Origin of the sequence: Sorangium sp. So ce327, from assembly GCF_051530205.1 — a bacterium.
Classification (GTDB): Bacteria; Myxococcota_A; Polyangia; order Polyangiales; family Polyangiaceae; genus Sorangium; species Sorangium cellulosum_B.
In genome coordinates this window covers 1-57,671 of record NZ_CP150330.1, presented here as the reverse complement: position 1 = coordinate 57,671, position 57,671 = coordinate 1, and the positions used below count along the sequence as shown (strand labels likewise).

Annotated in this window: 42 protein-coding genes, 1 tRNA gene and 2 pseudogenes (1 of these 45 running past the window's edge); 23 read left to right on the top strand and 22 right to left on the bottom strand. The window is 71.6% G+C overall.

What is annotated here, in order from left to right:
* The 4 genes from WME95_RS00225 to WME95_RS00210 form a co-directional block, all read right to left on the bottom strand.
* On the bottom strand, positions 1 to 18 hold the start of the coding sequence (locus tag WME95_RS00225; protein ID WP_437906396.1) for a YciI family protein. Its footprint begins 336 nt before the window's first position; 18 of the gene's 354 nt are visible here — the first part of the coding sequence; the start codon lies at positions 16 to 18; its stop codon lies off the left edge, out of view.
* A complete protein-coding gene (locus tag WME95_RS00220; protein WP_437906395.1) occupies positions 15 to 338 on the bottom strand; it encodes a hypothetical protein in 324 nt (107 codons plus the stop codon). Before WME95_RS00220 ends, WME95_RS00225 begins: the two co-directional genes overlap by 4 nt.
* A 5-nt stretch (positions 339 to 343) precedes the next feature.
* A complete protein-coding gene (locus tag WME95_RS00215; protein ID WP_437906394.1) occupies positions 344 to 1,015 on the bottom strand; it encodes a glutathione S-transferase family protein in 672 nt (223 codons plus the stop codon).
* A gap of 192 nt (positions 1,016 to 1,207) precedes the next feature.
* Positions 1,208 to 3,901, bottom strand: coding sequence for a PBP1A family penicillin-binding protein (locus WME95_RS00210; protein ID WP_437906393.1), 2,694 nt, complete (start codon positions 3,899 to 3,901; stop codon positions 1,208 to 1,210).
* Here WME95_RS00210 and WME95_RS00205 point away from each other — a divergent pair.
* Positions 3,898 to 4,065, top strand: a pseudogene (locus WME95_RS00205) (hypothetical protein); the annotation flags it as partial. The gene WME95_RS00210 and the pseudogene WME95_RS00205 sit on opposite strands and share 4 nt — an antisense overlap.
* 169 nt (positions 4,066 to 4,234) lie before the next feature.
* On the opposite strand, the gene WME95_RS00200 reads toward WME95_RS00205, so the two are convergent.
* On the bottom strand, positions 4,235 to 5,440 hold the full coding sequence (locus tag WME95_RS00200) for a serine/threonine-protein kinase (protein WP_437548455.1): 1,206 nt from the start codon (positions 5,438 to 5,440) through the stop codon (positions 4,235 to 4,237).
* Between the two features lie 86 nt (positions 5,441 to 5,526).
* On the opposite strand from WME95_RS00200, the gene pgeF reads away from it, so the two are divergent.
* Both pgeF and WME95_RS00190 read left to right on the top strand, forming a co-directional pair.
* Positions 5,527 to 6,339: a peptidoglycan editing factor PgeF gene (gene pgeF / locus WME95_RS00195; protein ID WP_437906392.1), complete on the top strand. Its 813-nt coding sequence runs from the start codon at positions 5,527 to 5,529 to the stop codon at positions 6,337 to 6,339.
* Between the two features lie 9 nt (positions 6,340 to 6,348).
* Positions 6,349 to 7,611 carry a bifunctional nucleoside/nucleotide kinase/histidine phosphatase family protein gene (locus tag WME95_RS00190; RefSeq protein WP_437743543.1) on the top strand — a complete coding sequence of 421 codons (1,263 nt, stop codon included), beginning with the start codon at positions 6,349 to 6,351 and terminating at the stop codon, positions 7,609 to 7,611.
* Positions 7,612 to 7,669: 58 nt separating this feature from the next.
* On the opposite strand, the gene WME95_RS00185 is transcribed toward WME95_RS00190, so the two are convergent.
* The 3 genes from WME95_RS00185 to rpoN all read right to left on the bottom strand — a co-directional run bounded on the left by WME95_RS00185 (position 7,670) and on the right by rpoN (position 11,284).
* A complete protein-coding gene (locus WME95_RS00185; protein WP_437714972.1) occupies positions 7,670 to 8,668 on the bottom strand; it encodes a hypothetical protein in 999 nt (332 codons plus the stop codon).
* A 40-nt stretch (positions 8,669 to 8,708) separates the two neighbouring features.
* On the bottom strand, positions 8,709 to 9,701 hold the full coding sequence (locus WME95_RS00180) for a hypothetical protein (protein WP_437906391.1): 993 nt from the start codon (positions 9,699 to 9,701) through the stop codon (positions 8,709 to 8,711).
* 62 nt (positions 9,702 to 9,763) lie between these two features.
* Positions 9,764 to 11,284, bottom strand: coding sequence for an RNA polymerase factor sigma-54 (gene rpoN / locus WME95_RS00175; protein WP_437548447.1), 1,521 nt, complete (start codon positions 11,282 to 11,284; stop codon positions 9,764 to 9,766).
* Positions 11,285 to 11,627: 343 nt separating this feature from the next.
* Between rpoN and WME95_RS00170 the strand changes: the two genes are divergently transcribed.
* Positions 11,628 to 12,389, top strand: coding sequence for a Crp/Fnr family transcriptional regulator (locus WME95_RS00170; protein ID WP_437906390.1), 762 nt, complete (start codon positions 11,628 to 11,630; stop codon positions 12,387 to 12,389).
* Here the strand turns inward: WME95_RS00170 and WME95_RS00165 are convergent.
* On the bottom strand, positions 12,343 to 13,050 hold the full coding sequence (locus WME95_RS00165; protein WP_437906389.1) for a response regulator: 708 nt from the start codon (positions 13,048 to 13,050) through the stop codon (positions 12,343 to 12,345). The genes WME95_RS00170 and WME95_RS00165 overlap by 47 nt on opposite strands.
* Positions 13,051 to 13,507: 457 nt before the next feature.
* Here WME95_RS00165 and WME95_RS00160 point away from each other — a divergent pair.
* From WME95_RS00160 to WME95_RS00140, 5 genes are all read left to right on the top strand, one after another.
* Positions 13,508 to 13,592 (top strand) — tRNA-Leu (locus WME95_RS00160).
* Between the two features lie 312 nt (positions 13,593 to 13,904).
* Positions 13,905 to 16,940 carry a preprotein translocase subunit SecA gene (secA, locus tag WME95_RS00155; protein WP_437548441.1) on the top strand — a complete coding sequence of 1,012 codons (3,036 nt, stop codon included), beginning with the start codon at positions 13,905 to 13,907 and terminating at the stop codon, positions 16,938 to 16,940.
* 137 nt (positions 16,941 to 17,077) lie between these two features.
* Entirely contained in the window at positions 17,078 to 17,728 is a 651-nt protein-coding gene (gene fsa / locus WME95_RS00150; protein WP_437906388.1) for a fructose-6-phosphate aldolase, read from the top strand.
* A complete protein-coding gene (gene ybeY, locus WME95_RS00145; protein WP_437906387.1) occupies positions 17,700 to 18,344 on the top strand; it encodes an rRNA maturation RNase YbeY in 645 nt (214 codons plus the stop codon). Before fsa ends, ybeY begins: the two co-directional genes overlap by 29 nt.
* A gap of 64 nt (positions 18,345 to 18,408) precedes the next feature.
* On the top strand, positions 18,409 to 18,717 hold the full coding sequence (locus WME95_RS00140; protein WP_272097071.1) for an HU family DNA-binding protein: 309 nt from the start codon (positions 18,409 to 18,411) through the stop codon (positions 18,715 to 18,717).
* On the opposite strand, the gene lnt is transcribed toward WME95_RS00140, so the two are convergent.
* On the bottom strand, positions 18,704 to 20,479 hold the full coding sequence (lnt, locus tag WME95_RS00135; protein WP_437906386.1) for an apolipoprotein N-acyltransferase: 1,776 nt from the start codon (positions 20,477 to 20,479) through the stop codon (positions 18,704 to 18,706). The two genes, WME95_RS00140 and lnt, sit on opposite strands and share 14 nt — an antisense overlap.
* A gap of 112 nt (positions 20,480 to 20,591) precedes the next feature.
* Positions 20,592 to 21,455, bottom strand: a complete 864-nt coding sequence (locus tag WME95_RS00130) for an outer membrane beta-barrel protein (protein ID WP_437906385.1) — start codon at positions 21,453 to 21,455, stop codon at positions 20,592 to 20,594.
* Positions 21,456 to 21,742: 287 nt separating this feature from the next.
* Between WME95_RS00130 and WME95_RS00125 the strand changes: the two genes are divergently transcribed.
* The 3 genes from WME95_RS00125 (at position 21,743) to WME95_RS00115 (ending at position 25,880) form a co-directional block, all read left to right on the top strand.
* The gene (locus tag WME95_RS00125) at positions 21,743 to 22,942 is read left to right on the top strand and encodes a class I SAM-dependent rRNA methyltransferase (RefSeq protein ID WP_437548430.1); all 1,200 of its coding nucleotides are present in this window, start codon (positions 21,743 to 21,745) and stop codon (positions 22,940 to 22,942) included.
* A gap of 10 nt (positions 22,943 to 22,952) precedes the next feature.
* A complete protein-coding gene (locus WME95_RS00120) occupies positions 22,953 to 23,807 on the top strand; it encodes an HAD family hydrolase (RefSeq protein ID WP_437906384.1) in 855 nt (284 codons plus the stop codon).
* A gap of 183 nt (positions 23,808 to 23,990) precedes the next feature.
* A complete protein-coding gene (locus WME95_RS00115; RefSeq protein WP_437548427.1) occupies positions 23,991 to 25,880 on the top strand; it encodes a serine/threonine-protein kinase in 1,890 nt (629 codons plus the stop codon).
* A gap of 134 nt (positions 25,881 to 26,014) precedes the next feature.
* On the opposite strand, the gene WME95_RS00110 is transcribed toward WME95_RS00115, so the two are convergent.
* Together WME95_RS00110 and WME95_RS00105 are read right to left on the bottom strand one after the other, a co-directional pair.
* Positions 26,015 to 26,338, bottom strand: a complete 324-nt coding sequence (locus WME95_RS00110; RefSeq protein WP_437555672.1) for a CxxC-x17-CxxC domain-containing protein — start codon at positions 26,336 to 26,338, stop codon at positions 26,015 to 26,017.
* A 144-nt stretch (positions 26,339 to 26,482) separates the two neighbouring features.
* Positions 26,483 to 26,623, bottom strand: a pseudogene (locus WME95_RS00105) (zinc-ribbon domain containing protein); the annotation flags it as partial.
* A gap of 368 nt (positions 26,624 to 26,991) precedes the next feature.
* Here WME95_RS00105 and WME95_RS00100 point away from each other — a divergent pair.
* The 3 genes from WME95_RS00100 to WME95_RS00090 are packed head-to-tail and all read left to right on the top strand — an operon-like array spanning position 26,992 to position 32,191.
* Entirely contained in the window at positions 26,992 to 28,413 is a 1,422-nt protein-coding gene (locus tag WME95_RS00100; RefSeq protein ID WP_437906383.1) for a hypothetical protein, read from the top strand.
* 29 nt (positions 28,414 to 28,442) lie between these two features.
* Positions 28,443 to 30,239: an ABC transporter ATP-binding protein gene (locus tag WME95_RS00095; RefSeq protein ID WP_437548424.1), complete on the top strand. Its 1,797-nt coding sequence runs from the start codon at positions 28,443 to 28,445 to the stop codon at positions 30,237 to 30,239.
* Positions 30,240 to 30,268: 29 nt separating this feature from the next.
* Positions 30,269 to 32,191 carry an ABC transporter ATP-binding protein gene (locus tag WME95_RS00090; protein WP_437906382.1) on the top strand — a complete coding sequence of 641 codons (1,923 nt, stop codon included), beginning with the start codon at positions 30,269 to 30,271 and terminating at the stop codon, positions 32,189 to 32,191.
* An 11-nt stretch (positions 32,192 to 32,202) separates the two neighbouring features.
* Here WME95_RS00090 and WME95_RS00085 read toward each other — a convergent pair whose 3' ends face one another.
* From WME95_RS00085 to WME95_RS00075, 3 genes are all read right to left on the bottom strand, one after another.
* Positions 32,203 to 32,715: a hypothetical protein gene (locus WME95_RS00085; protein ID WP_437906381.1), complete on the bottom strand. Its 513-nt coding sequence runs from the start codon at positions 32,713 to 32,715 to the stop codon at positions 32,203 to 32,205.
* A 66-nt stretch (positions 32,716 to 32,781) separates the two neighbouring features.
* A complete protein-coding gene (gene hemB, locus WME95_RS00080) occupies positions 32,782 to 33,765 on the bottom strand; it encodes a porphobilinogen synthase (protein ID WP_437906380.1) in 984 nt (327 codons plus the stop codon).
* 228 nt (positions 33,766 to 33,993) lie between these two features.
* The gene (locus tag WME95_RS00075) at positions 33,994 to 34,371 is read right to left on the bottom strand and encodes a DUF4339 domain-containing protein (protein ID WP_437548418.1); all 378 of its coding nucleotides are present in this window, start codon (positions 34,369 to 34,371) and stop codon (positions 33,994 to 33,996) included.
* Between the two features lie 202 nt (positions 34,372 to 34,573).
* Here WME95_RS00075 and cobA point away from each other — a divergent pair, with 202 nt between their 5' ends.
* Positions 34,574 to 36,178, top strand: a complete 1,605-nt coding sequence (gene cobA, locus WME95_RS00070; protein WP_437906379.1) for a uroporphyrinogen-III C-methyltransferase — start codon at positions 34,574 to 34,576, stop codon at positions 36,176 to 36,178.
* A 330-nt stretch (positions 36,179 to 36,508) separates the two neighbouring features.
* Here cobA and WME95_RS00065 read toward each other — a convergent pair whose 3' ends face one another.
* Both WME95_RS00065 and WME95_RS00060 read right to left on the bottom strand, forming a co-directional pair.
* Complete coding sequence (locus tag WME95_RS00065) at positions 36,509 to 39,331, bottom strand: ArnT family glycosyltransferase (protein WP_437906378.1); 2,823 nt, start codon at positions 39,329 to 39,331, stop codon at positions 36,509 to 36,511.
* 97 nt (positions 39,332 to 39,428) lie between these two features.
* Complete coding sequence (locus WME95_RS00060; protein ID WP_437906377.1) at positions 39,429 to 40,295, bottom strand: response regulator transcription factor; 867 nt, start codon at positions 40,293 to 40,295, stop codon at positions 39,429 to 39,431.
* A 299-nt stretch (positions 40,296 to 40,594) separates the two neighbouring features.
* Between WME95_RS00060 and WME95_RS00055 the strand changes: the two genes are divergently transcribed.
* Positions 40,595 to 41,554, top strand: a complete 960-nt coding sequence (locus WME95_RS00055; RefSeq protein WP_437906376.1) for an RluA family pseudouridine synthase — start codon at positions 40,595 to 40,597, stop codon at positions 41,552 to 41,554.
* On the opposite strand, the gene hrcA is transcribed toward WME95_RS00055, so the two are convergent.
* Positions 41,547 to 42,590: a heat-inducible transcriptional repressor HrcA gene (gene hrcA / locus WME95_RS00050; RefSeq protein WP_437548409.1), complete on the bottom strand. Its 1,044-nt coding sequence runs from the start codon at positions 42,588 to 42,590 to the stop codon at positions 41,547 to 41,549. The genes WME95_RS00055 and hrcA overlap by 8 nt on opposite strands.
* Before the next feature lie 356 nt (positions 42,591 to 42,946).
* On the opposite strand from hrcA, the gene WME95_RS00045 reads away from it, so the two are divergent.
* The 3 genes from WME95_RS00045 to WME95_RS00035 all read left to right on the top strand — a co-directional run bounded on the left by WME95_RS00045 (position 42,947) and on the right by WME95_RS00035 (position 45,491).
* Entirely contained in the window at positions 42,947 to 43,741 is a 795-nt protein-coding gene (locus WME95_RS00045; protein WP_437548408.1) for a hypothetical protein, read from the top strand.
* Between the two features lie 77 nt (positions 43,742 to 43,818).
* Complete coding sequence (locus tag WME95_RS00040) at positions 43,819 to 44,880, top strand: hypothetical protein (protein WP_437714927.1); 1,062 nt, start codon at positions 43,819 to 43,821, stop codon at positions 44,878 to 44,880.
* Positions 44,881 to 44,978: 98 nt separating this feature from the next.
* A complete protein-coding gene (locus tag WME95_RS00035; protein WP_437714926.1) occupies positions 44,979 to 45,491 on the top strand; it encodes a Fur family transcriptional regulator in 513 nt (170 codons plus the stop codon).
* 49 nt (positions 45,492 to 45,540) lie between these two features.
* Here WME95_RS00035 and WME95_RS00030 read toward each other — a convergent pair whose 3' ends face one another.
* Both WME95_RS00030 and WME95_RS00025 read right to left on the bottom strand, forming a co-directional pair.
* Positions 45,541 to 47,988 carry an HAD family hydrolase gene (locus tag WME95_RS00030; protein WP_437906375.1) on the bottom strand — a complete coding sequence of 816 codons (2,448 nt, stop codon included), beginning with the start codon at positions 47,986 to 47,988 and terminating at the stop codon, positions 45,541 to 45,543.
* A gap of 1 nt (position 47,989) precedes the next feature.
* A complete protein-coding gene (locus WME95_RS00025) occupies positions 47,990 to 49,252 on the bottom strand; it encodes an aspartate aminotransferase family protein (RefSeq protein WP_437906374.1) in 1,263 nt (420 codons plus the stop codon).
* Between the two features lie 293 nt (positions 49,253 to 49,545).
* Between WME95_RS00025 and grpE the strand changes: the two genes are divergently transcribed.
* The 3 genes from grpE to WME95_RS00010 all read left to right on the top strand — a co-directional run bounded on the left by grpE (position 49,546) and on the right by WME95_RS00010 (position 56,218).
* On the top strand, positions 49,546 to 50,130 hold the full coding sequence (gene grpE / locus WME95_RS00020; RefSeq protein WP_437548398.1) for a nucleotide exchange factor GrpE: 585 nt from the start codon (positions 49,546 to 49,548) through the stop codon (positions 50,128 to 50,130).
* A 187-nt stretch (positions 50,131 to 50,317) separates the two neighbouring features.
* The gene (dnaK, locus tag WME95_RS00015; protein WP_012232637.1) at positions 50,318 to 52,180 is read left to right on the top strand and encodes a molecular chaperone DnaK; all 1,863 of its coding nucleotides are present in this window, start codon (positions 50,318 to 50,320) and stop codon (positions 52,178 to 52,180) included.
* A 120-nt stretch (positions 52,181 to 52,300) separates the two neighbouring features.
* Complete coding sequence (locus tag WME95_RS00010) at positions 52,301 to 56,218, top strand: serine/threonine-protein kinase (protein ID WP_437906373.1); 3,918 nt, start codon at positions 52,301 to 52,303, stop codon at positions 56,216 to 56,218.
* 37 nt (positions 56,219 to 56,255) lie between these two features.
* Here the strand turns inward: WME95_RS00010 and dnaA are convergent, their stop codons facing one another.
* Positions 56,256 to 57,671, bottom strand: a complete 1,416-nt coding sequence (gene dnaA / locus WME95_RS00005; RefSeq protein ID WP_437906372.1) for a chromosomal replication initiator protein DnaA — start codon at positions 57,669 to 57,671, stop codon at positions 56,256 to 56,258.

Sequence of the window (57,671 nt, the reverse complement as noted above, 5' to 3'; positions counted from 1 at the left end):
CAACAGGACATAGATCATCCGAGTTCTCCTCGCGCGAACGCGTACGACGCCTGCAGATACGATTCCCACCGCGCGGCGTGCTCGAGCGGCACCGCGAGCCACTCACGAAAGGTCCTCCCGCTCGGCGCGAACACCGCCCCCTCACCGGCGGCGATCGCCGCAGCGACACGCGCCGCCGGGAGCTTGACGACGAGGTGCCTCCCATCGCGGTCGATCGACGCGAAGAACCGGCCCCCCACGCGAAGGCACGGAAAGCCCATCATCGTGCTGCGCGCGACGCTCGGCTCGAGGGCCCACCGCTCGGAGAGCCGCGAGAAGAGCTCGGCTCCGCCCGTCATTGTCGTCACGCTCCTCCGCGCTCCGAGCGATGCACCGCCTGCTCGAGCGCCTGCGCCATCGCAGCCGGCATCGCGGTCGCGCGCCACGCTTCCCGCTCGTCGAGCCGGGCGAGCCACGCGCGGAGGTTCGGGAACGGCGCCAGGTCGACGCGGCCGAGGGCGGCCAGGGGCAGCTGGCACCCGAGGGAGAAATCGGCGAGCGTCACCGCGTCACCGGCCACGAATGCGCGCGCCTTCAGGTGCGCCTCCAGCAGCGCCGCGTACGGCTGGAGCTGCTCGAGGGCGCGCTGTGCGATCGCCTCGTCGGGCTGCCCCCCCATGAGCGGCTTGAACAACCGCTCGAAGAGCACCGCTCCGAGGGCGCGCCCGAAGTGCGAGAGCTCCCAGCATTGCCAGCGGACCACATCGATGCGCCGCCTGGGGTCGCGCGGAAACAGCGACGTCGCGCCATGAGCATCCGCAAGATACTGCATGATCGCGTTGGACTCCCAGAGGCGCAGATCTCCGTCCACGAGGCTCGGAACGAGGCCGTTCGGGTTGATCGCAAGGTAATCCTGGCTCTTGTGCGCGCCTGTAGCGAAGTCGACGAGGATCGTCTCGACGGGCACCGACAGCTCGTGGACGACGGCCTGGACCTTGCGACAGTTGGGCGATCCCGGGACGACGTAAAGTTTCATGAATCGGCTCCTTTCGGAGGCTGGCGAGCCCCCGCCCGCCGCTTCCTGGAGCGAGACGTCGAGCGCCCCGCACTCCGGACAGGAAAAATGCCGCGGTCGCGCTTTCCTCGTCCGGCGGTGTCGCCGCCCTCGACCTGGGGGCATCACCGTCGCTCCTGACGCCCCTCCGAGCCCTCCGATCTTGTGCGCCGCTCAGAACGGCGGCGGCGCCGTCTCGCCGGCCGGCAGCGGGCCCGGCTCCGGCGCGTGCTCCGACTCGACCGGCGCTGGCGCGGCCCCTGGCTCCACCGGCCGCGGCCCTTCGCCTGCCGCCGGCGGGGTGCCCGGCTGCTCGGCTGGCGCCCCGCCGTCCGCCGGCTCCGCGCCCGCGTCCGCCTCGGGGACCTGCGCCTCCTCGGTCGGCTCCGTCCCGGCGACGAACACCTCCTCGATGGCGTCTTCCTGCCCCTCGCGCGCGAGGAGACCCGTCAGCGGATCGATCTTCACGCGCACGACCCCGCTCGGCACCGGGAAATCGGCGGCCGGGCGCTTCGCGTGCGCCTGCTTCATGAACTCCACGAACGCCGGCAGCGCCGCCATGGCGCCCGTCTCGCCGCTGCCGAGCGGCGCCGCGTCGTCGTAGCCGGTCCACACGGCGCACGCGATGTCGGTCGAGTAGCCCACGAACCAGGTGTCCTTCGACTGGTTCGTCGTCCCCGTCTTGCCGGCGATCGGGCGCCCCAGCGAGCGCGCCTGCCTGGCGGTCCCGCTCTGCACGACCGACGTCAGCACGCTCGTGAGCACGTAGGCCTCCGCCTCCTCCATCACGCGGTGCCCCGGGCGGCGTGGCGGCAGCGGGATCTCCACCCCGCCGGGCCCGACGATCTTCGTGATCAGGACCGGCTGCTCGTGGACGCCGCCCGCGGCGATGCTCGCATACGCGGCGGCCATCTCGCGCGGCGTGACCTCGTAGGCGCCGAGGGCGAGCGACAGGTCTGCGCCGAGCTTCGACTGGACGCCGAGCGCGCCGGCGAAGGCGACCACGTTCGAGGCGCCGACGCGCGACAGCGCCGACACCGCGGCCACGTTCACGCTGTGCGCCGCCGCCTCCCGGAGCCGCGCCGGCGACTTCCCCTCGCTCTCGTCGTAGTTCTGCGGCTTGTACCCGGCGATGGCCAGCGGATCGGTGTCGAGGATCGTCGCCGGCGTCAGCGTGCGCGCGTGGATGCCGTAGCCGTAGACGAACGCCTTGAACGTCGACCCTGGCTGCCGCCGCGCGAACGTCGCCCGGTCGAGCCCGCCGCGCATCGCCTCGTAGCTGCCGACGAGGGCGACGATCTCGCGCGTCCGCACGTCGATCGCGACGAGCGCCCCCTCGGGTCCGAGCTCGAGCCGCAGCGGCACCGGGGCCGCGGGCTTCCCCGGTTTGCCAGCAGGCGCGGCGCGCCCTGCCTCTCCGGCGGCGTCCTCGTCCTCTTCCTGGCCTGCGGCGGCCGCTTCGACGACCGGCTCCGGCGCGGGGCCGATCAGGCTGACGCGCACCACCTTGTCGACGTCGGCGAACTTGCTCGGCGGGAGCCCGCTCGGGTTGTACCGCTGCGCGCCGCGGAGCGTGACCGTGCCTTCCAGCGTGCCCACGCGCACCGAGAGCGTCCCTCGGGCGTCGTCGGCGCCCGTCACGACCCCCCGGAAGACCTTGTGGCCGGCGGGCGTCCCGTCGAAGGCCGGCGGCTCTTTCTTGCTCCGCGCGAGCGGGCCGAGCAGCTTGTGCCGCTTCGCGTAGGCGTCGAGGTTCTTGCGGACGGACGCGCGCGCGGCCGCCTGCATCGCCGGATCGATCGTGGTCGTGATCGTGTAGCCGCCTTGCTGCGCGGCGGGCCCGACGAGCTCGCGCAGCACGCGCTGCGCCTCGGCGACCACCTCGGGCGCGAGCTCGGCGAGCGACTCGGTCTCGATGGCGAGCACGACCGGCTCCTGCTTCGCCTGCGCCACCTGGATCTCGTCCGCGAAGGCCTTGCGCTGCATCTGATCGAGCACGAAGTCCCGCCGCGCCGCGGCGCGCTCGAGGTTCACCCGCGGCGAGTACACAGACGGCCCCTTCACGATGGCGACGAGCAGCGCGGCCTCGGCGAGCGTCACGTCGCGCACGCTCTTCCCGAAGTAGTAGCGGCTCGCCTCCTCGACCCCGTAGCGGCCGTGGCCGAAGTAGATCTTGTTGAGGTAGAGCTCCAGGATCTCGTCCTTGCTGAGCTCCTGCTCGATCTTGCGGGCGAGGATGATCTCGCGCGCCTTGCGGTTGAAGGTCCGATCCGGCGTGAGCAGGACGTTCTTCACGACCTGCTGCGTGATGGTGCTCGCGCCCTGCCGGGCCCGGGTCGAGCGGAGGTTCACCGCGAGCGCGCGGAGCATGCCGAGGTAGTTCAGCCCTGCGTGCTCGTAGAAGCCTGCGTCCTCGGCCGCGAGCGCGGCCAGCTTCACCTGGCTCGGGATCTCGCCGATGCGCACCACGGTGCGCCGCTCGGTGAAGACCTCGCCGAGGCGCGTCCCGTCGCGCGCGAGGATGCGCGTCACCTGCGGGGGCCGGTAGTCCTTGAGCTCGTGGGTCGAGGGGAGATCCGCCTCGTAGTGCCGGATGACGAGCGCGATCGTGGCGGCGGCGAGGACGAGCAGGGCCGCGAGCGCGATCCCGATGCGCTTCGCCCACGTCGCGATCCTGGGGCCTCTCTCCTGCGGGGGCGCTCCTTCCGGCTGGCTGGGCAAGCGCTGCGCGCCCTCGAGGTGCGGCGCGCTCGCCGGCCGCGTTGCCCCGCTGATCCGCTCCGGCGGCTCGCTCCCTCGCCCCGGCGGCCCCGACCGCCGCGCCGGCGGCTCCGACGCCTGACGCAGCGGATCCGACGCTCGACGCAACGGGTCCGATGCCTGACGCAGCGGATCCGACGCTCGACGCAACGGGTCCGACGCCTGACGAAGCGGATCCGACGCCTGACGCAGCGGATCCGACGCCTGACGTAGCGGATCCGACGCCTGACGCAGCGGATCCGACGCCCGATCCGGCGCATCGGTCTTCCTGACCGGATCGTTCTCGTTTCCCCCTGGGTTCCGTGATTGCTCCGAGGCCATGACGCCGTCCCCGTGAACGCTGGCGCAGGCGATGCGCATCCAGAGCGCCCGGCGCGCCGGCGCGGCGACGCTAGCACGCCCGCGGAGGCCCGCCCCGATCCGGGGCGCGCTCGCGGAGGATCAGCCCTGGAACAGCCGCATGGCCACGATGGTGATCAGGATGCCTGCGATCAGGCAGCCCGCCGCGATGCCGACGAGGAGCAGCGGCTTCGCCTCCGCCTTGGCCGGCGCCTTGCTGGGCGGCTTGGCGAGGGGCGCCGGCGCGGGCGCTGGCTTCGCGGACGGCGCCGGCGGCTGCTGGACCATCTTCACCGTCTTCGCGGGCGACTTGAACGCGGACGGCGCGGACGACTTGTTCGCCTGGAGCGCGGCGGCGTGCTGCTTCGACGCTTGCTCGAGCACCGCGTTCGCCTTCTTCGGCATCATCGCCGTGTAGCCCTTGCCCGCGCCGCCCGCGAACGGCTTGAGCGCGTCCGCGAACTCCGCGGCCGACTCGAACCGATCTTCGGGCCGCTTCTCGAGCGCCTTGGCGAGCACCGCGCTGAGCCCCGGCGGAAACTGCTTCCCGGGGACGCGGTCATCGAGCGGGATCGGGTTCCTCGTTACGTGGTGCTGGATGTACTCCATGGGCGTGCGCGCCTCGAACGGCAGCTTGCCCGTGAGCACCTCGTACAGGATGGTCGCGAGCGAGTAGATGTCGCTCCGCGCGTCGAGCACCTTGCCCTGGGCTTGCTCGGGCGACATGAACTCCGGCGTCCCGAAGACCATGCCCTCCTGCGTGAGCATCACCGACCCCGGCCTGAGCTCGCGCTCCGTCACCTTCGCGAGGCCGAAGTCGAGCACCTTCGGGTAGTCCTTCAGCCCGCCGTTGGTCGACAGGAAGATGTTCTCGGGCTTGAGATCGCGGTGCACGATCCCCTGGATGTGCGCCTCCTGCAGCGCGCCGCAGACCTGGATGAGGACCGGGATCGCGCGCTCGACGGGCAGCGGCCCTTCCTTGCGGACCACCTGGTTCAGGTTCTTGCCCTCCAGGTACTCCATCACGATGTACAGCGAGCCGTCCTCGAGCTCGCCGTAGAGCAGCACCTTGACCGTGTTCGGGTGCGTGAGGTGGCTCATCGCCCGCGCCTCGCGGCGGAAGCGAGAGACGAGATCCTTCCGGTTCGCGAGCTTGGGGTGGAGGATCTTCACCGCCACCATCCGGTTCATCGCCGGCTGCGCGGCCTTGTAGACCGACCCCATACCGCCGGAGCCGATCTTCTGAAGGATCTGGAACTGCCCTCCGAGCAGATCTCGACCGATATTCGGGTCCGGACCGGCAGCCATGCGTGGAGCCGGAAAATACCACGCAACCCACCCGTATCGTCTATGACCGAAGCAGCCGACGCAGCGGATCCCGCCGTGGAGCCAAAATGACCGTAAAAATTGACGCCCCCGGGGCCGCGGAGGCGCTCGAGAGCCCGCTCCTCGCCGCCGCCGGCTTCTCGCACGCCTTCTTCACGCGGCGCGGCGGCGTCAGCGCCCCCCCGTGGGACACCCTGAGCTTCGCCATCGCCCTCGGCGACGACCCCGCCGCCGTCCGGGAGAACCTGGAGCGCGCCGCGCGGCGCCTCGGCATCCCGGCCGCGCGGCTCTATTTCCTCAGCCAGGTCCACGGCGTCGAGGCGCGGGTCCTCACCGGTGAGGAGGATCGCGACGACGTCGTCCGCGAGGTGGGGGACGTGACCCTCTCGCGTGCACCCGGCGTCGGCTGCGGTGTCCGCAGCGCCGACTGCGCCCCGATCCTCCTCGCCGATCGCCGGACCGGGGCCGTCGCCGCGGTCCACAGCGGCTGGCGCGGGACCGTCCGCCGGGTCGTGGTCGAGGCGGCCCGCGCGCTCCGCTCGCTCGCCGGCCCGGGCGCGGATCTCGTCGCGGCCATCGGCCCGCACATCGAGGCCTGCTGCTTCGAGGTCGGCGACGACGTCGCCGCCGATCTCGCCGCGTCCTCCAGCGCGGGCGCCGCCGCCGTCGTCCGCGGGGCGCCCGGCGCGCGCCCGCACGTCGACGTCCGCCGCATCCTCAAGGCCCAGCTCACCGAGGTCGGCCTGGACGCAACCTCGGTCGAGGACGTCCCTGGCTGCACCGCGTGTGACCCCGCCCGCTTCTTCTCGTACCGGCGCGACGGACAGCGCAGCGGCCGCCTGCTCTCCGTCATCGTCGCCGGCCGTACCGTCATCGGCTAGAACGCTCCCATGGTCTCGCTCGCGCGCGACTCCTCGCCGATCGTGCTCGCCATGGTGGGCCTGCCCGCCCGTGGGAAGACGTCCATCGCCCGCAAGATCGCGCGGTACCTGTCGTGGCTCGGCCACCCCACGCGGCTCTTCAACGTGGGCAACTACCGCCGCGCGCACCTCGGCACCGCGCAGCCGCACCAGTTCTTCGACCCCAACAACACCGAGGGGCGCCAGGCGCTCCTCGGCATGGCGATGACCGCCCTCGACGACCTCATCGGCTGGCTCAGCTCCGGCGGCGAGGTGGCGATCTACGACGCCACGAACAGCACGCGCGCTCGCCGGAACCTCGTCACCGAGCGCTGCCAGGCGCACGGCTTTCCGGTCGTCTTCATCGAGTCGATCTGCAACGACGAGTCGATCATCGAGACCAACGTCCGCGAGACGAAGCTCCGCTCGCCGGACTACCAGGGCGTCGACCCGGAGGCGGCGCTGCGCGACTTCCGCGCGCGCATCGCGCACTACGCCCGCGCGTACGAGCCGCTCGGCGAGCCGGAGCGGAGCTACATCAAGATCATCGACGTCGGCCGCCAGGTCGTGCTGAACCGCATCCACGGCTACCTGCCGGCGCGCCTCGTCCCGCTCTTGATGAACATGCACCTCACGCCGCACCCGATCTGGCTGACGCGCCACGGGGAGAGCGTGTTCAACGAGAAGGGGCTGCTCGGCGGCGACTCGGATCTCAGCGCGCGCGGCGACGAGTACGCGAAGAACCTCTCCGCGTTCATCCGCGAGCGCGCCGGCGACGAGCACGTCAACGTCTGGACGAGCACGCTGCGCCGCACCATCCAGACCGCGCGCCCGATGACGCAGAACCACGTCGCCTGGCGCGCCCTCGACGAGATCGACGCGGGCGTCTGCGAGGGCATGACGTACGAGGAGATCCGCCAGCAGATGCCCGAGGTCTTCCACGCGCGCGCGGCCGACAAGTTCCGCTACCGCTACCCGCGCGGCGAGTCGTACGAGGACGTCATCCAGCGCCTCGACCCGCTGATCATCCAGCTCGAGCGCCAGCGCTCGCCCGTGCTCGTGATCGGCCACCAGGCGGTGCTGCGCGCGCTCTACGCCTACCTCGTGGATCGCCCCGCGCCCTCGTGCCCCACGCTGCCGATCCCGCTGCACACCGTCATCGAGCTGACCCCGACGGCGTACGCCTGCGAGGAGCGCCGCTTCCAGCTCGCGCCCGCCGTCCAGGGCGGCGACTCGAGCACCGCGCACCCCTGAGCCAGGCAGCGCGGCCGCGCTGGAGGTGCGCGCCGCGCTGCGGCGGGGCCGCGCCGGCTCAGCGATCCCGGCTGATCAGCTTGCGGAGGAGCTCCAGCGGGTGGAACGGCAGCATCGCGGCCATGTCGCTGTCGGTGCCGGCCCGCTCGAGCACCGCCCGCACCGCTGGCGCCACGATCCCCATCGGATCGATCCGCTCCACGAGCGCGCGGAGCGCGCTGAGCGCCGCGCGCCCCGCGTCGATCCCGAGCGGGATGGCGAGGGCCGCCGGCACCGGCGCGAGGATCACGTCGCGCACCGCCACCGCCCTGGCCCAGGCGCCCGGGCTCGGGTCGACCTCGAGCTGCCGGATGGTCTCCGCCTCCGCGAAGCAGCCGAGCGACAGCTCCCCTGCCCGCTCCTCGATGGCGCGCGAGAGGTGCCGGTAGTCGCGCCGCCAGTCGCCCGCGAGCAGCCCCATGTCCTCCCGCACCTCGTCCGGCCCGAGGATCAGGTTGATCCCGCGGGCGTCGCGGCGGAGCGCGACGCTCGTCCAGAGCTCCCCGCCCTCGAACAGGCCGATCACCACCGTCTTGCCGACCCCTGCGAGCGACTCCAGCGTGCCGCGCACGACGCCCGCCGAGGGCATCGGCACGCCGCGCAGCCTCGCCGGCCAGAGATCGATCCTCCCCGCGAGGAGCTCCTCGCGCGCGAGCTGCAGCAGCAGGAGCGACTGGCCGATGAGATCGTCACCGCGCCGCACCCGCGCCCCGAACCGCTCCACGATGGCCTCGAGGACACCCGCCTCGAGCACGGCGGCCCAGCTCGCGTGGTGGCTCGCGGCGAGCTCCTCCGCGGAGAGCGGGAGGGCGCGCTGCGCGTCGTCGATCCGGAGCCGGCCCGCGTCCGTGTGCACGAGCTTTCTCAGCTTGCCGCCCGCGTGGACCGCGACGACGCCGCCGCGCGGCCGGCCTACCTCGCGCTCGTCGATGCCCGCGCGCCTGGGCCGGAACAACGACAGCACGCGAACCCAGTCGGTCGCGGTGAACCCCTCGAAGCGGACGTCGGGCGAGAGCACGGGGCGAGCCTACCGCCGGCGCGCTCTGTGCGCGAGCCGGCTACGCCCCCCACCAGAGCATCTCGTGCACCTGGCTCTCGCCGCGGACGGGCACGATCACCCGGATCTTCTGGCCCTCGATCTGGACCACGTGGGCGGGGAAGCTGTCCGCCGGGTAGTAAAGCGACTTCACGAAGCCGCTCGCGTCGAGCCAGAGCAGGTGCACCCCGTCCGCGGTCGCGCCGTGCATGAGGAGCATCCGCCCGCCGCCGAGCAGCGCGAACTCCATGCTCTTGAAGCCCAGCTCCTCGAAGCGCTCCGGGGACGGGAAATCGTCGCCCACGGACCTGAGCTCCGGCAGGTGCGCGCGGAGGTGCTTGTAGAGCGTGTCGTAACGGACCTTCGCGAGCTTCGGGATCCGCCGGTCGCCCGCGGCGAGGATCGGCAGCCGCTCCGCGTCGAACGTCGGCACCTCCACGTGGGTGCGGTAGCGATCCACGAGCCTGCCGCGGCCGATCTCCTCGTCGCTGAGCGCCTTGAGCCACCACTGGAAGATCGCGAGATCGCCCGTCCCTGCGCTCGACTCGAGCCGGACCAGCGACTCCCACAGGGGCCTCCGGACCTGCCATTTTCCGCCGTGATTCTTGACGACGCACGCCCCCACGTAGAGCGCCCCGTGCGTCACGAGGGTGACGAGCATGGGAGGCTCTCCGCCTCCGCTCGCCGCCGACGCGCCGCTCGATCCGCGCGCATCGGAAGGGCCGCCTGCCGGCGCGAGCCAGGCGTCGCGTCGCTCGCGCGTCAGCGCCGCGCCCAGCCGGTGGACCGACGCATCGGAGAAGTCGAGCCCGAGGTCAGGCGCGCCGAACGCCGCGGGCGCGAGGCGGGCGAACACCTCCGCTGCGTGGTCGATCTGGGCCAGGATCGACGGGTTTCCAGCCGGGTTCGCGTCCGTGGAGCGCGCGCCTGCCAGGTCGACGAGCGCGTCGGGCGGGTACTGCGGCGCGAAGAAGCGCTCGAAGATCTGGGCGGCCGTGATCGGTTCGGCGGGCATGGCTCGGGGCCGTGAGGGGCGGCGTGGCAGAGGGGCGTGCGACCGCGGCCGGCCGCCGCGGCTCAGAACATCTTCTTGCGCTTCGACGAGCTCAGGATGCCGAGCATCTCGCGGTACTTGGCCACGGTGCGGCGGGCGATCTTGATGCCGTCCGTCTCCTCGAGGATCTTGACGATCGCCTGGTCGCTGTAGGGATTCGACTTGTCCTCGGCCACGATGATCTTCTTGATCGCCTGCTTGACGCTCTCGGAGGCGATGTCTTCGTCGGCGACCCTGTGGATGGATGAGTTGAAGAAGTACTTCAGCTCGAAGAGCCCCTGGGGCGTGTGCACGTACTTGTTCGACGTCACGCGGGAGATGGTCGACTCGTGCATGCCGACCGACTCGGCGACGTCCCTGAGGATCATGGGCTTCAGGTAGCCCACGCCGCGCTCCAGGAACTCGCGCTGCTTCTCGACGATGCACTCGGTCACCTTGATGATCGTGCGCCGCCGCTGCTCGATGGCCCGGATCAGCCACTGCGCGCTCCGGAGCTTCTCGCTGATGAACTCCTTCGCCTTCGGGTCCCTGAGCATCCGCTGGGCGAGGTTCTCGTTGATGTAGAGCCGCTGGAGCCCCTTGTCGTTGTCGGTGACGACGAACTGGGTGCCGTCCTTGATGACGTACACGTCCGGGGTGATGGCGATGGTCTTCTCGTCGACCTCGGCGAAGTTGCGCGCCGGCACGCTCTCCAGCTTCTGGATCTCCTGGACCGCGTCGTAGACCTCCTCCAGCGGGATCTTCAGCGCCTTCGCGATCGCGGGGAAGTTGCGCCGCTCCACGTTGTGGAGGTGGTCCTTGATGATGGCCATCTCGATGTCGTCGAAGCCGAGCACCTCGGCCTGCACCCGCAGGCACTCCGACAGGTCGCGGGCCGCGACCCCGACCGGATCGAAGCGCTGGATCATCGACAGCACCTCCTCGGCGTCCTCGGGGTGGAGCTCCGCCTCCCGCGCCAGGTCCACGAGGCTGATGTCGGGCCCCTTCGTGCCGTCCGGACGTTCGCCCCCCTTGAGGTCGAGGTACCCCTTCTCGTCGAGGTTGCCGATGACGAGCAGCGCGAACTGCCGCTCGTTCTCGACGAAATCGCTCATCTGGAGCTGCCAGAGCAGGTGGTCACGCAGGTTCGACGGCTTGGTCAGGTTCTGGTCGATCGGCGGCAGCTCCTCGAAGCCGCCCCGGTGCGCGGGCATGGCCTGCTGGAGCTGCCTGTTTTCCAGGAACTGCTCCCAGTCCACTTCCTTGACCCGCTTCTCCGTCTCGCGCGCCGCGATGTCGGTGTCTCGGTCGAACCGCTCGCCGTTCTCGAGCCGCTGCTCCGTCGGCAGGTCCGCGTTCCTCCCCCGCTGATCCCCCTTGTCGCCGTCCCGCGCCTTCGGGTCGGTCATGTCGTCCGCGAGGACAGGGTTGCCGTCCAGCTCCTTCCTGATCTCGTCGACCAGCTCGAGCCGTGAGAGCTGCAGCAGCCGGATGGCCTGCACCAGCTGCGGGGTCATCACAAGCTGCTGCGACAGCTTGAACTGGAGCTTCATCTCCATGCCCATGAGGAGCTCCTTCTCTCAGTTCGCCGCCAGCGCCACCCGCCGAACGGGGGCCGGGGCATTGCGCGAGGTTCGTGCCATCGAGTGTCTCATTGGTGGCCTCACCCCCAACGTAGCATCGAACTGGGCAGCGGCCCGGGTCTTGCTTTCACGTCTGCACCAAAAAATAGCGCGGGGCTTGCATCCTACACCGCTGAACATGGTTTCAGCCTTCGCCGCGGTAGATTTTTCGCCCCGCGCGGAGCTCTGCCCGCAGCCAGTTCGGATTGGCCCCCATCTGCCGATCGTTGCACTATCGGCCGCCGATCGGGAGGCTTGAAATCCCGAAAGGTTGGGCGAAGGCGCGATGGGAAAGCCGAAGGTGCGCGGACCTACGCACGGGCACGGGATGGAGGCGGAGGGCGTGCGCGGCGGGGCTTCGCAGGATGTCGAGAAGGAGCGGATCCTGTCTCGCTCACCCCTCGCCTCGCTGGCCTCACCGAGCCGGCGGGCGCTGTTCGAGCTCGGCAGGGTCGAGCGGCTCGCGCGCAGGCAGTGCCTTTGCCAGCAGGGCGCGCCGCCGAGGCACCTGTTCCTGATCGGGGCGGGTCGCGTGAAGGTCGAGCGCGTCGCCGACGGTCGGGTGGTTCCGCTCGGGCACCGCGGGCCTGGCGACCTCGTCGGCGAGGGCGCGCTCGCGGGCGCGACGGTCTCCTCCGAGAGCGCGACGGTGCTCGACGAGGGGAACGCGCTCGTGGTGCCGCTCGCCGGTCTCGAGCGGCAGCTCGCCTCCGACGCAGCGCTCCGCGGCGCGCTCGCGGCGGCGCTCGTGGCGCGCAAGCTCGAGACCGAGGCGCGCCTCGGCTCCCTGCTCCTCTGCACGGTCGAAGCGCGCCTGATCGAGTTCCTCCGCGCCGCTGCGCGGCGATGGGGGCAGCCCCACACCGCCGGCCAGCTGGTGTCGGCCCCGTTCACGCACGCGGACATCGCGCTGCTGATCGGGTCCACCCGCGAGACGGTCACCCTGCTGCTCGGCAAGCTGAAGCGCGCCGGCCTGATCGCGTTCGACCGGCGGCGGATCGTCATCCGGGATGGCGAGCACCTCGAGGTGCTCGCCGCGACGGCCTGAGCGTCCGCCCGGAGGTGCCGCTGCGCGGCCTGCGCTGGAGCCGGTACACCGCGGCGCCGTTCGCCTCGATGAAGGTGCGCCGCTCGGCGCGGTGGCCTTCCACGCCCTCCATACCCGCCGCAGCGCCAGGCGCGCTCGGGCGGCTCCCCTCCAGGTCGGCGCGTTCGCCCTGGACCAGGCGGAGGCGAGGAAAGACCCCGGACTGCGTGGAGGGCCGGGGGCTGAGGTCGACGAAGATCGTGCTGAGCAGCCGACCGAAGGCGTACGGCTTGAGCAGGACCTCGCTGACGTCGTCCGTGCCGTCGCACGAGACCGGCTCGTCGGCACAGAAGATGACCCGCCGGGGCATCGTGCCCTCGCGCCGCAGGCGGCCCAGGATCTCCCGGGCGCCTTTCGTTCCGGGGGCGAGATCGATCAGCGCGACGTCGTAGACGCGCTCGCGGGAGAGGGAGATCGCTTCCTCCAAGGTCGCGGCCGGGCTGACGAGCGCGCCGCGGTTGCAGAGGAGGAGCGCCGTGGCCCTCCGGAGGACATGGTCCTGATCGAGGAGGAGAACGTTCGGTTGGTACGTCATCGGGTATCCCTGCGGCTTGCAGTCGAATTGCGCCGCATCGACGAGGACGGCGATGAGCGCGCCCCCTCCGTCGTTCAGCGGCAGCATCCGCGTCCGCGGACGGTCCCCCCTTCGCAACGCACGTGCCGAAGGCGAGGCGCCGCCGTCGCCTGGGCCTCGTTTCCCCTGTTCTCGGCGGCAACGCGCTCGTTCGAGCGTCGCTGCCGGTGAGGCTGCCCCGCCGACCCCGGGGCCGCCGCTGTGCCCATTTCGCGCTCCCTCCGCAGCGCCTCTCCGCCCCGACGAAGAGCGCCCCCCCACCCTGTCGGCTTACCCACCGCGTCGCTGGCCGTCGGTGGGCGGTTCGTGCGCACGGGCCAGCCCAGGTTTGCGGCCCCGCCAAGGCGGCGCGGTCCGCCGATCCGCCGGTTGCTCCAGGCTCGACGTACCGCGGGCCACATGTCCGGGCCGCTCGCGGTGCCCCGCCCTGACGCGTTCGGCGCAACGCAGCAAACTGATTTTCCCGCTTGATGAGGCTGGCGTAGGGTGCCACAAGCGTCCGCGCGCACGAGTGGCGGAATTGGTATACGCACCGGTTTTAGGTTCCGGCGCCGGGAGGCTTGGGGGTTCGAGTCCCCCCTCGTGCACCACGGCTTGACGCCTCCACCTCGCGACGTGACGCGCCGCCCCGGGGCGCCCCCCTGGTGGCCCGGGACGGTCGTGGTCCGCTGGGCGCGCGGCGCGGGGACGAGCGTTCGCCCGCGCGCGGAGCGGGATCGGACGACGAACGCCTGACGGGGACCCGGGCTGCGGAGCCTCGGGCGGATCGCGTCGGCGGCGTCGTCGACCGCGCGCCGCGCGCGGTCCTGGAATTGCGCGACGCCCGCGGCGCGACTACGTTCGCGTTCCTCGGCCGGACCCTCTCCTCCCACCTGACCGCCGCGGAGCCAAGGCACCTAAAGATGTTCACTTGGGCGATGAAGAAGATTTTCGGCACCTCGCACGAGCGTGCCATCCGCCGCATGCGACCCCGGGTCGAGGTGATCAGCAGGATGGAGCCGGAGCTGCAGAAGCTCTCGGACGCCCAGCTCCGAGCGAAGACGGCGGAGTTCAAGGAGAAGCTCTCCAACGGGGCGACGCTGGACGACATCCTGGTCCCGGCGTTCGCGGTCTGCCGCGAGGCGTCGAAGCGCGCGCTCAAGATGCGCCATTACGACGTGCAGCTCATCGGCGGCATGGTGCTCCACAACGGCTGCATCGCCGAGATGCGCACCGGCGAGGGCAAGACCCTGGTCGCGACGCTCCCCTGCTATCTGAACGCCCTCGAGGGTAAGGGCGTCCACGTCGTCACGGTGAACGATTACCTGGCGCGGCGCGACGCCGAGTGGATGGGCAAGCTGTACGGCTTCCTCGGCCTGTCGACGGGCGTGGTGGTCAACCAGCAGGGCGACGCCGAGAAGCGCCACGCGTACCGCTGCGACATCACGTACGGCCAGAACAACGAGTTCGGCTTCGACTACCTGCGCGACAACATGAAGTTCTCGGCGCTCGAGTACGCTCAGCGCCCGCTGCACTATGCGATCGTCGACGAGGTCGACTCCATCCTCATCGACGAGGCGCGGACTCCGCTCATCATCAGCGGGCAGGGGGAGCGCTCGAGCGACAAGTACCGCACGATCAACGAGGTCATCCCCCAGCTCCGGAACGAGGAGCACTACACCGTCGACGAGAAGGGGCACTCGGTGACGCTGACCGACGAGGGGGTGGAGACGGCAGAGCGGCTGCTCGCCTCGCTCCAGGTGCTCAAGGGCACGAACCTCTATGATCCGGTGAACCTCGAGACGCTGCACATCCTGAACCAGTGCCTGCGCTCTCACACGCTGTACAAGCGCGATGTCAACTACATGGTACGCGACGGCAAGGTGCTCATCATCGATGAGTTCACCGGCCGCGTCCTCGCGGGCCGTCGGTGGTCGGACGGCCTGCACCAGGCCGTCGAGGCGAAGGAGAACGTCCGGATCCAGGAGGAGAGCCGGACGATGGCGACGATCACCTTCCAGAACCTGTTCCGGCTGTACAAGAAGCTCTCCGGGATGACCGGCACCGCGGACACGGAAGCGGCGGAGTTCCACAGCACGTACAAGCTCGACTGCGTCATCATCCCCACGAACAAGCCGGTGGTCCGCGTCGACTACGAGGATCTCGTCTACAAGACCGAGAAGGAGAAGTTCACGGCGGTCATCAACGAGATCCTCGAGAAGCACGAGCTCGGCCAGCCGATCCTGGTGGGCACGACGAGCGTCGAGAAGAGCACCGCGATCAGCCGGATCCTGACGAAGCGCGGCGTGAAGCACAACGTGCTGAACGCGAAGCACCACGAGAACGAGGCCTACGTGGTCGCGCAGGCGGGCCGCAAAGGGGCCATCACGGTCTCGACGAACATGGCGGGTCGCGGGACGGACATCATCCTGGGCGGCAACGCGGAGATGCTCGCCAAGCTCAAGTTCAAGGAGCAGAACCGCCAGCCCGAGGCGGAGCCCGATGCGTTCGAGGCCCTGGTCGACGAGCTCAAGAAGGAGTGTTCCGCCGAGGGCGACGAGATTCGCGAGCTCGGCGGGCTGTACATCCTGGGCACCGAGCGGCACGAGTCGCGCCGCATCGACAACCAGCTGCGCGGCCGCGCCGGCCGCCAGGGCGACCCCGGGACGTCGAAGTTCTACCTGTCCCTCGAGGACGACCTCATGCGCATCTTCGCCGGGGATCGGGTGAAGAACCTGATGGAGCGGATGGGCATGCCCGACGACGAGCCCATCGAGCACCCGTGGGTGACGAAGAGCGTCGAGAACGCGCAGAAGAAGGTCGAGGAGCGCAACTTCGACATCCGCAAGAACCTGCTCGAGTACGACGACGTGATGAGCGCGCAGCGCAAGACGATCTACGACATGCGCCAGTCGCTGCTCGTCGGCCGTTACTATCCCGAGGTCCTCGATGAGGAGGGGAAGCCGACGGGCGAGAAGCGGGCGATCAAGCCGCTCGCGTCCATCGTGGAGCTCGTCCGCCCGGACGTCGGCTACCTGCTCGGCATGTTCGCGAACGACCCGGTGATGCCGCTCGACGCGGACGGCAACCGGCGCGAGATCGTGCGAAAGGACTTCGAAAAGACGGAGCGGTTCGTCGAGCTCGAGAACATGCAGCGCGAGATCTACACGCGCTGGGGCGTGAAGATCGAGCTCGAGACGCGCGCCGACAAGGCCCTCGAGATCTACGACGAGTGCTCCGAGCTCATGCCCCTGGCGCTCACCGAGCAGCGCGAGCGGCTGCTCGATCTGATGGACCGGATCATCGGCGCGATGGTCGAGGAGTCGTGCCCGGCCCGCAAGCCGCCGGAGGACTGGGACTGGGGCGGCATCTTCCAGGGCTTCCGCGAGCACTTCGGCGTCGAGCTGCCGGACGACATCGCGCACATCGGCGACCAGGAGACGCTGGCGCGGGAGCTCTACGAGCGCGCCGAGAAGGCGTACGAGAAGCGCGAGGAGGAGATCGGCGTCGAGCTGTCGCTGCGCATCTTCCGCCACCTCTACCTGGAGGAGCTCGACAAGGCCTGGGTCGACCACCTGACCGACATGGACCACCTCCGCGACGGCATCGGCCTGCGCGGCTACGGGCAAAAGGACCCGAAGCAGGAGTACAAGAAGGAGGGCTACAACATGTTCGTCAACATGGTGGCCCGCGTCTCCTCGAACGTGGTCACGAAGCTCTTCAGCGTGAACGTCAGGCGCGCCGAGCAGGAAGAGGCGCAGATCGAGGCTGCGGATCGCGAGCGGCACGCCGCGGCGCTGCTCGACGCGGTCGCGCAGCACGACGAGTCCCTCCCGATCGGCGCGAACCCCGCCCCGGCGCTCCCGCAGCCTGCCGTCATGCAGGAGCAGGAGTGCCCCTGCGGCAGCGGCAAGCCGTTCAACAAGTGCCATGGCGGTGAGGACGAGGCGACGGCCTGAGCCGGCGCCCCCTGCCCGCTCCGCCTGGCAGCCAGAACGAGGCAGCGAGGGCCCCTGTCAGGCCCTTGCTCCTCGGCATCTGACCCCAGCATGAACACCGCCGAAGGGCCGATCCATCGGTTCCCGGAGGCAGCATCATGAAGGTGTTCATCGATTCAGGGGATATCGCGGAAATCAAGGAAGCGCAGTCGATGGGGGTCATCGACGGCGTCACGACCAACCCGTCGCTCCTCGCCAAGACCGGCAAGCCGACGAAGCGGGCGATCGCCGAGATATGCGAGGTGGTCGACGGCCCCATCTCTGCCGAGGTGGTGGCGGTCGAGAAGGACGCGATCCTCCGCGAGGGTCGCGAGCTCGCGAAGATTCACCGGAACGTGGTGGTCAAGGTGCCGCTCATCGACGAGGGGCTCAAGGCCGCCCGGATCTTCGCTTCCGAGGGCATCAAGACGAACGTGACCCTCTGCTTCTCGGCCGCCCAGGCGCTGCTCGCGGCCAAGGCCGGGGCCACGTACGTGTCGCCGTTCGTCGGGCGCGTCGACGACGCCGCGGGGGACGGGATGGATCTCGTCCTGCAGGTCGTGACCATCTTCAGGAACTACGGGTTCTCGACGCAGGTGCTCACCGCGAGCGTGCGGCACCCCGTCCACTTCGTGCAGGCCGCCATGATCGGCTCGCACGCGGCGACGATGCCGCTCAAGGTCATCAAGCAGCTGACCAGGCACCCGCTCACCGACGTCGGGCTCGCGCAGTTCTTGGCAGATGCGAAGAAGATCCCCGAGCTGGTATAGCGATCCCGTGGCCGAGAAGCGCAAGGAGAGCTCGGGGACGACGCGCCGCGGGAGCCGCCCGGCGGCCCCCGCGGTCGTGTCCGTCACGACGCAGGGAGGGCCCTTCAAGGGGGTGTCGACGGCGGTCGTGCGCCGGCGGGCGAGCAAGATGCTCTCCCACCTCGCGTTGCAGGGCGTGGAGCTCTCCGTCGCCCTGGTGAACGATGAGGCCATCCACGAGCTCAACCGCAGCTACCGGCGCAAGGACAAGCCGACCGACGTCCTTGCCTTCCCGATGCTGGACCAGAACGGGGCCGACTCGCGCAGGCGCGGCCGGCGAGGTCCCGTGGATCCGTCGGTATGGCGCGGTCTCCTCGGCGACGTGATCGTCTCGATCGACACGGCCGCGCGGCAGGCCGCCGAGCGCGATCGCCCGCTGCTCGACGAGATCACGATGCTGCTCGGGCACGGCCTGCTCCACCTGCTCGGCTACGACCACAAGACCGACGCAGAAGAACGGGAAATGACGGATTTGACCCGGGAGCTCGAGGCCGCGGCGGCGTCACGAAGCAACAGCAACACTGTAATCAAGCCGCATCGCAGCACCGCGAGGCAAAAGAAGACGGGGGCGCGATGAGTTATCGCTTGCGATGCGAAACCTCGCTTGTTAAACGGACGCCCCCTTTCGACTTGGAGGAAACATGCCCGGTTCGAACAAGCTGACCAAGGCGCAGATGATCGTCGGTCTTGCCGAGGCCACCCACCTCGACAAGAAGTCCGTGGCCAGCGTGCTCGATGCGCTCGGCGAGCTGGTGAAGAAAGAGCTCGGTCCGGAGGGGCCGGGCGAGGTCACGGTTCCGGGCCTCGTGAAGATCAAGGCGAAGGAGATCCCGGCCACGCAGGACCGGGAAGGCGTCAATCCGTTCACGAAGCAGCCGATGACCATCAAGGGCAAGCCGGCGAGCCGCAAGCTCCGCGCGGCGCCCGTCAAGGCGCTCAAGGACGGCTGAGCGGCGCGTCCGTGGCCGCAGCTTGCGTCGCCGCATCGGGCGGCGCGAGCTCCGGGGGCCCCGCAGGCGTTCGCGCCCCCGAGCTGACGCCCCGGGCTTGCCGCGGGGCCTTCGCTGTGGAGCGTCGCGCCCGGAGCGCGCAAGCGACGCTCGCGAAGGCGAGCAGCAACGCCATCGGGGCGTCGCCCAGACGGGTGTAGAGCGTCAGCGGCGTGTCCCTGACCGAGGGGGTCGCGAAGGTCACCCCCGGCGCAGCGCTCTCATCGCGGCTGCGCACTACGCCTCGGGCGTCGATCCATGACACGACGCCGAGGTTCACCGCCCGCACGAGATCACGGCGCAGCTCGATGGCGCGCATGACCGCGAGCCTCGCATGCAGCTCGGGCTCGGCGCTCCCGGTGAACCAGGCGTCGTTCGTGATGTTGACGAGGAGGTTCGGGGCGAGCGCCCCGGTGATCCGCCGCCCCACCCCGGTGAGCGTGTCCTCGTAACAGTTGAGCACCCCGATCCGGAGCGCGGGCCCGTGCTCTCGGGGCAACGTGAGGGCGCGCGGCTCCGCGCCCGGGACGAGCCCACCGCTCTTCTGGAAGATGCGCCGCAGCCAGGGCAGGTAAGCGCCGCCCGGGACCGTCTCGCCGAACCAGAGCAGCTGCAGCTTGTCCTGCGTCGGCTGCATGCTCCCATCGGGGAGCACGAGGGTCGCGGAGTTGTAGCTGTTCCGTTCCTCGACGCCGTCGGCGGCCTTCACGGGCGGCGCCTGGGTGATGAGCCCCGCGAGGATCGGGCCACGGATGCCGGGCCCCAGGATCGCGCGACCGCCGCGCGGCGCCTGCCGGGCGCTGTGCGAGAGGGGGTAAGGGTACGCCGCCTCGGGCCAGAGAGTGAGCTCTGCGCCGCCGGCCTCGGCCTCCCGGGTGAGCTCGTGCAGGGTTCGCAAGATCCGCGGGTGGTTCTTCGCCTGCCAGCGCTCGTGAGGCCCCACCGCCTGGTTGACGAGCGCGACGCGCGCGGTCGGCAGGCCGGCGCCGGCGCGCTCCACCGCCGCCATCCGCAGCGCGCCGTGAGCCGCGAGCAGCCCGAACAGCGCGATGCTCGAGAGCGCCGGGTAGAAGATCGCGCGGGGCAACCGAAGGCGGGTGGGCCGCGGTTCCTGCGCGGGCGCGCGCTCGAGCGGCCGCCCGCCCGGCGCCCTCCCCGAGGCGGCCAGGCCAGCGCGGGTGAGCAAGGCCGCCCCGACGGCGAACAGCACGGAGACGCCCCGCTCGCCGATGAGATCGGCGAGCTGCACGAGCGCCGGCCAGGGGCTCATGAGACCCGCAGGAGTCCAGCCGAAGACGGTCGGGATGGCCACGGCGGCGAACACGCCGGTCGCAAAGGCGAGCTCGAGGGGAACGCGCAGCCGCCGGAGGAGCGCGCTCGTGATGCCGCCGCAGATCGCCCAGACCAGCGACTGGGCGGCCGCGAGCAGCACCAGCGCGAGGTACGAGGCCGCCGAGCCGAGAGGTGTGAACCGCTGGATGACCTCCGGCACGAAGCGCAGCCCCACGACGCCCGCCGCCGTTCCCCAGACAGCGCCGCGCCCGAAGGCGCGCCAGATCGTCGGGGCGTCGTGGACGGCGGCCGCCAGCAGAGCGAGGCCAACGATGACGGCGGGGACCAGATCCGTCGGCGGCGCCGTGAGGGCGAACGTCGCGCCGCCAGCGAGGGCGAGCAACAGCGGGGCGCGGCCACGGAGCGCGCGCATGATCGAGGCCTGGAGCACGATGCGTGCGTTATACCGCGTGGAGACGGTCCGGACCGCGACCGCCTGGTCGAGAGCAGAACGGACGCGAACACCGCGCGGTCAGGGTGGACGGGAGGCTATGAGGAGCCGCTCACCAGTAAATACTGAGCCCGCCGCGGAAGAGCCCCCCGCCCGACGTGTTGGTCGTCCGGCCGGTGTCGGAATCCGTGAACTCGGGAACGAGCCCATCGTCCGTGCGGCTGCGCACGAAGCCGAGCGCGTCGACGTTCAGCGCGATGCGGGGCGAAAGCCGGAACTCGAGGCCGATGCCGCCGTGCGCGCCGAAATAGTCGTACTCCGTGTCCGGAGCGAACTCGGCGCCGCCGGCCGCGGCCTCGCTCGAGGAGCGATCGACCTCGGCGTGCGCGATGTTCAGGCCGCCCATGAAGTAAAACTGGGTGCGGCTGCGCGGGTTGACGAACAGCATCCCGCTCAGCGAGAGCGGCACCTCGGTCCGCTGGTCGCCGTTGTAGTCCGTGCCCGCGAGGAAGTCGGCGCCCGCATCGATCGCGAACGCCGGGACAGGCCGGTAGCGCAGGCTGATCCCGACGCCTCCCATGCCAGCGTCTTCCGCTCCGCCGTGCTCGCGCCCCAACATGACGCCCTCCATGCGGAGGTTGATCCCCCAGTGACGCCGCCAGCGCCGCTTCACCGGCGGGGGCGGCGCCGGCGGCGCCACGCGGCGGACGATCACGCGCGGCGGAGGGGCCGCCCCAGGCGCCACGACGATCACCTGAGGAGGCGGGCCCGACGGCGAGGTCTCGTAGACGACGACCGGCGGGGCCCGGCGGGCGGCCCCCCTGGCCGGCGGCGGGGGCGGCGGCGCCTCGTCAGGCGCGGCCTCGGCAGGAGCGGCGGGCGGCGGTTCTGCGACGGGATCGCGAGGCGGCTCCACTTCCTCGCAGAACCACGCGCCGGGAGGACAGTTGCTGTCCTCCTGCGCGAACGCGCTCATCGGCGCGGTCATCGCCACAGCAACAAGGGCATGGGTCAAGCAACGGCGCATCGGGCGACTCCTCTTCGGTGCAGGGAAGTTAGCAACCGGGATGCCATCGACCATCTTGCGGGATCGTCGTCACCATGGCCACGCAGCACGCCGGCGTGCATCGGCCGCCACGGCACGCTGTGGCGGAAGGTTCACACGCGCGCCGTTCCGCAGGGTACTAGCTCCCACGGCAAAGGTCACGGCGCGGTCGCCCCCGTCGGGAGCCCTGCCAACATCGAGACCAATCGGATTCCACCATGCCTACGGTTACGTTGAAGCAGGGTCATGTTCGGCCGGTGTGGTCGGGGCATCCCTGGGTGTTCGCTCAGGCGATCGCGCGCATCGAGGGCGGCGCGGTGGCCGGGGACGAGGTCGTCGTCACCGACCCCTACGGCAGCGTGCTCGGGCGCGGGCTCTACACACCGCGCTCGGCCATCCCGGTGCGCATGTACACGCGCGAGGACAGGCCGATCGACGCGGCCCTGTTCCGGCACCGGATCGAGCGCGCCATCGCGCACCGCCGCGAGCTCGGCCTGCCCGCGCGGGCGCCTGGCCATGAGACCGACGCCTTCCGGCTGATCCACGCGGAGGGGGACGGCCTGCCCGGGCTCATCGTCGATCTGTTCGGCGACGTGGTCGTCGTGCAGCTCGGGACGATCGGGATCAAGCGCCGCGAAGGGGTGATCTTCGACGCCCTCCAGGCGGCGCTCTCGCCCCGCGCGATCGTGGACAGGACCCCGGAATCCCTCGCGAAGCTCGAGGGGTTCACCGCCGACGCGGGCGTGGTGCGCGGCGACCCCGCGCTCGATCAGCTCCGGTTCGTCGAGCGGGGGTTGCGGTACACGATCCCGCTCGCGCTCGGCCACAAGACCGGGTTCTACCTGGATCAGCGGACGCTGCGGACCCGCGTCGAGCAGCTGGCCCACAACCGGCGCGTGCTCGATGCCTTCTGCTTCGTCGGCACGTTCGCCATGGCGGCGGCCCGCGGCGGGGCGAGCGAGGTCCTCGCGATCGACGAGAGCGCGACGGCGATCGAGGTCGGGGCGGAGTGCGCGCGGGAGAACGGGCTCCTCGACCGGATCAAGTTCACGCGCGACGACGCCCGCAAGGCGCTGCAGAACGCGTCGAGGCAGGCGGGCTACGATCTCGTCATCTGCGACCCTCCGAAGCTCGCAGGCACGCGCGCCACCAAGGACACCGCGCTCACGGCGTACCGGCGCCTCGCGGCCGGGGCGTGCCGGGCCACGCGCCCGGGCGGCGTCCTCGTGCTCTGCTCCTGCTCCAGCGCCGTGAGCCTCGACGATCTGACCCGGGTGCTCGCGCTCGGCGCGCGCGACGCGCGCATGCAGGCCGCGGTGTTCGACCGGCACTTCCAGGGAGGGGATCACCCCGTCCCCGCCGCCTTCCCCGAGGGGCTCTACCTGAAGAGCCTCATCGCGCGCATCGACGCGCTCTGACGATCGCCCGATGAAGCCGCTCTCCCTCCTCCCTCGCCACGCCGCGCGCGCCCTCGCCGGGGTGATCTTCGATCTCGACGACACCGTGCTGGATCACGGCGCCCTCACCGAGGCGGCGTACGCAGCGCTCTTCCGTCTACGCGAGACGGGGCTCGCGCTGATCGCCTGCACCGGCAGGCCCGCCGGCTGGGGCCAGGTGCTCCAGCGGCAGTGGCCGATCGACGCGACGATCGTCGAAAACGGAGCCCTCGCGCTGGTCCGCGAGGAGGAAAGCGACATCGCCGGCCATCGAGGAGGGCACGCCCCGCGCGCCGGCGCCAGCCGCGTCGTCACGCTCGACGACCTGGACCGCGAAGCGCGGCAAGCCCGTCGGGCCGAGCTCATCGGGCTCGCCAATGACATGGTGCGTCGTTTTCCGGCGGCGGCGCTCGCGGACGACAACGACCAGAGGGTGACCGACGTCACCATCGACATCGGGGAGCACCGGCATGTCCCGCCGGAAGACGTGCAGAAGATGCGCGCCGAGCTGCGCGAGCGGGGGGTGAGGACGCTGCTCTCGAGCGTCCACCTCCACCTGACGCACGACCCGTCCGACAAGGCCACGGGGATTGTGCGCCTGCTCTCCGCTCGGTTCGGTGAGGATCCTACCCGGGCGCGGCAACGCTACGCGTTCGTCGGCGACAGCGGCAACGACGGCGTCGCCTTCGCCGCATTTGTGCTGACCTTCGGGGTGGCCAACGTCCGCGCCCACCTCGGCAAGCTGTCCGTACCGCCGCAGTTCGTGGCGTCCCTTCCCATGGGCCGCGGGTTCGCGGAGATCGCCCAGCAGATCGCCGAACTGCGGAAGAATGCACCCGAACCGTGATCTTGCCGCGCGCAAGTCACTTCGCGCTGCGATCCGCCCCACACCTGACGCAGGTAACCTAGCCGCGGCAGGCACCGAAGGAATAGGATCGGTCTTTCGGGAGGGCCGTGCCTCCCAACCCTTTACAGGGGCGCGTGTTCTCGGGGACCATGACGTTGGTCCCTCGCCCGCCAGCGGCAGCAGATGGCGTTTCGACCCCCGACCCCCGGCCTCCTCGTCGACAACAAGTACCGCCTCGCGGAGCGCATCGGCGGGGGCGGCATGGGCGACGTGTTCCGGGCGGAGCACGTGCTCGCAGGTCGCGCCGTTGCGATCAAATTCCTCCACCCAGAGCTGGCGGACAACTCGGAGCTCTCGCACCGGTTCTTCCAGGAAGCGCAGGCGGTCAACCGGATCCGCCACCCGAACATCGTCGACGTGATCGACGCCGGCGTCGGCGAGCTCGGTCCGTACATCGTGATGGAGCACCTCGACGGCGAGTCGCTCGGCATGGCGCTCGCGCGCTTCGGCCGCCTCGACATGGAGGCCGCCGTCGGCGTCGCGATCCCGGTGCTCGAGGCGCTCGACGCCGCGCACCGCGCGGGGATCATCCACCGCGATCTCAAGCCCGAGAACATCTTCATCGCCTTCGATCCGAGCCGCGGCTCGGCCGTCGTCCGCCTGCTCGACTTCGGCATCGCCAAGGTGCTCGACTCCGATGGCCCCTCGCCGCGGACGCGCACGGGCGTCGTGTTCGGGACGCCCGACTATCTGTCGCCCGAGCAGGCCACGGGGGAGTCGCCGCTCGACGGTCGGAGCGATCTCTTCTCGGTGGGCGTGCTCCTCTACGAGGTGCTCACCGGCACGCGGCCGTTCCGCGCGCCGACCGCCGTGGCGACCGCGTTCCGCGTCGTGCACGCCGAGGTGCCCACGCTCGCCTCGGCGGGCGTGACCGTCGACCCGCGGCTCGAGGCGATCGTGCAGCGGCTCTTGCAAAAGGATCCCGCGAAGCGGTTCCAGACGGCCGGCGACGTCGTCCGCGAGCTCGAGCGCGTCGCGCCTGATCCGCCCCGGCGGACGACGGCGCTCGGCAGGCTGATCAACGTGCAGCGGCGGATGGCGCTGAGCCTGGGGAACGCGCCGGAGAACGAGCGCGATCGCCTCTCGTCCTCGCGCGATCGATCGCGCCCGGGGTTCGACGTGAACCCTCCGCCGCCGATGCGCATCTCGCCGTCGATCGTGCCGGGGGGGCGCGTCACCGAGGCGCCGCCCGGGATGCGGCCGTCGTCCTCGGAGCCAGCGAAGCCCGCGCCCGGCATGACGCTCTCGAACGCGCTGCGGAGCCGCGGCTCGGAGCCCACGATGCTCTCGCAGCGCGGCGAGTCGCTGCCCACGGTGCGCAGCGCCGACCTCGGGCACCGGGCCGAGCCGACCGTCCGCAGCGCGGACTTCGGCTCCTTGATGAACCGGACACGCGACACGCGGCGGCCCAACGTCACCCCGGTCCGGCCGCTGCCGGCGCGCTTCGCCGGGCAGTACCAGGTGCGCGGCCCCGTCCTGCGGAGCGTCGATCGCACCATCGTGGATGAGTACGGGAGGAGCGCGCGCGACGAGGTCGTCTCGCAGATGCCGCTCCGCTACGCCGACGACTTCAAGCACGACTCGATCAACGCGCTCGTCGGGTACGAGCTCGAGGCGCTCGACGCCTACATGGAGCTCGCGACATCGCTGGTCCTGCGCGATCTCGAGCGCTGGCGCGACATCGGCAGGCTCGGCGTGGGCGGCGAGCTGCACAGCCTCGTGCGCACGCTGTTCGCCCGCCCGCTGACCGACATCGCGTCGCTCATGCGCCGCGGGACATCGATCTGGTCGCGGCTCTTCACGTTCGGCTCGTGGCGCGTGGCGACGGGCCCGACCGGGCGGGTCACGCTCCACATCGGCGACTTCGACCCTGCTTCGCTGCCGCTCCGGCTGTGGGTCGTGGGGATGGTCGAGGAGACAGCGCGCCGCGCGTCCGGCGGCGGCGTGAAGGTCACGATCACGCTCGGCGAGCTCGGCTTCACCTCCGAGCTCGCCTGCGAGATCAGCCTCTAGCTCCGCCCGCCCGAAGCCCGGTCAGAGACAGCCGGGCTTCGGCGCCGCTTCCCGGCCGCGCCGGCCGCACGAGGAGCGACCGGCGCTCGGGGGTGTGGCGCAGCGCGATGGCTGCGCGTCGCAGGAGGCGTCTCTCAGGAAGGCTTGCGCGCGCGGTAGCACGCCTGACAGAACACGTCGCGGCCCTCGACCGGCTTGAACGGGACCTCGCCCTCGGAGCCGCACGACTTGCAGGTGATCGAGAACGTCGGACGAGTGCGCGGCGCGCGAGGCTGCTGCGCCGGACCGCGGCTCGGCGCGGCAGCGCGGCGCTCACCGGTGAACGAGGGGGCGCGGTAGTTGCCGTCATCCCGGAAGGGCGCGCCGCCGCGCGGGCGGTTCGGGTAGTGGCTCTGCACCGCCCATGCGGGCGTCAGCCCCGAGTACGCGTCCTGCATCGGGCTGCGGTACTCGTTCACGTCGCCCGTGTAGCGGGGCTTCCGAGGCTGGCTGTCGCCGCGCGCCAGGCTGCGATGCCCCCCGGCACCCCGAGGCGAACCAGGGCGCTGGCGCTCCGCAGCGCGAGCCGGCGATCCGCTCTCGCTCTCCCCTCGATTGTCCTTGCGCGCACGGCGGCAGGTCCGGCACCGCTTGGGCGGGGCAGCGAGCTTCCGTTCGGCGTAGACGGCAGCTTCCGCGGCCGAGAATAGGAACGACGTGCCGCAGCTCGCGCAGACAATGTGCTCGTCTCGATGCTGTTCCATGATTCCTCTTTCGTCAGGCCGACGGGCCTCGCAGGCTCACGGGCTCGGGTGACTCGGATGACTCGGGTGACTGGAGCGCCCGGGAGCTGCCCCGCTGCGCTGGAGAAGCGCGATTTACGCGGGGTTCTACGTGATATCGGTGGGATCGCCCTCTTGATGGGGCACGGGAGTGCCTACGGTGACATGCTTGTCAGGGCGGTCAAGCGTGCCGCCTCCACGCAACGCCAGGATCGATCGCGCGGCGCGGAGCTTTGATTTCGAAGCTCCTCACGATACCATCCGCGCGACTTTCACGAGGAGCACAGCTCCTCCCGTGACGGACCACGAGCAGCATCCGCCCACGCCGCGCATCGCAACCAGTCGAAGCAATGAGCCATCCCTCCCTGCACCTCACCGCTCGTGACTTCGACGCGTACGCCGCCGAAAAAGCGACCTCGAAGGCCTACTCACGCCCCCGCCTCGAGGTGAAGCAGCGCGCGCTCGCCTGGGCGCGCGGCGTCGTCTCCCGGCTGGCCGAGCTCGGCATCTCGGTCGATGTCCATGGCTCGGACGAGCACCCGTCGATCCGCAACAAGCACCGGGCCGACTGCCAGTGGGTCTTCTTCTGGCGCGACCAGGCGGCGCGCGACGAGCTCGATCGCCTCCTCGACCGCGGCCGCTCGATCTCCGACGCGATCGACGATCCGAGCCCCTTCACGCGGCACGCCTTCCTCGCGCTGCGCATCTCGGAGAGCGAGGTGCAGGTGTGCTTCGCGGTCCACCCGGACGCGAAGGTGGACGTCGACAACCTCCGGGCTCGCCTCTCGGCGACGGAGGAGGCGACGGGCGCTCCAGCCTCGCCGCTCTCCGCCGAGCTCACGAGCGCGCTCCACGCGCTCCCGGAGCAGTTCTCGTTCGGCGCCGCCGGCGGCGATCGCGTCGCCTGCAGCGCGGCCACCTCGGACGCGATCGCCGAGATGCTCCGCCGCGCCGCCGACGGTCAGGTGCCGCTCTGGATCGGCTGGGCGATCCCGCGCGAGACGGCGGTCGAGCACGCCGACATCCTCGATGAGCAGCTCGAGGACGCGCTCGTCGCGCTCGCCCCGATCTACCGGCTCGTCGCGTGGTCGCGCGAGAACGACCGCATCGCGCTCGACCGCAAGCTCGAGGGCATCGAGCAGGAGCGGGCGCGCGCCCACGCCGAGCTCGAGGCCGAGAACGAGCGATGGCGCTCCGAGCAGGCCCGGGCGCGAGAGCGCTCGATGGAGCAGGCTCGAGCGCGCGGCGATGAGCGCGTCGAGGCCGCCCTGCCCGCCCGCCGACCGACCCTGGCGACGCTGTTCAGGGCGCCGAGCAACGCCGGCGCCGGCGCTGGCCGCGGCGGAGAGCCGCGGCCCTCGCTGAAGCGGGTCGGAGAGGGCAACGCCCCGGCCCGGCGAGCGCCGCACGGCGAAGCAGAGCAGCAAGCGAAGTCCGAGGCTCCGCAGAAGCCCTCGACCGATCACGCGCCGCGAGCGCAGCGTGGTCCGTCCGGCGAGCCAGAAGCTGCCGCGAAGGTCGCGCCGGATCCCGCCAAGGGCGGCGTGCTGGAGAAGGGCAGCCGCGTCCGCGTGCGACGAGGCCCCTTCGGCGACAAGATCGGCGTGGTGAGCGAGCTCGATGGGCGCGGAGGCGCGCGCGTCCTGCTCGGCTTGCTCTCGACGAGGCTCGAGCTCGACGATCTCGAGCTCGTGGTCGACGGAAGAGATCGGCCCGCGCTCTCGACGTCGCACCGCAAGCCGCTCGCGCCGACGCCGCGCAAGGCGCGCTGAGCGTCGCCGCGCGGCCCCCCCCCCACGCAATGGTCAAGCGCGATCCCTCAACTTACCCCGTCGGTCTCGGCGCGCAGTTCCGCCACAAGCTTCCGCTCTACCTGACGGGCGCGGCGCTGCTCGCTGCGCAGCAGTTCCTCATGGCCAGGCGAGATTTCCTGGTCAAGGACGCCGTCGACGCCGCCGTGAAGGCGCAGTCGAGCGAGGCCGCGCATGCGGCGCTCCTCATGCTCGCGGTCAGCGTGGGCGCCGCGATCATGCGCGTGTTCTCGCGGGTCACCATCTTCACGGCGGGCCGCAACGTCGAGTACGAGCTCCGGGCGATCCTGCTCGCGCGCCTGCACAAGCTCGGGCCGGCGTTCTTCCGCAAGATGCCGACCGGCGACATCATGAGCCGGGCGACGAACGATCTGACGCAGGTCCGCCTCCTCCTCGGCTTCGGCCTGCTGAACGTCGTGGGCTCGATCTTCGCGTTCACGAGCGCGCTGTACGTGATGCTCCACATCTCGAAGAGGCTCACGCTCGCGGCGCTCCTGACGATGCCCGCGCTGATGCTCGTCACCCGGTCGTTCTCGACCAAGCTCTTCGTCCGCACCCGCGACAACCAGGAGGCGATCGGCGCCATGAGCGACCGCGTCCTCGCGAGCCTCGCCGGGGTCAGGGTCGTCCGATCGTTCGCGCTCGAGGCGTCCGAGATGGCCGCGTTCACGAGCACGAACCAGGGCTACCTCGAGAAGAGCCTCGCGCTCGCCAAGCTGCGCGGCTCCATGGCGCCGCTCATGGGGGCCATCAGCTCCGTCGGCGTGCTCATCGTCTTCTGGTACGGCGGGCGGCTCGTGCTGGAGCAGCAGATGACGCGGGGAGACTTCGTCTCCTTCTGGCTGGCGCTGTTGCGGCTCACCTGGCCGATGCTCGCCCTCGGCTTCGTCGCCGCCATCGTCCAGCGCGGTCGCGCCGGCTACGACCGGCTCAAGGCGATCTTCGAGGCCATCCCCGAGGTCGTGAGCGGCCCGATGCCCTCCCCCGAGGTCGTCCGCGGCGCCATCTCCGTCAAGGACCTGACGTTCTCCCACGGCGCGAGGAAGGTGGTCGACGGCGTGAGCTTCGACGTCGAAGCGGGCGGCTCGCTCGCCATCGTCGGGCGCACCGGCTCGGGCAAGAGCACCATCGCCACGCTGCTCGCCAGGCTCATGCCCACGCCCCGCGGCTCTGTGCTCCTGGACGGCGTCGACATCTGCGACCTGCCGCTCGACACCGTGCGCGCGAGCATCGGCTACGCGCAGCAGGATGCGTTCCTCTTCTCGACGACCGTGGCCCGCAACATCGGCTACTCCCTCGACGATCCGGATTCGCCCGCCGCCTTCGAGACGATCCGCGCGGCCGCCGCCGAGGCCGAGGTGCTGAACGAGGTGCTCTCGCTCCCTGACGGCTTCGATACCGTGGTCGGGGAGCGCGGCGTGCAGCTGTCCGGCGGGCAGCGCCAGCGCGTCGCGCTCGCGCGCGCGCTCGTGCGCGAGCCGAACGTCCTCGTCCTCGACGATCCGCTCTCCGCGGTCGACGCGAAGACCGAGCAGGCCATCCTCGCGGCGATCGAGCGGCAGGCCGCGCGACGGACCGTCATCCTGATCACCCACAGGGTCGCGGCCGCGCGGCGGTGTGACGCGATCGTCGTGCTGGAGCAGGGTCGGGTCGTCGAGCGCGGCACGCACGACGAGCTCGTCCGCGCGGGCGGGATCTACGCGACGTTCGCCGAGGAGCAGCAGCTCGAAGAGGATCTGGCGACCTTCGAGGCGTCGCCGTCCTCCCAACCGGTGGGGCTCTCGTGACACAGCCGGCTCACGGAGACAGCGCGACGATGCGGTCGAAATCGGGCGGCGCCTCGGCCGCGGGTGAGGCGGGCGCGGGTCCGCGGCGGCCGGCGCAGGCGGCGGCGGCCACGGGTCGCGGGGCGACGAAGGCGAGCCGCACGGAGGACGTGCTGAGCCGGTTCCACGAGGAGTCACGGCTCGGCGAGGCGTACGACGCGCGCATGCTGCTGAGGCTGTGGCCGTTCGTGCGCCCGCAGGGCACGCACCTCGCGCTGTCGCTGGCGCTGCTCGTCGTCACGGCGCTGCTGGCGCTGCTGCGCCCGCTCATCATGCGCGACGCGCTCGACGCCTTCGACACGCCCGGCGGGCTCGATCACCTCACGCGCAGCGGCTTGTTGCTCACGGGCGTCATGGTCCTGGAGCAGTCGCTCGCCTTCCCGCAGCTCTACCTGATGCAGCTCGCCGGCGCGCGCGCGATGGCCGACCTGCGCGTGCGCGTCTTCGGCTTCTTGCACACCCGCCGCCTCGGGTTCTTCGATCGCACGCCCGTCGGCCGGCTCGTCACGCGCGTGACGAACGACGTGGACGCGATCGGCGAGATGTTCGCGTCCGGCGCGCTCAACGCGTTCGGCGATCTCCTCCGGCTCGCCGTCATCGTCGCGGTGATGGTGTCGCTCGACTGGCGCATGTCGTTGCTCGCCTTCGCGGCGGTCCCCCCTGTCGCCCTCGGCGTCAACTGGACGCGGCGGCGGATGCGCGACGCGTTCCGCGAGGTGCGGGCGAAGACGGCCCGGATGAACGCGTACCTCAACGAGCAGGTGTCCGGGATGGCCGTCGTGCAGGCCTACGCCCGGGAGGAGCGCTCGGCCGAGGAGTTCGACGAGATCAACGCGGCGTACCGCAACGCGAACAACCGCTCGATCGTGCTCGACGCGACGCTCGACGCCGCCATCGAGATGGTCTCGAGCGTCTGCATCGCCGCGGTGCTCTGGTACGCCGGCGTGAACAGCCTGAAGGACGAGATCTCGTTCGGGACCTTGTTCGCCTTCGTCGCCTACATCGACATGTTCTTCGTCCCGATCCGCGATCTCTCGGCTCGGTACACGCTGCTGCAGTCCGCGATGGCCGGCGCGGAGCGCGTCTTCGAGCTGCTCGACAACAAGGACGAGGACGCGACGGCGGCGGCGACGAGCGGCGGCGGCGCGGCGAGGGCGGCGGACGAGGGCGTCGCGTTCGAGCTCGACAACGTCGGCTTCGGCTACAAGCCGGGCGCGCCCGTGCTGCGGCACGTGTCGATCGCGGCGAGGCGCGGCGAGAAGGTCGCGCTCGTTGGCGCGACCGGCGCCGGCAAGAGCACCGTGGCGTCGCTGCTGCTCCGCCTCTACGACGTCGATGAGGGCGTCGTGCGGGTCTTCGGCCGCGACGTCAGCGCGTACCCTCGCGACGAGCTGCGCCGCCAGTTCGCCGTCGTCCCTCAGGACGTGTTCCTGTTCCCGGGCACGGTGCTCACCAACATCGCGGCCGGCGACGCGATCCCCGATCGGGCCAAGGTGGTGAACGCGCTGAACCGCATCGGCGCCCTCGACCTCTTCGAGCGGCGCGAGGGCGGGCTCGACGCCCCCGTGCTCGAGCGCGGCAGCAACTTCAGCGCTGGCGAGCGCCAGCTGATCGCCTTTGCCCGGGCCCTCTACCGCGACCCGCCGCTCCTCATCCTGGACGAGGCCACGGCCAACGTCGACAGCGACACCGAGGCGCGCCTCCAGCGCGCCCTCGAGGGAGCCATGGAGGGGCGCACCGCGCTGATCATCGCGCACCGCCTCTCGACGATCCGCGCCGTCGATCGCATCGTCGTCTTCCACAAGGGCTGCGTCGTCGAGCAGGGCACGCACGAGGACCTGCTCGCCGCGGGCGGCGTCTACAGCAAGCTCTACCGGCTACAGTTCGCCCGGCAGGCAGCGGCGCACGCCTAGGAGCGCGGGCCCTAGGGCGCCGCGCTCCCACCGCCGGGATCGGCGCCGTCGCCGAAGCACCTGCCGACGACGGTGCCCCCGGCGGCTCCCATCCCATCGCCGTCGCCGTCGGCCCCGCCTCCTGCGGCGCCGGTCGCGCCGTCATCGGCGCCGATCGCGCCCCCGGCGACCACCCGCAGCCAGTACTCGGAGCAGCTGCCGTTGACGACGATCAGGTGCTGGTCGTCCACGCAGGGCACCTCGGCCTGGTTGCCGGCCGCCTGCGCCAGCGTCCCGCCGCTCTTCGTGCCGTCGCGCTCGAACGACAGGTACACCTGCCACCACCGCGGGCGCGCGCCGAGGTGATGCTTGAGCGCGTACCGCATGCCGCCCGGGAAGTAGAGGAGCTCCCCGTCCGGCGCCGAGGTCTCGTAGATACCCCCCTCCGGCGTGGCCTCGACGAACTCGATCGGCGGGTTCGCTTCCTCGGACCGGTCGCACCTGTTCGGCGAGCACCCCGCCGCGAACGCCGCCGACGCGCCCACCGCCCAAGCGGCGGCCCACCTCAAGCGCTGCGCGGCGCTCCCGCCTGCGCCCTGGCTCCGCATCGCTCAGCCGAGCCAGCGCGCGGCGTCGAGCGCGTGGTAGGTGAGGATGAAGTCCGCCCCGGCGCGCCGGATCGACGTCAGCAGCTCGAGCACGGCGCGCTTCTCGTCGATCATTCCGCGCTCCGCGGCCGCCTTGATCATCGCGTACTCGCCGCTGACGTTGTACGCGCCGAGCGGGAGCGTCGTCACCTCGCGCACGCGCGCGATGACGTCGAGGTACGCGAGCGCGGGCTTGACCATGAGCATGTCGGCCCCCTCTTCCTCGTCGAGCGCCGCCTCGCGCAGGCCTTCGCGGGCGTTCCCGGGGTCCATCTGGTAACCCGCCCGGTCGCCGAACTTGGGCGCGCAGTCGGCCGCCTCGCGGAACGGCCCGTAAAAGCCGGACGCGTACTTCACGGCGTAGGAGAGGATCGCCGTCCCCGTCAGCGACTCGGCGTCGAGGGCGCGCCGGATCGCGGCGACCCGGCCGTCCATCATGTCGCTCGGCGCGACCACGTCGGCCCCCGCCTTGGCGTGGACCACGGCCGCCCGCGCGAGCACCTCCAGCGTCGCGTCGTTGTCGACGTCCACCGCCCCGGACGCGTCCTGCCGGAGCAGGCCGCAGTGGCCGTGATCGGTGTACTCGTCCACGCACACGTCGGTGATCACGAGCAGCTCCGGCACGGCCTCCTTCATCGCCTTCACGGCGCGCGGCACGGGCCCGTCCGGGTCGTAAGCGCTCGTGCCCGACGCATCCTTGATGCGCGGGAGCCCGAACAGGATCGTCCCGCCGATGCCGAGCTCCTTGCAGAGCCGCGCCTGCGCTGCCGCGGCGCTCACGGGCAGCTGCGAGACCCCCGGCATCGTCCCGACCGGCCGAGGCGCGTCGAGCGCCTCGTTGAAGAAGAGGGGGAGGATGAAATCTCCCGGATGGAGGGTTGTCTCGCGCACCAGGGCGCGGAGGGCGGGCGAGCGACGGAGCCGGCGCGGTCTCTTCGTGGGGAACACGGCGGCGGAGCATAGCAGCCCTGCGCCCGCGTGAGCCGCTCCGGTCCAGAGGAGCGCGCGATCCGTGGATCGCCTGGGCGCTGCGAATCGGTTAGTGTTCGCAGTGTTCGCAGTGTTCGCCCGAAACCGCCAACATGAGAACGGCCCTCCACCTCCCGTTTTGCGGCCGCGCTCGCCCCGCCGCGCGCGGAGCCCGCGCCGGGCGCGGCCCGCGCGCGCAGCCATCGCTCAGCGGTGGGCCGCTCCAGAGCGCGCGGCCGAGCGCGCCGCCGGGCCGGGGCGCGGCGTCATCGGCTGGGGCGCCTGCTGGGACGACAGCGGAAGCGTGTCGTCGTCGTCATCCGCTGCCGAGCCCTCTTCCGGCTGCTCCGCAGGCGTCGCCGTGGCGGCGACCGTGACCGTTGCAATGTCGGACAGCGGGCACCACACGGTCCATGCCTCATTGCGGACGAAGCTATCGAGGGGGACCACTCCGCTCTCGATGCCCCGCGCGAGCTGGTCGAGCTTGACCGGCCCGACCGAGCGCTCCCCATTGGTGACGTACCATCGGTCCGGAAAGCCGCGCTCCGAGCTCAGCAGCTCCTCGACCAGTTTCACAGATCTCATCGAATGGACTCCAGAAACCGCCGGACGTTGAATCGACCGGAGCGATTCTAATCGCATAACGCACCGGGTCAACATCACTGCAGAATCGCTATGACAATCAACGTCTGTCATGCATGAACGAGAGAATGACGGGAGTTTGACTGTGTTTCCGAGGCGTAACGATCCTTCCGAGGAGGGCCCCGGCGCGGCGGCTGCGGGGGCAATGAACGACGGAGCGCCGGGCGCGGCGAGGCCAGGCGTCGTGTACCTGGTCGGCGCCGGCCCGGGGGATCCGGGGCTCCTCACGCTGCGCGGCGCAGAGCTCCTCACCACGGCAGACGTCGTGCTACACGACGAGCTCGTCCACCCCGCGCTGCTCGACCGCGTGCGGGAAGGCGCCGACGTGCGCTCGGTCGGCAAGCGCGGCGGCGATCGGGTGGTGAAGGACGCGAAGCAGGCGGAGATCGACGCGGAGCTCGTCGCGCTCGGCCTCGCGGGCCGCAGCGTCGTTCGCTTGAAGGGCGGCGATCCGTTCCTCTTCGGGCGTGGCTCGGAGGAGGCGGAGGCGCTCGCGCGGGCCGGGGTGCCGTTCGAGGTCGTACCGGGTGTCTGCTCTCCGCTCGGCGCGACGGCCTACGCCGGCATCTCGCTGACGCACCGGCACATCGCCTCCAGCGTGATGATCGTCAGCGGCGTCACCCGGGCTGGCAGATCCTTCGACTGGAGCGAGCTCGCCTCCGTCCGCGGGACCATCTGCGTCCTGATGGGCATGCAGGCCCTCGACGCGGTGGTCGCGGGGCTGATGGGGCCGGGGCGCCGCGATCCCGCGACGCCGGCGGCGGCGATCCAGTGGGGGACGCGGGCCGATCAGCGCGTCGTCTCCAGCCGCCTCGACGACCTGCCTCGCCGCGTGAAGGAGGCAGGGATCGAGAGCCCAGCGGTCATCGTCGTCGGCGCCGTCACCGGCCTGCGCGACACGCTCCGCTGGTTCGATCGGAAGCCGCTCTTCGGCAAGCGCGTGCTCGTGACCCGGCCGCGCCACCAGGCGCGCTCGACGTCGAGGCTCGTGCGCCTCCGCGGCGGCGAGGCGGTGGAGCTCCCGACCATCGAGATCCACCCGCCCCCCGACCCCGCGCGCGTCACCGAGGCTGTCCGCGGCCTCTCCGGCTACCACGCCGTCGTCTTCACGAGCGAGAACGGGGTGGCCTGCTTCTTCAAGGAGATGGAGCGGCTCGGCCTGGACGCGCGCGCCTTCGGCCCCGCGCGCCTCGCCGCGATCGGCGTCGGGACCGCCGCCGCGCTCGCCGCGCGCGGCGTCCGCGCCGACATCGTCCCGCGGGAGTTCCGCGGCGAGGAGCTCGCGGAGGCCATCCTGGCCGACCCGGTGCTGGCCGGACGCCGGGCGGCGTCCCCTCGAATCCGCGTGCTCCTCGCCCGCGCGCTGGTCGCCCGCGAGGTGCTCCCCGAGCGCCTCCGCGCCGCCGGTTGCGAGGTCGATGTCGTGCCTGTCTACGAGACCCGCCCTGCGTCGGCCGGCCGCCGCGAAGAGCTGCTCGGGGCGCTCTCGGCGGGCGCGATCGACGTCGTGCTGCTCACCTCGAGCAGCACCGTCGACAGCCTCTGCGATCTCCTCGGCGAGGGCGCCGCAGCGCGCCTCGAGCGCGTGCTCCTCGCGAGCATCGGGCCGATCACGACCGCGACCGCCGAGAAGCGGGGGCTCCGGATCGGCGTGACCGCGGAGGTCAGCACCACAGCAGGTCTCCTGGACGCGCTGGATCGACATTTCACTGCAATGCAAGCGACCCCTGGGGGCGCCGGGAGCGAATGAGCTGGTCGCACGATGTGCGGCCGGCGCAGCTGCGGAAATAAAGAGAGCGTCGCAGCGGACCTGGGGGGGAAAGGTCTCCGCCGCGACGCTCGATTCCAGGGGAAAGCAGGGCGCGTGCCTGCGACTTCTTCAAGTGGATTCAGGTACTTAGGACGTCCTGGCAGGAGTCCCCTTGCGCTGCTGCGCCGCCACGGCGACAGAGATGCAAGGACACTCCTGATTCAGCATGACCGTCGAACATCGACAGCGGCTTTCCCAAAGCCGGAGCAGGCGTACAGCGTCACAGCCGGACAGCGCTTGTGAGATGAGCGCCCTCCGGCGCCGCTCCGCTCACTCGAACGTCGCTCGCACCACGAGGAACTTGTTGTTGAGCTCGAGGGAAGTGAGCTTCTCGAAGATGCGAGGGCTGCCGAGCTCGTTCGACAAGGAGCCCGTGCGTCCGTGCTCGGTGACGAAGTAGAAGGTCTTCACCCCCTTCTTCTTCTGCTCATTGATGTAATCCTGGAACTTCTTGCCGCTCGACACGAAGGCCGCCAGCCGGTTGCCGGCATAGAAGTTCTCGCCCTTCCAGTTCAGCTGGTAAGCGACGAGCGGCCCCGGGATCTGCTGATTCGCGCGCACGTAGGCGAGCAACGTCTCGCGTTGCCCCCAGTGAGGCGACGTCCGCACGAAGTACACGTCGATGCCCCACGCCGTGAACACGACGGCGAGCGAGAGGAGCGCGTAGACGACGTGGCGGCGCCAGCGCGCGACCATCAGCAGCAAGCACAGGGCAGCCGCGGCGGCGGTGAAGGCCCACAGGGCCGCGGAGAAGTCGAGCGACTGCGGCCAGGGGCGCTTGTAATTGTACGTGAACAGGTGCAGCAGCCTGGCCTGGCTCGGCTGTCCCTCGCGCACCATCGCGAGATCGCGCCCGACGAGGAACACGAGGAGCGCAGCGCCGAGCGCGACGGCGCCGAGCATCGCGCGCTCGTAGCTGACCACCGCGGCGGAGCGCGCCGACTGCACCGGCGAGGAGGCGCCGATCGAGCGGCGCGCGAGCCCTCCCGCGCGGCCGTCGAGGCGCAGCATGTCGTCGAGCAGGATCCCCGTGAGCATCGCCGCCGGCGGGACGGCCGGCAGGATGTAGTGATGGAACTTCGTCAGCATCAGCGAGAACAGCGCGAAGCCGAAGAGGAACCACATCGCCAGGAACACCGAGGCGTCGCCCTGGCGGACGTCGGCCGAGCCGCGCTCCCCCGGCGCCGCCCCGTCGCGCCGCCTGAGCCACCACACGAGCGACGCGGGCACGAGCCCGGTCCACGGGAACATCGCGTAGCCGAGCTGCCACACGTAATAGCGGAAGCTCACGTCGTCGCCCTCGTTCGTGTCGTGGACGTGGGTGAAGGCGCGCTTGAACATGTCGTGGAACAGGAGCCTGTCGGTGAACGGCTGGCCGTGCCGCGCGTACATCGCGACGAACCAGGGCAACGCGACGCACGCGAGCACGAGCAGCCCGACGGGGATCTCCATCTTGAGCACGTCGCGGTACCGGCGGGAGACGACGACGTAGCCGAGCGCGCAGAGCACCGGGAGCCCGAAGCCGGCCGGCCCCTTGGCCATCGTGGACAGGGCAGCGAAGAACCACGCCGCGAGGAAGAGGAGCCGCTGGACGCGCCGCTCGCCCCAGCTGGCGTACAGGACGATCGCGAGCGTCTGCATCCAGACGAGCGCCTGGAGCGCAGGCTGAAGGCCGGGGAGCACGGGCAACACCGACCGGCAGGCCTCGTTGCCGGGCAGACCGCAGTTGCCCGGTGAGCCCGAGCTGAAGACGTCGCCGCGGAAGTGGAGGCCGAAGGGCGAAAGGCCGATCTCGACGTGACGCGAGAGCAGGTAGAGGATCTGCGGCAGCGCGCAGGCGAGGATCGCCCCCAGCACGAGGTGATAGGCGGAGAGGCCCACCTTGAGCGGGCCGAGATCCACCTCGTAGACGCGCGCCTCCTCCGCGTCGTCGGTGTGGATGCCGAGCAGGAGGAGCGCCATCGCCGCGGCCATCGTCGCGACGAACGGCATGTCGGTCATGGTCTGGTGGGAGACCAGGAACCACTGCGGCATCGTGGCGAGGACGAGCCCCGCGAGCAGCCCCGCGCGGCGGCTGAAGATCCGCGAGACGGCCTTGTAGAGGAGATAAACGGCGATGAGCGTCAGCGCGAAGACGGGGAGCCTGACGGCCCACTCGGGCCACGGGGTGCGCCCCTCGGCGGCCGCCGAGAGCATCTCGCCCGAGCGGTAGCGGACGCCGAACGCGGCCATCGCGAGCGCCTGCATCCAGAAGTCGAGCACCGGCTTCGACCAGAACCAGCCGTCCTGCGCCCACCAGAGCGAGATCCAGTCGTTCCTGGCCAGGATCTCGCGCGCGACCTCGCCGTAGTGCGTCTCCCAGGGATCGGTGAGCGAGTGGCTCCCGAGCATGGGCAGGTAGAGCAGCGTCACGACGGCGACGAGCCAGAAGCCGTGCCGCCGGCCGAGGGGGCGCGGAGCTCCCGCCTCGTCGACGCGGCAGGGGCCGAGGCGCTCGCCGAACCGGAACGCGCCGATGACCGCCGTGAGAAACGCGGCGGGGACGGCGATGGCGGGCACCGCCAGCGAGAGCAGCGTCGGCGCGCCGTCCGACGAGGGGGGGCTCGGCGAGAAGAAGCCCGCGACGCTCAGCGTGATCAGGACGAAGAGCGCGACGAGCCCACCACCAAGCAACGCGAGCGGGCCGAGGAGGTCGTGGATCCCGACGCGCGTGGCGACGCGCTCGGGGGGATCGTCGAACGTGCCGAGCAGATCGAGCAGACCGGCCGCCGCGATGGCGACGCCGAGCGCGCCGATCGGGACACCCCAGCGCAGCTGAGGCGCGAGCGCCATCACGACGAACGTGAGGAGGGCGCCCGCGGCGGACACGGCAGCGCCACGCCAGCGGAGCGGGTTGCCCTGCGGCACGAGGCGAGCCTCCTCGGCGTCGGCCGCGACACCGGCCATCCCGACCCTGCCGTGGCTCTCTGCCGACCCGTCGCCAGCGGAAGGCGCGCAGGGCTCAGGAGCGCTCGGGCTCTCCAGATCGCCCGCGGCCGTCCCGTCGCGGGTGTCCGCGGGCGCACCGCTGCGTTTGTCGTGTGTGTCGTTCATGGGCTGCGCCAACCGCGGAACGAGGCGCGGCCCTGGCGTAGCAACTCCAGGTCGCCGGACAAAGCAGCCACGGCCAGGCAGCGGCCGCGGTGGGCGCCTACTTCGTCAGGCGCGCGATCTCTTCCTTGATGATCGTCTCGGCGAGCACCGGCACGACCTCCCACACGACGCGCTCCACGACGTCGCGGGACAGCGCCATCACGGCCTCCACCTGCTCGGAGGTGAGGCCGAGGCCCTCGAGCTTGCTCGCCATCTGGCCGTTGACCTGCGCGGAGGCGGTCGCAGCGACGGCGGCAGGCCCCGTCGCGGTCTTCGGCACGCCGGACACCGGCGTCGGCGAGAAGGCCATCGTCGTCGTGACCGGCACGTTCGCCGAGCCGCCCGGCGCCGTCTTGACGGAGGCCTGGGCCGGCACAGCGCTCGTGGCCGGCGCGTTGGGCGTGTAGATGAGGGTCTTCGCGCGCTGGAGCGGGCTCGCTGCCGCCTGCTGCGCGGCGGCCGCGGGCTGAGCGGCGGCTGCGGCGGGCTGCGCCGCAGGAGAGCGCGCGGGCGCAGGCGCCGCGGCAGCAGGGGCCGCCGCGGCGGCGGGCTTCGCTTCGCCGCGCGACGCCAGCAGCTTCTTGACCTTGTCGATCATCTGCTGGGTGTCGAACGGCTTGTCCATGTGATCGTCCGCTTGCGCGCCCGATCCCTTCGCGGGGTCGAACGGGTTCTGCTTGGACGACAGGATCAGGACGGGCGTCGCCGGTGAGGCCTGCTTGATCGCCTTGCACAGCTCGTAGCCGTTCTTCGGCTCGAGCGTGACGTCGGCGATCACCAGGTCGGGTTTATCGCTCTTGAGCTTCTGCAGCGCAGCGTCGGCGCTGCTCGCCGTCACGACGCGGAAATCCTGACCCGCAAAGGTGATTTCGAGCACTTTGCGCATGGTCACGCTGTCGTCTACGGCGAGAAGGGTGCTGGCCACGAACGGGTCTCCTCTCAGATGGCGAGAAAGCGGCGACGGCTCTGGATATCTTCGGCCCCCGTCGCGCGATGTGTCAACATTCGCGGTGTATTTCGCCCCCGCGGGCCCCGCGGAGGCGCGTTTTTCCGCGCCGGTAGAGCCCGGTCCCACGCTGGTGGGCGGAGCCGAGGCGCCCCGCTGAGCTCTACATGCGTCCGCTCCGACCCGCCACTCCGCCGAGCCACGAAGACAAAACCGCCAAAACGACCGGGGTCCACCCGGCCGCCCAGGTAAGACCTCCGCAGGATGGCCGCTGGACGGTGCCCGCCGAGCTGGATCGGCGTCCGCTGGACGGGGCCGTCCGTGCGCTGGCCGAGGTCTCGTGGTCCGACGCGCGCCGGTTGATCGAGACCGGCAAGGTGCTTGTCGGGAGCGCGGTGGCGACGAGCGCCCGTCGGCGGGTGCTCGGCGGGGAGCTGATCGAGGTCCGCCTGCACGCGCCGAGGCCCGAGACCGTGCGGCGGCGCAAGCTCGAGGGCGAGCTCGTGGTCTACGCGGACGCGAGCGTCGTCGTGGTGAACAAGCCCGCCGGGGTGAGCACCATCCCGTTCGGCGACGAGGATCCCGCGGAGCAGGCCGCGACCCTCGACGCGCTGGTGCGCGAGGTGCTGGCCAGGCGCGACCGCCTGCGCGGGCGCGCGCCGCTCGGCGTGGTGCAGCGCCTCGACAAGGGGACGAGCGGGCTGCTGGTCTTCGCGCGGACGCTCGCCGCGAAGAAGCACCTCGCGCAGCAGCTCCGCGTCCGCGCGATGCACCGGCAGTACCTGGCGCTCGCGCACGGCGCCGTCCCGCGCGGCACCTACCGCAGCTACCTCGTCGAGGATCGGGGCGACGGGCTGCGCGGCTCGGCGCGCGACGGGCGGCGCGAGGGGCAGCTCGCGGTGACGCACGTGGAGCCGATCGAGGTGCTCCGAGGGCCGCAGGAGGGAGCCGGCGCCGGGGGCGTGACGCTCGTCGCGTGCCGGCTCGAGACGGGACGCACGCACCAGATCCGCATCCACCTCGCGGAGGCCGGGCACCCGCTCGTCGGCGAGACGGTCTACGTGCGGGACTACCGCGGGACGAAGATCCCGGCCGCGCGGTTGATGCTCCACGCGGCCGAGCTCGGCTTCAACCACCCGGCCGACGATCGGCCGATGCGCTTCCAGGCGCCGCCGCCCCCGGACTTCGACGACGTGCTCGAGCGGCTCCGCGCGCCGCAGCGGAGGGGCGCTACTTGACCTTGCCGCGGACCTCGGTCATCGCCGCGGCCGTGGCGTCGACCAGCGGCATGACCTTCGCGTAGTCCATCCGCGTCGGGCCGAGCACGCCCACGGTCCCGGCGACGCGGCCGTTCTCCATGTACGGCGCAGCGACGAGGCTGAGCTGGCCTCCGCCAAGGTCGCCCGCCTCGCTGCCGACGAACACGGTGACCTCACCCGCGCCGGCGGCGAGCGTCCGGTCGAGCAGATCGACGAGCTCCTCGCGCTCCTCGAGCGCCTTCATCAGCTTCTTGAGCCGGTCGACGTCGGCGTACTCAGGCAGATCGATCAGGCGGTTCTGCCCCTCGATGACGACCTCGCTCCGCCGGGTCACGTCGGCCGTCGCCTTGCTGCCGAGCTCGAAGGCGCGGCGCCTCAGCGCGTCGATCTGGAGGCGCTCGTCCGCGAGGCGGCGGGCGAACAGGTCCCGGATCTCGCCCAGGGTGCGCCCCTCGATGACGTCGGTGAGCAGGTTGTGGATCCGGGTGAGCTCGCCCTCGTTGATCGCCTCGTCGGCCGAGATGAAGCGGTTCGCGACCGAGCCGTCGGCGAAGACGAGCACCGCGAGCAGCTGCCCGGGCTTGGTCGGGATGAAGCGCAGCTGGGCGAGGGCGCGGAGCTCCGCCCGCGGCGCCGCGACGACCGCCGCGGCGCCGGACAGCTCCGAGAGGTAGCGCCCGGTCTCGCGGAGCGGATCGTTCGCCCCCGCGTAGATCTCGGTGAACCTCGCGCTCAGCTCGGCCTGCTGCTCGGGGGACAGCGACCGGAGCTCGACGAGCGCGTCGATGAACAGCCGGAGCGCGCGATCGGTCGGGATCCGCCCGGCAGAGGTGTGCGGCTGGTGGAGGTACCCCGCCTCCTCGAGGTCGGCGAGCACGTTGCGGATCGAGGCAGCCGAGAGATCCAGCCCGTACTTCCGGGCGAGCGTCCTGCTGCCAACTGGGTCGCCCGTTGCGATGAACTCGGTGACCGCGGCGAAAAGGATCTTTCGAGCTCGGTTGGAAAGATCACCCATGTCAGTTGCATGCAGCGCACAAGCGCGCCGCGGTGGCTACCTGGACCAGGGACCGCCCGGACCGGGAAGCCATGCGGGCCGGACCTTCGCTCCCGTACGTCAAGCTGCGCGTGCGGGCGCTTGACCCACGGACGCGCATGCGACCCATTTTGAGGGGATCGCGCGGCCCGGTCAAATGTCGCGGTAGGATCGGGCAGTAGCCACTGGCCACCCCGCGCACGAGGGCCCCGCTCCACCGGATGGCGGCGCGGCCGGCCGCCACTCGGCCACGTGGTCGTGGTCGTGGTCGTGGTCACTTGCCCCCCCCCCCGAGAGGGTCGGCCTGCCTTGCTTCGCACGAGGGATGTACCGCAACGATGCCGCCCGCACGCCATGCCGCCGCTGCCTGCGCGCTCGCCCTCGCGCTCGGCCCCCTCGCCGTCGCGCCGAGCGCGCAGGGCAAGCCGAAGGTCAGGTACCATCAGGACTGGGCGAAGCACCCGTCGGCGCGCTACGCGGCGATGAGCGCGGAGCAATGCCGTGCGGCGCTCACGCAGCGGAAGATCGCGTTCCAGCCGGTGCAGCGCGCGCCGGGCGTGCTCGCTCCGGTGCGGCTGATGCATGGGGTCGGCGGGGTCCTCTACCGGACGGCGCTGCCGGCCCATCAACGCGCGGGAAACCCGCACGACGTCTTCGACTGCCGCCTCGCGCTGGCGCTCTCGGACTTCAGCCGGATCCTCCGCGCGCACGACATCGACGAGGTGCTGATGTTCTCGGCCTGGCGGCCTCCGGCCAGGATGTGGCCCGAGGGCAGGCTCGCCACGAGGCACCCCGGCGGGCTCGCGATCGACCCCTACAGGTTCGTCAAGGAGCGCGTCGGCGGCGGGTTCGCGGAGGACTGGCTCGAGGTGGAGCGCGACTTCGTCGGCAGGCGCGGCGCGCCGGTCTGCGGCGAGAGCGCCCGCCCGACCGGGCGGCCCCGCGGGGCCGGCAAGGGGGCGGGCAGCGGCCCTCCAGCGGACGCGGCGGCGCGAGAGCTGCGATCCATCGTGTGCGAGGCCGTGGACCAGCACATCTTCACGTCGATCCTCACGCCCAACTACGACCGGGCGCACAAAAATCACCTGCATCTCGAGGTGACCCCCGGCGTCCAATGGCATCTCGTGCGCTGATCCGGGAGGGGCCGTCCTCCGTCCTCCCGCGCGCAAACCCGCTCTCCCTTCGAGGTCGACCCGCTATGTTAGCCCGCGTGCCCGCACGAAGACCCCCGCTCTCCCGCGCGTCCGCCGCGCTGGCGCTCGCCGCCGTCGCGCTGTCGTTCACGTTCGTCGGCTGCCCCTGCGTCAGCGGTCCCGTGAACGCGAGCCCCGCCCTCCGCTGGTTCCTGTTCTCGAACTTCGGCGCCAGCAAGATCTGCCCCGAGATGCTGAAGAGCGGGGTCTCGCTGCGCCTGCAGGACAGATCGGCGTCCATGGGGCGGTTCTTCCCGATGCAGTGCTCGTACGACGTCAACGACGCGGCCCAGACGATCACCGTCCACATCGCCGGCACCGGCTACGGCTACATGCAGCCGGCCAAGCGGGTGGGCTTCTCGCTCACGACGTCCGTCGAGTACCGACCCGACTTCCAGCTCGCGGACGATAACGTCTACGTGTGGGGACGGCTGAACCGGATCGTGCAAGGCCCCAGCTTCCAGCTGGGCTACGTCGAGAACCCGGTCATCGACGTGATGGCCAACGTCCCGCCGTTCGGAGGGCTCGCCAACCTGCTCGGCAACCAGATCGTCGCTGGCGAGCTGACCCGAGGGTTCACCGTCCTCTACAACGAGGAGACCGGGAAGGACTTCACGCTGGGGATCCTCATGCCGCCCCAGCGACCGCACCACCCGTTCGAGGCGGAGGACGAGGAGCGGTACACGTTCGCGAACGAGACCGTCGAGGTGTACGCGAACCAGCGCGACTACCTCGGGCCGTTCGAGGTCGCCGACTCGGACCAGGCGCTCTACCTCAAGGTCAGCGCGCAGGGCGCGCCCGTGGACCTCATGATCGTCGACAAGCCCACCGGCGACGCGTGGCGCGAGGCGTACCAGACCGGCAAGCCGCTCGGCCCCCCGCCAGGCCCGGTGCAGGCAGGCGGCCCTCTCCAGCCCGGGATCATCGAGACCCGCCGCTACGCGCTGCGCCCGGGCCTCTACTACGTCGTCATCGACAACACGGCGGCGGCCGGCCTGGTCGCGCCTCCCATCACGCTGCTCAGCCCCCTCGGAGGTTCGGCGGCTCAGATCAGCTACATGGCGCAGGTCGGCGAGTAGCGCCGACGAGCGGGGCGCGGGCAGCATCGGCGAGGCCGCGCCACGTGGGCGCGGTCACCGGCCTTGACGCGGTTCGCCGCGAACGGGATAAACTTGCCATGGCCGTCATGGAGAGAGAGGGGAGCAGCGCCAGCCACGTGGACGAAATTGCCCTCGACCGGCTCCGCGCTCGCCTCCAGGCGTACATGGCGAAGAAGGGGCTGAGATCGACGGCGCAGCGCCGGCTGATCGTCGACACGTTCTTCTCCGGCGCCCCGCACATGACCATCGAGGACCTGCTCGCGGAGGTGCGCGCGCACGACCGAGGCATCGGGTACGCGACGGTGTACCGCACGCTCAAGCTGCTCGCGGAGTGCGGCGTGGCCTCCGAGCGACGGTTCGGGGACGGCCTTAGTCGCTACGAGCTGGCGGACGACGCCAGCGCGCACCACGACCACCTGATCTGCGTCAACTGCGGGAAGATCATCGAGTTCGAGGAGCCGCGGATCGAGGCGCTCCAGGAAGAGATCGCCGCGAAGTACGGCTTCGACGTGACCTGGCACAAGCACGAGATGTACGGCGTCTGCGCGGACTGCCGCGACGCCAAGGACACCACGCCCGACGTCTCGTAGCCCGCCCCGGCGCGGCGAGGAGCCCCGCGCCGGCGACCGCGCCCGGCGCTCAGCTCTTCGCGTCGAGCGCGCGGGCGTGGACGACGGCCATGACGCCGCCGAGCAGCGAGGCGATGGGCGCGTAGGCCGGCGGGAGCACGAACGCGGCGATGACCGCGGCGCCGACGAGCGCCGGGGCGACGCTGAGCGCGAGCCCGACGCGCGCCTCGAGGCGCGTGCGGTGCGCGAGCGCGAGGGAGAGCGCGGCGTCGCGGACGTCGTCCGACGCGAGGACCGTGGAGAAATCGGCGGGCGCCGAGCCGGCGGCGCCGAGCGCCACGGAGACGTCCGCGGCGCCGAGCGCGGCGTCGTCGACGCCCGCGTGGCCGAGGACGGCGACGCTCGTGCCCGCGTCGATCAGGCGACGCACCTCCGTGCCGCGATCCGCGGGGAGGACCTCGGGGCGGATGTGATCGATGTCGAGCGAGCGGCCGATCGCCTCGCACGTCTCGCGCGCGTCGCCCGACATCAGCACGGGCTCGATCTGCGCGTCGAGCAGGTGCTGGATGGCGGCCCGCGCCCCGGGGCGCAGCCCGTCCTGCAGACCGATGATGCCGACGAGGCGAGCGCCGACAGCGACGAGGACCACCGTGCGCCCCAGCGCCTCGAGCTCGGCGACGCGGCTCTCGGCCGCGGCGATCGAGATCCGCTGCTCGAGCATGAGCGCGCGGTTGCCGACGCAGAGGTCCTCGCCGGACGAGGTGACGGCCGTCACGCCGAGGCCGGGGTGGAAGTTGGGGTTGCGCACGCCGTCGGGCCGCAAGCCGCGGGCGCGCGCGGCGCGGACGATCGCCGTCGCGACGGGGTGCTCCTCGGTGCGCTCCGCCCCGGCCGCGAGCGCGAGCACGTCGCTCGGCTTGAGCTTCTGGCCGGTCGCCTCCAGCTCCGCGAGCTCGGGCTCGCCGAGCAGCAGCGTGCCGCGGGCGCAGAACACGGCGACCGAGGTCTTCCCTGCGCGATCCCAGGCGTCGGCGCTCTTGTAGACGATGCCCCGGCGGAGCCCGAGCAAGATGCCCCGCGCGACGTGCACCGAGGCGATGGACGCCGTGATCGCCGTGGACAGCGCGGCGAGCACGGCCGCCGCGGTCATCGCGATCTCGACCGGAGCGCGCCCGGCGACGAAGGCGGAGAGCGCGCCGATCGCCGCGGCGCCGATCGCCCAGCGCTCGGTCAGGGCGCGGGAGGCCTGGGCGATGGGCGCGAGGGCGTCCGCGCGCCGGCGGGCGTCGAGCAGGACGCGCGCGACCGCGCGATCGCCGCCGGAGAAGGTGCACGCGCCGACGAGGCGACCCCGGACCACGGTGGCCCCGGCGACGACCGGGTCGCCGTCGCGGCGGCGGGTCGGCGTGGTCGCGCCGATCCAGGGGAGCACCTCGACGTCGCCGCCCGTGACGATGAGGTCGACGGGGACGATCTCCCCCGCGTCGACCTGGACGCTCTCGCCCGGTCGCAGCTCGTAGAGCTCATCCCCGGCGCCCTCGACAGGACCGCCGTCGCCGCCGCGCTGAGGGGCGCGGTCGGCGGGCGCCGAGCCCTGCGCCCACGCGCCAGGCGGCCGGCGCGCGGGGGTCGAGAGCACGGATCCGATCCACGCCCGCTCCGCGAACACGCGATGTCGGGCGCTCTCGATGAGCCACGCGCTGATCGCGCTGGCGGTGGCGATCACGCCGGCGAGCGACGCGGCCTCGGCCGCGAGGGCGCGGTCCTGACCGAAGAGGGCCCAGACGGCGGCGACGAGCCCGCCAAGGACGGGGGCGAGCATCGGCGCAGGGTGCGGATCCGTGGCGTCGCGCGCGGTCGTGGCGGCGCGGCCAAGGAGCATCCCGGCGCTCACCGTGGCGAGCACGATGCGCGCGCCGATGACGAGCTTCGCGTCCCCGGCGAGGGTGAGCGCGACGGCCAGCGTCCCCGCGATGATCGCGAGCACGAGCAGGAGCGCGCCGATGTCCCGCGCCTCGACCGCGTCGTAGCGCTGCGGCTCCTCGCTCAGGATGGTGTTCCCGATGGGCTCGAGCAGCGCGCGATCGTCGTCGAGGACGGGCAGATCGGGGAGCTTCTCGTCGAGCGACACGGGGGGGAACGCGTTCACGATCGGCGCGTCGAGATCGGCGACGCGCGCCGCGCCCTCGTCGGCGCTCGCCCGCGCGGGCTCCGCGCGCGGGGTGCGCGGGGTGGAGGCGTGGTGCCCGCCGGCGCCGGGCGGCGCGCCCGACGGGAGCCCCCGGGGAGGAGCGCCGGCGAAGGGCGCGCCCGGCGCCGCGAGGCCCGTAGGCCGGCCGTCCCCCGGCGCAGGCGGCGCTTCACCGAGGAAGGCGTGGCGGCACCGCGCGTTGCAGAAGTAATGGAAGCGCTGATCGAAGATCGCCACCTGACCCGCGCGCAGGGGATCGATCAGCTTGCTGCAGCCCGAGCACGGGACGGGTGCGACGGCGGGACCCGCGGCGCGCGAGGCGACCACCTCAACCTGCAGCCGGCGTCTCGGCGAGCGCGGCCTCGACCTCGGCCAGCGCCTCGTCGATCTGCGCCTCGCTCACGATCAGGGGCGGCGTGAACCGGAGCACGCTGCTGCCCGCGATCGTGAGCAGCACGCCCCGATCGCGCGCGCGGCCGAGGGCGGCCCGCGCGTCGACGGTCGGCGCGAGGATGAGCCCGCGGAGCAACCCGCGCCCGCGCTCGCCGAGGCACACGCCCGGCAGCCGCGCGGCGATCGCGGCGAGGCCGCGGCCGAGCTGCTCGCCGCGCTTCACGGCGGCCTCGCACAGCTTCTCTTCCTCGATGACCGCGAGCACCGTGCGCGCCGTGGCGGAGGCGAGCGCGTTGCCCCCGTAGGTCGAGCCGTGCGAGCCCGGGGGCAGCGCGCCGTTGAGCCGCTCCCGCAGCACCAGCGCGCCGACCGGGAACCCGCCGCCGAGCCCCTTCGCGAGCGCCGCGGCGTCGCCCTGGACGCCGTCGTACATCGCGCCGAGCCAGTGCCCCGTGCGCCCGATGCCTGTCTGCACCTCGTCGATGAGCAGCAGCGCGCCGTGCTCGTCGGCGATGCGCCGCAGCTCGGCGAGGAAGCCGGCCGGGGCCGGCAGCACGCCGCCCTCCCCTTGCACCGGCTCCACGAGGATCCCCGCGACGTCCGGGCCCATGGCCGCGCGCACCGCCGCCGCGTCTCCGTACGGCACGTGCGTGACGCCGTCGAGCGAAGGGCCGAAGCCCTCGCGGTACTTCGGCGTCCCGGTCAGCGCGACCGCGCCGAGGGTCCGGCCGTGAAACGCGTTGTCGAACGCGATGATCCGGTAGCGTCCCTCCTCGCCCCGGTTGAAGAAATGGCGGCGCGCGAGCTTGAGCATCGCCTCGTTCGCCTCCGCGCCCGAGTTGCAGAAGAAGGCGCGGTCGAAGCCGGTCTTCGCGCAGAGCTCCTCGGCGAGGCGGAGGTTCTCGGCGTTGAAGAAATAGTTGGAGACGTGCATCAGGCGACCCGCCTGCTCGGAGATGGTCGCCACGAGCCGCGGGTGAGCGTGCCCGAGCGAAGCCACTGCCACCCCCGCGCACATGTCAAGGTACCGGCGCCCCTCCGTGTCGAAGAGCTCGCAACCCCTGCCGCGGTCGAGGACGAACGGCGGCTGGCGGTAGTTGCCGAGCAGGTGCTTCTGCGCCGCGAGGAGCGGCGCGCTGGCCGGCGTCGAGGCGTTCGCCGGAGGAGGTTCGGCGGCGGGGCTTGTGGCGATGCTCATGGGGGGCGATCTAACGCCGGGCGGGGGGTCGGAGCAAACGCTCGATGCAGCGCCCGCAGCGGATCGTGGAGACCCGGGCAATCTGACCCGCCGGAGCGCGGCCGGAGCGCGGCCGGAGCGCCCGCGCGGCCCCCCGGCCGGAGCGCCCGCGCGCCGGCCCCCCCCACCCGCGGGCGTCCTGGGCCGGCGCGGCGGCGAGCGCCGGCGCGCTCGGACGGCGGCGCTCGCCTCCGGGCCGACCATGGGCCTGGCGATTGCCAGCGGATCGCGGCTGGTTATAGTGCCGCCGTCCTATGAGCGATTCGGAACAGAATGGGTCGAACCAGAACACGGGGGAGACGGCAGAGGCGCACGCGGAGCGCGCAGAGGCCGCGGAGCAGCAGGCCTCCACCCCCGAAGACAAGCTAGGCGAGGTGCAGGCCGAGGCCGCGCGGATGCGCGAGCAGCTGCTGCGCACCGCCGCGGATTTCGACAACTTCCGTAAGCGCTCCCGGCGCGAGGTCGAAGAGGCGCAGCGCCGCGGCCGCGAGTCGATCCTGAAGGATCTGCTCCCGGTCTTCGACAACCTCGAGCGCGCCGCCACCCACGCCGAGAGCGCGCCGGACGTGAAGTCGGTCGCCGAGGGCGTCCGGATCGTGACGAAGCAGTTCGTCGACACGCTGGAGCGCATGGGCATCAAGCGCATCGCCGCGGTCGGCAAGCCCTTCGATCCCAGCGTGCACGAGGCCATCCAGCAGCTCGACTCGACCGAGCACCCCGCCGGCGTCGTGATCGCGGAGGTCCAGCCGGGATACATGCTGGGCGATTACCTGATCCGCGCGGCCATGGTCGTCGTCTCGAAGGGCTCGCCCGTCGAGCCGGCGCCCGCGGCGAACTGAGCCTCCGCGCGGCGTCGCGCCGGCTCCCTCGGCGCACACCCCCGGCACGGTGCGCATCCTGGCGGTGATCCTGTCCGGGATCTGCCGTGCCCCGCTACCTCGCCGCACGATCTCCCCAAATATCGCGGGCGCCCAGGTCGTCTCCCCACCCGGAGAGCATCCAGGCCTGTAGTATCTTTCGCCGCATATGGGGAAGGTGATCGGCATCGATCTCGGGACGACGAACTCGTGCGTGGCTGTCGTCGAAGGGGCAGGCGTCGCCTCGGCCAACGATGTTCGGGTGATCCCGAACGCCGAGGGCGCGCGCACCACGCCGTCCGTGGTCGGCTTCCCCGCGAGCGGTGAGCGCCTGGTCGGACAGGTCGCGCGCCGCCAGGCGGTCACGAACCCGCAGAACACCATCTACGCGGTGAAGCGGCTGATGGGCCGCAAGTTCACCGCGCCCGAGGTCAGCAAGCAGATCAGCCTCGCCCCCTACAAGATCGTCGAGGCGCCGAACAGCGACGCGTGGGTCGAGGTCAAGGGGCGCAACTACTCGCCGCCCGAGATCTCCGCCGTGATCCTCGGCCAGATGAAGCAGGTCGCCGAGCGGTTCCTCGGCGAGCCCGTGACGGAGGCGGTGGTCACCGTCCCCGCCTACTTCGACGACGCGCAGCGGCAGGCGACGAAGGACGCAGGGCGGATCGCCGGGCTGGACGTGCGCCGGATCATCAACGAGCCGACCGCCGCGGCGCTCGCCTACGGCCTCGACAAGGTGAAGGCCGAGACGATCGCGGTCTACGATCTCGGCGGAGGCACGTTCGATATCTCGATCCTCGAGATCGCGAGCGGGGTCTTCAGCGTCAAGGCGACCGGCGGCGACACGCACCTCGGCGGCGAGGACTTCGACCAGCGGATCATCGACCTGCTCGCCGACGAGTTCGAGGGGAAGAGCCGCATCGATCTGCGCCGGGACCGGATGGCGCTGCAGCGGCTCAAGGAGGCGGCCGAGAAGGCGAAGCACGAGCTCTCGTCGTCGCTCGAGACCGAGATCAACATCCCCTTCATCGCCGTCGGCCCAGGCGGCGGGCCGCTCCACCTCGAGCGGACGATGCGGCGCAACGAGCTCGAGATGCTCTGCGAGGGCCTCATCCGGCGGACCATCGACGTCTGCCGCGCGACGCTCGGGGACGCCAAGCTCCCCGTCTCCGCGGTCAACACGGTGGTGCTCGTCGGCGGCATGACCCGGATGCCCGCGGTGCAGGCGGCGGTGCGCGAGTTCTTCGGCCGGGAGCCGAACAAGGGCGTGAACCCCGACGAGGTCGTCGCGGTCGGGGCCGCGCTGCAGGGCGCCGCGCTTTCCGGACAGGTGGACGAGGTGCTGCTCCTCGACGTGACGCCGCTGTCGCTCGGCGTCGAGACCGGCGGCGGCGTGAGCTTCAAGCTCATCCCGCGCAACACGACCATCCCCACCGAGCGGAGCGAGATCTTCACGACGAGCGTCGACAACCAGAGCTTCGTCCCCGTGCACGTGCTCCAGGGCGAGCGCGAGATGGCCGCGGACTGCCGGAGCCTCGCCCGCTTCGAGCTCACAGGCATCCCTCCCGCCCCGCGCGGGCTGCCGAAGATCCAGGTCACCTTCCGCATCGACGAGAACGGGATCGTCCGCGTCGAGGCGCGGGATCTCGGGACGGGGCGGGTGCAGGAGATCCGGGTGACCCCCACGAGCGGCCTCACGCCGGACGAGGTCGAGCGGCTCGTCTCGGAGGGCGAGCGGTTCAAGGAGACCGACGCGCTCCGGCGCGATCTCGCCGAGCTCCGCAACCAGGCCGAGACCCTCGTCTACACGACCGAGCAGGCCCTCGAAGGCTACGGCGATCTGCTCGACGCCGAGCTCCTCGGCGAGGTCCACGCCGAGTGCGCGGCGCTGCGGAAGCTGCTCGAGGCCGGCGGCGACCTCGACGCGCTCCGGGACGCGTACGCGCGTCTGGAGGGGGCGGCGTTCCGGATCGCGGAGTCGATGTATGGAGGGGACGATGACGCCGGCGCAAACAAGGCCGTCGAGACATGACGCGCGGCTAGGCGACGCGACCGGCGCGGCGGCGCCGGCGCGCGCGCCGATCGCGGGCCGTCCCTCCCGGAGCGCCGCGCGCGCCAAAGGCGCGACGCTGCGTGGGGCGCAGGCGGGGCGATGCTGAGCGAGACCTTCGGGCGGTATCGCTTGCTCGAGCGCCTGGGCGAGGGCGGCATGGCCGAGGTCTTCAAGGCCAAGAGCTTCGGCGTCGAGGGGTTCGAGAAGGTCCTCGTCATCAAGCGCATCCTCCCCAAGCTGGCCGAGCAGGGGCGCTTCGTGGACATGTTCGTGCACGAGGCCAAGCTCGCCGTGCGCCTCTCGCACGCGAACATCGTGCAGGTGTTCGACCTCGGCCGCATCGACCATCCGAACGGCGATCCGACCAGCTACTTCATCGCGATGGAGTACGTCCCCGGGCTCGACCTGGCGACGCTCCTCGCCCGCTGCCGGAGGGCGAAGAAGCCGATCCCCCTCGCCATGGCCGTCTTCATGACGGCCGAGATCGCGAAGGCGCTCGATCACGCGCACCGGCGGCGCGACGAGCAGTCGCGCCCCCTCGGCATCGTCCACCGCGACATCTCTCCGCAGAACATCCTGCTCTCCTGGGAGGGCGAGGTGAAGGTCACCGACTTCGGCATCGCGAAGGCGACGCAATCGATGACCGACGAGGAGGTCGGCGAGAACCGCGCAGGGAGGATCCGCGGGAAGCTCGCCTACATGAGCCCCGAGCAGTCGCGCGCCGGCGCGATCGACGGCAGGAGCGATCTCTTCTCGCTCGGCACGGTGCTCTACGAGATGCTCGCCGGGTCGAACCCGTTCGCGGCGCCGACGGCGTTCGAGATCATGCGGCGGCTGCAGGCGAGCGAGTATCCGCCGCTCGCGCTCGTGCGCCCCGACGTGCCCCGGTCGCTCGTCGACGTCGTGAGCACGATGCTCGCGAAGAACCCGGAGGATCGGTTCCCCGACGCCGGGCGGCTGCACGAGGCGCTCCTCGGCTTCTTCTACGCGACGGCCGAGCGGTTCGGGGCGAACGACCTCGCCGATTTCCTGGAGCCGTTCCACGAGGAGAAGAGCGCCGAGATCCAGGCGAGCGCCGTGCTCGAAGAGGAGCCGAACGGGGCCAACGAGCGCACGCCCGTCGAGGTGCCGCACACGACGAGCACGCGCAGCCGCTCGGCGTCGGGGCTCCTCCAGCTGCTCGAGAAGGCCGACAGCGGCCCGGCCGCGCGCGGGCTCGGCGAGCGGCGCGAGGTCACGGCGCTCGTGCTCATCTTCACGGGATCCGAGGACGACGCGGCGAGGCGCATGGCGCGGGCCCGCGACGTGCTGGCGCGCTACGGCGCGCTGCTGCTCGAGCAGGAGGCGTCGCAGCTGGTCGCCGTCTTCGGGCTCGGCGACGCCGACGGCCGCGACACGGAGGCCGCGGCGCGCGCCGCCCTCGTGATCCTGCGCTCGCGCGGCGGGGGCGCCGCGGTCTCCGCCGGCATCCACCTCGCCCGCATCCTCGTCGACAGCGCCGGCGCCCCGATCCGCGACGAGCGGCTCACCTCGCTCATCGCCTCCGCCCAGGCGCTCGCCCGCGCGACCGAGTCCCAGGTCGCCGTGTCGAACCTCACCGGGCGCGTCCTCCGCAACGCGTTCGCGACCGAGGAGCTGCCCGGCGCGGGCCGGACAGCGCCCGAGGGGGGGCGCGTCGTCACGTCCGCGCAGCCCCCGGACGGCGCGTACGGACGCTTCATCGGCCGCCGCGAAGAGCTCAAGCAGCTCGGCGACATCCTGGCCGACGCCACGAGGAAGCGCGCGCAGATCGTCGTCATCCAGGGCGAGCGCGGCATCGGCAAGACGCGGCTGCTCGCCGAGATGGAGCGGCGGCTCTCGAAGGGCGACTACAACGTCGGCGTCTACGTCGCCTCGTGCCCGCACAACGGCGCCGACGTCCCGTGGAGCGGCCTCACCGCGATGCTCCAGGTGCTCTGCGGCATCCAGGAGGGCGACGACGAGGAGCGCATCCGCGCGGTGCTGCCGCGGCTGCGGGCGCTCGGCCTGCGCGACGACGAGTCCGCGGCCGTGCTCGGTCAGCTCGGCGCGGCGCTCGCCGAGAGGCGCGCGCCGCAGGGGACGACCGCGATCCTGCGCACGGCGTTCCCGCGCATGGTGCAGAGCCTCTGCGAGGATCGCCTCCACTGCTTCGCGTGGGACGACGCGCAGGCGATGGACCAGCTCACCGCCGAGACGCTGCTCGCCACCGCGGGCCGCGCCGGCGGGCTCCGCGCCGTGCTGATGCTGGCGACGCGCAGCGACCCGCCGCCGCTGCTCGAGGCGCACCCCCACTTCTACCGGCTCAAGGTCGGGGAGCTCTCGGACAGCGACAGCGCGCGCCTCATGTCGGCGCGCATCGGCGCGAGCTTCCTGCCGCCCGACGTCGTCGCCTTCTGCCGCGAGCGCGCCGGCGGCCACCCGCTCTTCCTCGAGGAGCTCATCAGGGAGCTCCTCGACTCCGGCGCGCTCAGCGTCGTCAGCGGCGTCGTGAAGGCGCGGCTCGACGGCGCGTCGGCGGTGCCGCGCTCGCTGCGCACGCTCATCGCGACCCGGGTGCGGCGGCTCGATCCGAGCGACCGCGCCGTGCTCCAGGCGGCGGCCATCCTCGGCGATCCGGTGCCGACCGAGGTCCTCGCGGCGCTCCTCCAGCAGAAGCTCCCGGCCGTGAACCGCGTGATCTCCGGGCTCGCGACCCGCGACCTCTTGCGGCTCAAGGGCCCCGCGCAGGCGAGCTTCGCGTCGCCCATGCACGGGGAGATCGTCCTCGACGCGATCCCGCCGGAGCTCCGCCGGGAGCTGCACGCCGCGGCCGCGGCGGCGTACGTCGCCGTCGTCGGCGAGGACGGCGCCGAGCACGCCGAGCGCATCGGGCAGCACTTCTACCAGGCCGGCGATCGCGACCGCGCCGCCACGTTCTACGCGCGCGCGGCGCTGCACAAGATCCGCGCGAGCCAGCTCGATCCGGCGCTCCGGCTCATCTTCCAGGCGCTCGATCTCGGCGACCACGCCCACCGCTCGCCGGCGGAGCTCGCCGCGTGGCTCGGCGCGCTCGCCGACGTCGTCGTGCGCGTGCGCTCCGCGCCCGATCTCGCCGACGTCGCCGCACGCGCGCTGCGGCGCATCGACGAGGCCGGCACGCCGGAGCAGAAGCTCTCGGCCCGCGTCGACCTGGCGCGCGCCCTCGGCGCGGTGGATCTCTTCGCCGACGCGTACGCGAGGCTCGAGGAGGCCTACGCCCTCGCCGGCGATCGGGGGGACCTCCGCCGCAAGGCGCTCGCGTGCGAGACGGAGATCGGCGTCCGGAGCGGCGACTTCGCGCGCGCGGAGCGCGCCGTCGAGCAGCTCGAGGCGACGGGCGCGATCGACGATCCGAGGCTCTTGCTCGCGATCTCCCAGACGCGCGCGGCGACGGGCGACATCGAGGCGGCGCTCCGCGCCCTCGATCGGGCAGAGGCGCTCGGCGATCCGGGCGACCTCGCGGCGGCGAGCGAGCGCGAGAAGCAGCGCGTCCTCGTGCACGTGTTCCTGCGCGACTTCGACGCGGCGGTGAAGAGCTCCGCCCGCGCCGTCGACCTCGCCCGGTCCGCGGGCCTGCGCTTCGAGACCGCCGCCGCGCTGCACAACCTCGGCGACGCGAGCCGGCGGCTCGGCGATCTGCCGCGCGCCTACGCGTCGCTCACCGAGTCGAAGGAGCTCGCCGAGGAGAGCGGCCACGAGCGCCTCGCCTCCATCAACCGCGCGCACCTCGCCTACCTGGACGGGCTGAGCGGCGCGGTCGGCGCCGGCGAGCTCCTGCGCGAGCTCGCGCGCTACGCCGACGCGCGCTCCTACCGCACCGACGCCCTCGAGAGCCGGTACCTGCTCGGCGCGCTCTTGAAGCAGCGGGGCCTGGTCAAGGAGGCGCGGCGCGAGCTCGCCGAGGTGCTCGATCTCGCGTCCGCGTACGGCAACAAGCTCGTCGCGGACGACGCGCGCTCCGCGCTGTCCGAGCTCTGACCCCGCGCGCGCGTCTTCCGCGTCACGCGCGCGCGACTCACTCGTCGGCGAGCTTCTTCTCGAGCGCCTCGAGGTGGGCGCGGACCTGCGGATCCGAGTCGCGCTGCGCCTCGATCTTGCGGACGGCGCTCATCACCGTCGTGTGATCGCGGTTGCCGAAGGCCCGCCCGATCTCCGGGAAGCTGCACTTCAGCCGCTGCTTGCAGAGGTACATCGCGACGTGGCGCGCGAAGGCCACGCTCTTGTGGCGGTCCTTCGAGGTGAGGTCGATCGAGCGCAGGTGGAAGTGGTGGCACACCGCGCGCTGGATGTCCTCGACGCTCATCATCTGCGCGCGCGGCGGCGACGTGGCCGTGATCTCGGCGCGCGCGAACGGGAGGTCGACGGGGCGGCCCGTGAGCGAGCTCTTGGCCGCCAGCCGGATCAGCGTCCCCTCGAGCTCGCGGACGTTGGAGCGGACCATCTGCGCGAGGTAGAGCGCCACGTCGTCCGTGAGCGCGATGCCCTCGAGCGCCGCCTTGTTCCGCACGATCGCGACGCGCGTCTCGAGCTCCGGCACCTGGATGTCGGCGACGAGCCCCCAGGAGAACCGAGAGACGAGCCGCTCTTCCATGCGCTCGAGGTTCTGGGGGTACTTGTCGCTCGTCACCACGATCTGCCGGTCGAGCGTGTGGAGCGCGTTGAAGGTGTGGAAGAACTCCTCCTGCGTCTGCTCGCGCCCGGCCAGGAACTGGATGTCGTCGACCAGCAGCACGTCGCAGCTCGACCTGTACCGCGTGCGGAACTCGTCCATCCGGTGGTGCTGGATGGCCGTGATGAAGTCGTTCGTGAACTTCTCGGCCGAGACGTAGATGATCCGCGCGTCCGGCCTGCCCTCGAAGACGCGGTGCGCGATCGCGTGCATGAGGTGGGTCTTGCCGAGCCCCGTGCCGCCGCAGATGAAGAGCGGGTTGTAACGGCGTCCCCCGCCGCCCGCGGCCGCGATCGCGGCCGCGTGCGCCAGCTGGTTCGAGGGGCCCACGACGAAGCTCGCGAAGGTGTGCTTCGGGTTGAGGTCGTCAGGCATCGACGGGACGCGCCGGAGCGTCGGCTCGGGGCGGGGCGCCGGCACCGGCGCCGCGCTCGACGGACGCACGACGAGCGCCCGTGGACGCACCGGGGTGAGCTCCACGCGCTGCGCAATGGGCGCGACGAGGTTCTGATCCACCGTCCACGCGACCTGGACCGACCAGCCGGTGAGCTCTCGGATCTTGTCCGTGAGCGCTGGCAGGAAATTGTCCCTGACCCACTCGAGGACGAACTCGTTCTGGACACGCAGCGTCAGGACGCCGTCGGTCAGATCATCGAACTGAACTCCCCCGAACCACTGATCGAAAGTGGCCGGGGAAAGCGCCCGCGTATGCTCGATCGCCCGATCGAAGACCTCGCGCGGCTCGTGTTTCGGAATCGTCAT

Coding starts and splice junctions, on each gene's coding strand:
- WME95_RS00220 (WP_437906395.1), bottom strand. CDS start 338: ATGACGGGCGGAGCCGAGCTCTTCTCGCGGCTCTCCGAGCGGTGGGCC.
- WME95_RS00215 (WP_437906394.1), bottom strand. CDS start 1,015: ATGAAACTTTACGTCGTCCCGGGATCGCCCAACTGTCGCAAGGTCCAG.
- WME95_RS00200 (WP_437548455.1), bottom strand. CDS start 5,440: ATGGCTGCCGGTCCGGACCCGAATATCGGTCGAGATCTGCTCGGAGGG.
- pgeF (WP_437906392.1), top strand. CDS start 5,527: ATGACCGTAAAAATTGACGCCCCCGGGGCCGCGGAGGCGCTCGAGAGC.
- WME95_RS00190 (WP_437743543.1), top strand. CDS start 6,349: ATGGTCTCGCTCGCGCGCGACTCCTCGCCGATCGTGCTCGCCATGGTG.
- WME95_RS00180 (WP_437906391.1), bottom strand. CDS start 9,701: ATGCCCGCCGAACCGATCACGGCCGCCCAGATCTTCGAGCGCTTCTTC.
- rpoN (WP_437548447.1), bottom strand. CDS start 11,284: ATGGGCATGGAGATGAAGCTCCAGTTCAAGCTGTCGCAGCAGCTTGTG.
- WME95_RS00170 (WP_437906390.1), top strand. CDS start 11,628: ATGGGAAAGCCGAAGGTGCGCGGACCTACGCACGGGCACGGGATGGAG.
- WME95_RS00165 (WP_437906389.1), bottom strand. CDS start 13,050: ATGCTGCCGCTGAACGACGGAGGGGGCGCGCTCATCGCCGTCCTCGTC.
- secA (WP_437548441.1), top strand. CDS start 13,905: ATGTTCACTTGGGCGATGAAGAAGATTTTCGGCACCTCGCACGAGCGT.
- fsa (WP_437906388.1), top strand. CDS start 17,078: ATGAAGGTGTTCATCGATTCAGGGGATATCGCGGAAATCAAGGAAGCG.
- ybeY (WP_437906387.1), top strand. CDS start 17,700: ATGCGAAGAAGATCCCCGAGCTGGTATAGCGATCCCGTGGCCGAGAAG.
- WME95_RS00140 (WP_272097071.1), top strand. CDS start 18,409: ATGCCCGGTTCGAACAAGCTGACCAAGGCGCAGATGATCGTCGGTCTT.
- WME95_RS00130 (WP_437906385.1), bottom strand. CDS start 21,455: ATGAGCGCGTTCGCGCAGGAGGACAGCAACTGTCCTCCCGGCGCGTGG.
- WME95_RS00125 (WP_437548430.1), top strand. CDS start 21,743: ATGCCTACGGTTACGTTGAAGCAGGGTCATGTTCGGCCGGTGTGGTCG.
- WME95_RS00120 (WP_437906384.1), top strand. CDS start 22,953: ATGAAGCCGCTCTCCCTCCTCCCTCGCCACGCCGCGCGCGCCCTCGCC.
- WME95_RS00115 (WP_437548427.1), top strand. CDS start 23,991: ATGGCGTTTCGACCCCCGACCCCCGGCCTCCTCGTCGACAACAAGTAC.
- WME95_RS00100 (WP_437906383.1), top strand. CDS start 26,992: ATGAGCCATCCCTCCCTGCACCTCACCGCTCGTGACTTCGACGCGTAC.
- WME95_RS00095 (WP_437548424.1), top strand. CDS start 28,443: ATGGTCAAGCGCGATCCCTCAACTTACCCCGTCGGTCTCGGCGCGCAG.
- WME95_RS00090 (WP_437906382.1), top strand. CDS start 30,269: ATGCGGTCGAAATCGGGCGGCGCCTCGGCCGCGGGTGAGGCGGGCGCG.
- WME95_RS00075 (WP_437548418.1), bottom strand. CDS start 34,371: ATGAGATCTGTGAAACTGGTCGAGGAGCTGCTGAGCTCGGAGCGCGGC.
- cobA (WP_437906379.1), top strand. CDS start 34,574: ATGAACGACGGAGCGCCGGGCGCGGCGAGGCCAGGCGTCGTGTACCTG.
- WME95_RS00065 (WP_437906378.1), bottom strand. CDS start 39,331: ATGAACGACACACACGACAAACGCAGCGGTGCGCCCGCGGACACCCGC.
- hrcA (WP_437548409.1), bottom strand. CDS start 42,590: ATGGGTGATCTTTCCAACCGAGCTCGAAAGATCCTTTTCGCCGCGGTC.
- WME95_RS00045 (WP_437548408.1), top strand. CDS start 42,947: ATGCCGCCCGCACGCCATGCCGCCGCTGCCTGCGCGCTCGCCCTCGCG.
- WME95_RS00035 (WP_437714926.1), top strand. CDS start 44,979: ATGGCCGTCATGGAGAGAGAGGGGAGCAGCGCCAGCCACGTGGACGAA.
- WME95_RS00025 (WP_437906374.1), bottom strand. CDS start 49,252: ATGAGCATCGCCACAAGCCCCGCCGCCGAACCTCCTCCGGCGAACGCC.
- grpE (WP_437548398.1), top strand. CDS start 49,546: ATGAGCGATTCGGAACAGAATGGGTCGAACCAGAACACGGGGGAGACG.
- dnaK (WP_012232637.1), top strand. CDS start 50,318: ATGGGGAAGGTGATCGGCATCGATCTCGGGACGACGAACTCGTGCGTG.
- WME95_RS00010 (WP_437906373.1), top strand. CDS start 52,301: ATGCTGAGCGAGACCTTCGGGCGGTATCGCTTGCTCGAGCGCCTGGGC.
- dnaA (WP_437906372.1), bottom strand. CDS start 57,671: ATGACGATTCCGAAACACGAGCCGCGCGAGGTCTTCGATCGGGCGATC.